The sequence below is a fragment of the Enterobacter cloacae complex sp. ECL414 genome (genome assembly GCF_021869685.1).
GTDB classification, from domain to species: domain Bacteria; phylum Pseudomonadota; class Gammaproteobacteria; order Enterobacterales; family Enterobacteriaceae; genus Enterobacter; species Enterobacter kobei.
In genome coordinates this window covers 3,668,283-3,724,086 of sequence record NZ_CP091481.1, presented here as the reverse complement: position 1 = coordinate 3,724,086, position 55,804 = coordinate 3,668,283, and the positions used below count along the sequence as shown (strand labels likewise).

Annotated in this window: 58 protein-coding genes and 5 tRNA genes (2 of these 63 only partly in view); 34 read left to right on the top strand and 29 right to left on the bottom strand. The window is 56.6% G+C overall.

Annotation, left to right across the window (positions count from 1 at the left end; genetic code table 11):
* On the top strand, positions 1–1,296 hold the 3' portion of the coding sequence (norR, locus tag L3068_RS17925) for a nitric oxide reductase transcriptional regulator NorR (RefSeq protein ID WP_117580978.1). 219 nt of this gene lie to the left of the window's left edge; 1,296 of the gene's 1,515 nt are visible here — the last part of the coding sequence; its start codon lies off the left edge, out of view; the stop codon is at positions 1,294–1,296.
* On the opposite strand, the gene gutQ is transcribed toward norR, so the two are convergent.
* The 7 genes from gutQ to srlA all read right to left on the bottom strand — a co-directional run bounded on the left by gutQ (position 1,293) and on the right by srlA (position 6,242).
* Positions 1,293–2,258, bottom strand: a complete 966-nt coding sequence (gene gutQ / locus L3068_RS17920; protein ID WP_014884991.1) for an arabinose-5-phosphate isomerase GutQ — start codon at positions 2,256–2,258, stop codon at positions 1,293–1,295. The two genes, norR and gutQ, sit on opposite strands and share 4 nt — an antisense overlap.
* Entirely contained in the window at positions 2,251–3,024 is a 774-nt protein-coding gene (gene srlR / locus L3068_RS17915; protein WP_014884990.1) for a glucitol operon DNA-binding transcriptional repressor SrlR, read from the bottom strand. Before srlR ends, gutQ begins: the two co-directional genes overlap by 8 nt.
* A gap of 63 nt (positions 3,025–3,087) precedes the next feature.
* Positions 3,088–3,447: a transcriptional regulator GutM gene (gene gutM / locus L3068_RS17910; protein WP_047343687.1), complete on the bottom strand. Its 360-nt coding sequence runs from the start codon at positions 3,445–3,447 to the stop codon at positions 3,088–3,090.
* 106 nt (positions 3,448–3,553) lie between these two features.
* Positions 3,554–4,333 carry a sorbitol-6-phosphate dehydrogenase gene (gene srlD / locus L3068_RS17905; protein WP_014884988.1) on the bottom strand — a complete coding sequence of 260 codons (780 nt, stop codon included), beginning with the start codon at positions 4,331–4,333 and terminating at the stop codon, positions 3,554–3,556.
* A 14-nt stretch (positions 4,334–4,347) separates the two neighbouring features.
* On the bottom strand, positions 4,348–4,710 hold the full coding sequence (gene srlB / locus L3068_RS17900; protein WP_047343686.1) for a PTS glucitol/sorbitol transporter subunit IIA: 363 nt from the start codon (positions 4,708–4,710) through the stop codon (positions 4,348–4,350).
* A gap of 12 nt (positions 4,711–4,722) precedes the next feature.
* Complete coding sequence (srlE, locus tag L3068_RS17895; RefSeq protein WP_047343685.1) at positions 4,723–5,682, bottom strand: PTS glucitol/sorbitol transporter subunit IIB; 960 nt, start codon at positions 5,680–5,682, stop codon at positions 4,723–4,725.
* Complete coding sequence (gene srlA / locus L3068_RS17890) at positions 5,679–6,242, bottom strand: PTS glucitol/sorbitol transporter subunit IIC (RefSeq protein WP_023331154.1); 564 nt, start codon at positions 6,240–6,242, stop codon at positions 5,679–5,681. Before srlA ends, srlE begins: the two co-directional genes overlap by 4 nt.
* Before the next feature lie 252 nt (positions 6,243–6,494).
* Here srlA and mltB point away from each other — a divergent pair, with 252 nt between their 5' ends.
* The 19 genes from mltB to L3068_RS17795 all read left to right on the top strand — a co-directional run bounded on the left by mltB (position 6,495) and on the right by L3068_RS17795 (position 21,027).
* Entirely contained in the window at positions 6,495–7,595 is a 1,101-nt protein-coding gene (mltB, locus tag L3068_RS17885) for a lytic murein transglycosylase B (RefSeq protein WP_181969309.1), read from the top strand.
* 265 nt (positions 7,596–7,860) lie between these two features.
* Positions 7,861–8,514 carry a metal ABC transporter ATP-binding protein gene (locus tag L3068_RS17880; protein WP_117580974.1) on the top strand — a complete coding sequence of 218 codons (654 nt, stop codon included), beginning with the start codon at positions 7,861–7,863 and terminating at the stop codon, positions 8,512–8,514.
* Positions 8,511–9,371, top strand: a complete 861-nt coding sequence (locus L3068_RS17875) for a metal ABC transporter permease (RefSeq protein ID WP_014884981.1) — start codon at positions 8,511–8,513, stop codon at positions 9,369–9,371. Before L3068_RS17880 ends, L3068_RS17875 begins: the two co-directional genes overlap by 4 nt.
* Before the next feature lie 14 nt (positions 9,372–9,385).
* Complete coding sequence (locus tag L3068_RS17870) at positions 9,386–10,264, top strand: metal ABC transporter substrate-binding protein (protein WP_117580972.1); 879 nt, start codon at positions 9,386–9,388, stop codon at positions 10,262–10,264.
* Between the two features lie 130 nt (positions 10,265–10,394).
* Positions 10,395–10,892, top strand: coding sequence for a nicotinamide-nucleotide amidase (gene pncC / locus L3068_RS17865; protein ID WP_023331148.1), 498 nt, complete (start codon positions 10,395–10,397; stop codon positions 10,890–10,892).
* Positions 10,893–10,981: 89 nt separating this feature from the next.
* Positions 10,982–12,040, top strand: coding sequence for a recombinase RecA (recA, locus tag L3068_RS17860; RefSeq protein WP_014884978.1), 1,059 nt, complete (start codon positions 10,982–10,984; stop codon positions 12,038–12,040).
* Positions 12,041–12,108: 68 nt separating this feature from the next.
* Entirely contained in the window at positions 12,109–12,609 is a 501-nt protein-coding gene (recX, locus tag L3068_RS17855) for a recombination regulator RecX (protein WP_014884977.1), read from the top strand.
* Positions 12,610–12,740: 131 nt separating this feature from the next.
* Positions 12,741–15,368 carry an alanine--tRNA ligase gene (gene alaS / locus L3068_RS17850; protein ID WP_023331147.1) on the top strand — a complete coding sequence of 876 codons (2,628 nt, stop codon included), beginning with the start codon at positions 12,741–12,743 and terminating at the stop codon, positions 15,366–15,368.
* A gap of 241 nt (positions 15,369–15,609) precedes the next feature.
* On the top strand, positions 15,610–15,795 hold the full coding sequence (gene csrA / locus L3068_RS17845; RefSeq protein ID WP_000906486.1) for a carbon storage regulator CsrA: 186 nt from the start codon (positions 15,610–15,612) through the stop codon (positions 15,793–15,795).
* A gap of 342 nt (positions 15,796–16,137) precedes the next feature.
* Positions 16,138–16,230 (top strand) — tRNA-Ser (locus tag L3068_RS17840).
* A gap of 4 nt (positions 16,231–16,234) precedes the next feature.
* A tRNA-Arg gene (locus L3068_RS17835) sits at positions 16,235–16,311 on the top strand.
* Between the two features lie 64 nt (positions 16,312–16,375).
* Positions 16,376–16,452: transfer RNA gene (locus L3068_RS17830), tRNA-Arg, on the top strand.
* 29 nt (positions 16,453–16,481) lie between these two features.
* Positions 16,482–16,558 (top strand) — tRNA-Arg (locus tag L3068_RS17825).
* A 29-nt stretch (positions 16,559–16,587) separates the two neighbouring features.
* Positions 16,588–16,664, top strand: a tRNA-Arg gene (locus L3068_RS17820).
* A 257-nt stretch (positions 16,665–16,921) separates the two neighbouring features.
* The gene (gene yqaB, locus L3068_RS17815) at positions 16,922–17,488 is read left to right on the top strand and encodes a fructose-1-phosphate/6-phosphogluconate phosphatase (protein WP_014884975.1); all 567 of its coding nucleotides are present in this window, start codon (positions 16,922–16,924) and stop codon (positions 17,486–17,488) included.
* Positions 17,485–17,913 carry a YqaA family protein gene (locus L3068_RS17810; protein WP_014884974.1) on the top strand — a complete coding sequence of 143 codons (429 nt, stop codon included), beginning with the start codon at positions 17,485–17,487 and terminating at the stop codon, positions 17,911–17,913. The genes yqaB and L3068_RS17810 overlap by 4 nt, the downstream gene beginning before the upstream one ends.
* 83 nt (positions 17,914–17,996) lie before the next feature.
* Positions 17,997–19,541 carry a glutamate--cysteine ligase gene (gene gshA, locus L3068_RS17805; protein WP_014884973.1) on the top strand — a complete coding sequence of 515 codons (1,545 nt, stop codon included), beginning with the start codon at positions 17,997–17,999 and terminating at the stop codon, positions 19,539–19,541.
* A gap of 152 nt (positions 19,542–19,693) precedes the next feature.
* Positions 19,694–20,209, top strand: a complete 516-nt coding sequence (gene luxS, locus L3068_RS17800; RefSeq protein WP_014884972.1) for an S-ribosylhomocysteine lyase — start codon at positions 19,694–19,696, stop codon at positions 20,207–20,209.
* A gap of 53 nt (positions 20,210–20,262) precedes the next feature.
* Complete coding sequence (locus L3068_RS17795) at positions 20,263–21,027, top strand: AraC family transcriptional regulator (protein ID WP_014884971.1); 765 nt, start codon at positions 20,263–20,265, stop codon at positions 21,025–21,027.
* Here the strand turns inward: L3068_RS17795 and leuA are convergent.
* The 13 genes from leuA to L3068_RS17730 all read right to left on the bottom strand — a co-directional run bounded on the left by leuA (position 21,014) and on the right by L3068_RS17730 (position 35,859).
* Entirely contained in the window at positions 21,014–22,669 is a 1,656-nt protein-coding gene (leuA, locus tag L3068_RS17790; protein ID WP_117580969.1) for a 2-isopropylmalate synthase, read from the bottom strand. The two genes, L3068_RS17795 and leuA, sit on opposite strands and share 14 nt — an antisense overlap.
* Before the next feature lie 166 nt (positions 22,670–22,835).
* Entirely contained in the window at positions 22,836–24,383 is a 1,548-nt protein-coding gene (emrB, locus tag L3068_RS17785) for a multidrug efflux MFS transporter permease subunit EmrB (protein ID WP_014884969.1), read from the bottom strand.
* A gap of 16 nt (positions 24,384–24,399) precedes the next feature.
* The gene (gene emrA, locus L3068_RS17780; RefSeq protein ID WP_014884968.1) at positions 24,400–25,572 is read right to left on the bottom strand and encodes a multidrug efflux MFS transporter periplasmic adaptor subunit EmrA; all 1,173 of its coding nucleotides are present in this window, start codon (positions 25,570–25,572) and stop codon (positions 24,400–24,402) included.
* A gap of 126 nt (positions 25,573–25,698) precedes the next feature.
* On the bottom strand, positions 25,699–26,229 hold the full coding sequence (mprA, locus tag L3068_RS17775; RefSeq protein ID WP_014884967.1) for a transcriptional repressor MprA: 531 nt from the start codon (positions 26,227–26,229) through the stop codon (positions 25,699–25,701).
* A gap of 314 nt (positions 26,230–26,543) precedes the next feature.
* Positions 26,544–27,728 (bottom strand): MFS transporter, encoded by a 1,185-nt coding sequence (locus L3068_RS17770; protein WP_014884966.1) that lies wholly within the window; start codon positions 27,726–27,728, stop codon positions 26,544–26,546.
* 221 nt (positions 27,729–27,949) lie between these two features.
* Entirely contained in the window at positions 27,950–28,945 is a 996-nt protein-coding gene (gene proX / locus L3068_RS17765; RefSeq protein WP_117580967.1) for a glycine betaine/L-proline ABC transporter substrate-binding protein ProX, read from the bottom strand.
* A 9-nt stretch (positions 28,946–28,954) separates the two neighbouring features.
* A complete protein-coding gene (proW, locus tag L3068_RS17760; protein ID WP_014884964.1) occupies positions 28,955–30,025 on the bottom strand; it encodes a glycine betaine/L-proline ABC transporter permease ProW in 1,071 nt (356 codons plus the stop codon).
* On the bottom strand, positions 30,009–31,220 hold the full coding sequence (proV, locus tag L3068_RS17755; protein ID WP_045134074.1) for a glycine betaine/L-proline ABC transporter ATP-binding protein ProV: 1,212 nt from the start codon (positions 31,218–31,220) through the stop codon (positions 30,009–30,011). Before proV ends, proW begins: the two co-directional genes overlap by 17 nt.
* 333 nt (positions 31,221–31,553) lie before the next feature.
* Entirely contained in the window at positions 31,554–32,513 is a 960-nt protein-coding gene (nrdF, locus tag L3068_RS17750) for a class 1b ribonucleoside-diphosphate reductase subunit beta (protein ID WP_014884962.1), read from the bottom strand.
* A gap of 9 nt (positions 32,514–32,522) precedes the next feature.
* The gene (nrdE, locus tag L3068_RS17745; RefSeq protein ID WP_117580965.1) at positions 32,523–34,667 is read right to left on the bottom strand and encodes a class 1b ribonucleoside-diphosphate reductase subunit alpha; all 2,145 of its coding nucleotides are present in this window, start codon (positions 34,665–34,667) and stop codon (positions 32,523–32,525) included.
* A complete protein-coding gene (gene nrdI / locus L3068_RS17740) occupies positions 34,640–35,050 on the bottom strand; it encodes a class Ib ribonucleoside-diphosphate reductase assembly flavoprotein NrdI (protein ID WP_058690784.1) in 411 nt (136 codons plus the stop codon). Before nrdI ends, nrdE begins: the two co-directional genes overlap by 28 nt.
* The gene (gene nrdH, locus L3068_RS17735) at positions 35,047–35,286 is read right to left on the bottom strand and encodes a glutaredoxin-like protein NrdH (protein WP_014884959.1); all 240 of its coding nucleotides are present in this window, start codon (positions 35,284–35,286) and stop codon (positions 35,047–35,049) included. The genes nrdI and nrdH overlap by 4 nt, the downstream gene beginning before the upstream one ends.
* 246 nt (positions 35,287–35,532) lie before the next feature.
* Positions 35,533–35,859, bottom strand: coding sequence for an ElaB/YgaM/YqjD family protein (locus L3068_RS17730; RefSeq protein WP_023308924.1), 327 nt, complete (start codon positions 35,857–35,859; stop codon positions 35,533–35,535).
* 160 nt (positions 35,860–36,019) lie between these two features.
* Between L3068_RS17730 and L3068_RS17725 the strand changes: the two genes are divergently transcribed.
* Positions 36,020–36,364: a DUF2002 family protein gene (locus tag L3068_RS17725; protein WP_006811693.1), complete on the top strand. Its 345-nt coding sequence runs from the start codon at positions 36,020–36,022 to the stop codon at positions 36,362–36,364.
* 32 nt (positions 36,365–36,396) lie between these two features.
* Here the strand turns inward: L3068_RS17725 and alaE are convergent, their stop codons facing one another.
* Positions 36,397–36,846 carry an L-alanine exporter AlaE gene (gene alaE / locus L3068_RS17720; protein WP_023331140.1) on the bottom strand — a complete coding sequence of 150 codons (450 nt, stop codon included), beginning with the start codon at positions 36,844–36,846 and terminating at the stop codon, positions 36,397–36,399.
* 496 nt (positions 36,847–37,342) lie between these two features.
* Between alaE and stpA the strand changes: the two genes are divergently transcribed.
* Entirely contained in the window at positions 37,343–37,747 is a 405-nt protein-coding gene (gene stpA, locus L3068_RS17715) for a DNA-binding protein StpA (protein ID WP_014884956.1), read from the top strand.
* Positions 37,748–37,785: 38 nt separating this feature from the next.
* Here stpA and L3068_RS17710 read toward each other — a convergent pair whose 3' ends face one another.
* The 3 genes from L3068_RS17710 to L3068_RS17700 form a co-directional block, all read right to left on the bottom strand.
* Positions 37,786–37,965, bottom strand: coding sequence for a GDFGVC terminal motif YodC-like protein (locus L3068_RS17710; RefSeq protein WP_014884955.1), 180 nt, complete (start codon positions 37,963–37,965; stop codon positions 37,786–37,788).
* A 79-nt stretch (positions 37,966–38,044) separates the two neighbouring features.
* Positions 38,045–38,566 carry a rhodanese family protein gene (locus L3068_RS17705; RefSeq protein WP_014884954.1) on the bottom strand — a complete coding sequence of 174 codons (522 nt, stop codon included), beginning with the start codon at positions 38,564–38,566 and terminating at the stop codon, positions 38,045–38,047.
* Between the two features lie 9 nt (positions 38,567–38,575).
* The gene (locus L3068_RS17700; RefSeq protein WP_014884953.1) at positions 38,576–38,875 is read right to left on the bottom strand and encodes an ArsR/SmtB family transcription factor; all 300 of its coding nucleotides are present in this window, start codon (positions 38,873–38,875) and stop codon (positions 38,576–38,578) included.
* Positions 38,876–39,053: 178 nt separating this feature from the next.
* Between L3068_RS17700 and L3068_RS17695 the strand changes: the two genes are divergently transcribed.
* Positions 39,054–39,212, top strand: coding sequence for a YqaE/Pmp3 family membrane protein (locus tag L3068_RS17695; RefSeq protein ID WP_014884952.1), 159 nt, complete (start codon positions 39,054–39,056; stop codon positions 39,210–39,212).
* On the opposite strand, the gene L3068_RS17690 is transcribed toward L3068_RS17695, so the two are convergent.
* Positions 39,209–40,138 (bottom strand): LysR substrate-binding domain-containing protein, encoded by a 930-nt coding sequence (locus tag L3068_RS17690; protein ID WP_014884951.1) that lies wholly within the window; start codon positions 40,136–40,138, stop codon positions 39,209–39,211. The genes L3068_RS17695 and L3068_RS17690 overlap by 4 nt on opposite strands.
* A gap of 320 nt (positions 40,139–40,458) precedes the next feature.
* On the opposite strand from L3068_RS17690, the gene L3068_RS17685 reads away from it, so the two are divergent.
* From L3068_RS17685 to L3068_RS17655, 7 genes are all read left to right on the top strand, one after another.
* Positions 40,459–41,064: an ankyrin repeat domain-containing protein gene (locus L3068_RS17685; protein WP_117580963.1), complete on the top strand. Its 606-nt coding sequence runs from the start codon at positions 40,459–40,461 to the stop codon at positions 41,062–41,064.
* Positions 41,065–41,171: 107 nt separating this feature from the next.
* Positions 41,172–42,713: an acyl-CoA synthetase FdrA gene (gene fdrA, locus L3068_RS17680; protein WP_045269192.1), complete on the top strand. Its 1,542-nt coding sequence runs from the start codon at positions 41,172–41,174 to the stop codon at positions 42,711–42,713.
* A complete protein-coding gene (locus L3068_RS17675) occupies positions 42,713–44,128 on the top strand; it encodes a YlbE family protein (protein WP_045134069.1) in 1,416 nt (471 codons plus the stop codon). The genes fdrA and L3068_RS17675 overlap by 1 nt, the downstream gene beginning before the upstream one ends.
* An 11-nt stretch (positions 44,129–44,139) precedes the next feature.
* Positions 44,140–45,693, top strand: a complete 1,554-nt coding sequence (locus L3068_RS17670; protein ID WP_014884947.1) for a hypothetical protein — start codon at positions 44,140–44,142, stop codon at positions 45,691–45,693.
* Positions 45,690–46,646: a carbamate kinase family protein gene (locus L3068_RS17665; protein ID WP_214602814.1), complete on the top strand. Its 957-nt coding sequence runs from the start codon at positions 45,690–45,692 to the stop codon at positions 46,644–46,646. Before L3068_RS17670 ends, L3068_RS17665 begins: the two co-directional genes overlap by 4 nt.
* A gap of 1 nt (position 46,647) precedes the next feature.
* Positions 46,648–48,027 carry an amidohydrolase family protein gene (locus L3068_RS17660; RefSeq protein WP_117580961.1) on the top strand — a complete coding sequence of 460 codons (1,380 nt, stop codon included), beginning with the start codon at positions 46,648–46,650 and terminating at the stop codon, positions 48,025–48,027.
* Positions 48,028–48,153: 126 nt separating this feature from the next.
* Positions 48,154–48,888, top strand: a complete 735-nt coding sequence (locus tag L3068_RS17655; protein WP_032635742.1) for a class I SAM-dependent methyltransferase — start codon at positions 48,154–48,156, stop codon at positions 48,886–48,888.
* On the opposite strand, the gene L3068_RS17650 is transcribed toward L3068_RS17655, so the two are convergent.
* A complete protein-coding gene (locus tag L3068_RS17650; protein WP_117580959.1) occupies positions 48,882–49,484 on the bottom strand; it encodes a short chain dehydrogenase in 603 nt (200 codons plus the stop codon). The genes L3068_RS17655 and L3068_RS17650 overlap by 7 nt on opposite strands.
* 96 nt (positions 49,485–49,580) lie before the next feature.
* Between L3068_RS17650 and L3068_RS17645 the strand changes: the two genes are divergently transcribed.
* The 4 genes from L3068_RS17645 to L3068_RS17630 all read left to right on the top strand — a co-directional run bounded on the left by L3068_RS17645 (position 49,581) and on the right by L3068_RS17630 (position 52,477).
* Positions 49,581–50,468, top strand: a complete 888-nt coding sequence (locus L3068_RS17645) for a LysR substrate-binding domain-containing protein (RefSeq protein ID WP_014884942.1) — start codon at positions 49,581–49,583, stop codon at positions 50,466–50,468.
* 20 nt (positions 50,469–50,488) lie between these two features.
* A complete protein-coding gene (locus tag L3068_RS17640) occupies positions 50,489–51,670 on the top strand; it encodes an aminotransferase-like domain-containing protein (protein WP_014884941.1) in 1,182 nt (393 codons plus the stop codon).
* 85 nt (positions 51,671–51,755) lie between these two features.
* Positions 51,756–52,274: a DUF6622 family protein gene (locus tag L3068_RS17635; RefSeq protein ID WP_087530254.1), complete on the top strand. Its 519-nt coding sequence runs from the start codon at positions 51,756–51,758 to the stop codon at positions 52,272–52,274.
* Entirely contained in the window at positions 52,271–52,477 is a 207-nt protein-coding gene (locus L3068_RS17630) for a helix-turn-helix domain-containing protein (protein ID WP_224955208.1), read from the top strand. Before L3068_RS17635 ends, L3068_RS17630 begins: the two co-directional genes overlap by 4 nt.
* On the opposite strand, the gene nudI is transcribed toward L3068_RS17630, so the two are convergent.
* The 3 genes from nudI to L3068_RS17615 form a co-directional block, all read right to left on the bottom strand.
* Positions 52,440–52,865, bottom strand: coding sequence for a nucleoside triphosphatase NudI (gene nudI, locus L3068_RS17625; protein WP_045269196.1), 426 nt, complete (start codon positions 52,863–52,865; stop codon positions 52,440–52,442). The two genes, L3068_RS17630 and nudI, sit on opposite strands and share 38 nt — an antisense overlap.
* A gap of 279 nt (positions 52,866–53,144) precedes the next feature.
* Positions 53,145–54,314 (bottom strand): HlyD family type I secretion periplasmic adaptor subunit, encoded by a 1,170-nt coding sequence (locus L3068_RS17620; protein WP_086527819.1) that lies wholly within the window; start codon positions 54,312–54,314, stop codon positions 53,145–53,147.
* Positions 54,315–54,324: 10 nt separating this feature from the next.
* A protein-coding gene (locus L3068_RS17615; protein ID WP_117580957.1) for a type I secretion system permease/ATPase crosses the window boundary here: on the bottom strand, positions 54,325–55,804 show its 3' portion. It continues 719 nt past the right edge of the window; 1,480 of the gene's 2,199 nt are visible here — the last part of the coding sequence; the start codon falls outside the window, past its right edge; it ends in the stop codon at positions 54,325–54,327.

Below are 55,804 nucleotides of genomic sequence, written 5' to 3'. Positions count from 1 at the left end.
CCGCGGCTGGAAACCATTGCCCGTGCGGGTGACGTGGTACGTTTCCCGGCGGACAGCGACTTGCCGGATCCCTACGACGGTCTGATCCCGGGGCAGGAGAGCCTGAAGGTGCACGCCTGTATCGGTCTGCCGCTGTTTGCCGGACAACACCTGATTGGCGCATTAACCCTCGACGGCATGTCGCCGGACCAGTTCGACACCTTCAGTGATGAAGAGTTAAGGCTGATTGCCGCGCTGGCTTCCGGGGCGCTCAATAACGCGTTGCTGATAGAACAGCTGGAAAGCCAGAATATTCTTCCCGGCAGCCCGTCGGCGTTTGAGCCGGTGGCGCACACGGAGATGATCGGTCTGTCGCCGGGCATAGCGCAGCTTAAAAAAGAGATTGAGATTGTCGCCGCGTCCGACCTGAACGTGCTGATCTTCGGTGAAACCGGCACCGGTAAAGAGCTGGTGGCGAAGTCAATTCATGAAGCCTCACCACGCGCGGCCAACCCGCTCGTATACCTTAACTGTGCCGCATTGCCGGAGAGCGTGGCGGAAAGCGAGCTGTTTGGTCACGTCAAAGGGGCATTTACCGGGGCCATCAGCAACCGCAGCGGTAAGTTTGAGATGGCCGATAACGGGACGCTGTTTCTCGATGAGATTGGAGAGCTTTCGCTTTCGCTCCAGGCCAAACTGCTGCGCGTATTGCAGTACGGTGACATCCAGCGCGTGGGGGATGACCGCAGCTTACGGGTGGACGTGCGCGTGCTGGCGGCGACCAACCGCGACCTGCGAGAAGCGGTGCTGGCCGGGCATTTCCGCGCGGATCTTTTCCACCGTCTGAGCGTGTTCCCGCTTACCGTGCCGCCGCTGCGCGAGCGCGGAGAAGATGTGGTTCTGCTGGCGGGCTATTTCTGCGAGCAATGCCGTCTCAGAATGGGGCTTTCCCGCGTGGTACTCAGCCCGGGGGCGAGGGCGCATCTGTTGAGCTACGGCTGGCCGGGCAACGTGCGCGAGCTGGAGCATGCGATTCACCGTGCGGTAGTGCTGGCGCGGGCGACGCGTGCGGGTGATGAGGTTGTGATCCACGCGCGTCATTTTGCGTTGCACGATGACGCCGTGCAGGCGGTGGCTCAGCGTGTGCCGGAGAATGCAAATGAAAACCTGCGCGAGGCGACGGAAGCGTTCCAGCGTCAGATGATTACCCGCGCGCTGGAGCAGAACAACCGCAGCTGGGCAGCGTGCGCGCGGGCGCTGGAGATGGACGTCGCCAACCTGCACCGGCTGGTGAAGCGTCTTGGGCTGAAGGGTTAAATAATCCCCGCCTGGTAGAAATCCTGCAGGTTGATGGCACCGCAGAGCTTGCCGGCGTCATCCACCACCGGTGCGGCGGTGATTTTGCGCTTCATCAGCACCTCTTTGGCCTCAATGGCGCGGCTGTCGGCATTCAGCGTCAGCCCGCCTTTGGTCATCGCGTCAGACACTTTCGTTTCCAGTTTGCCACCCCCAACCAGCCAGCGCCGCAGGTCGCCGTCAGTGAATACGCCCTGGACGCTACCGTTGTCGTCACACACCGCGACCAGCCCCAGCCCGGTGCGGCTCAGTTCCAGCATCGCGTCCATCACGCTGGTATCGAGCTTGACCTGGGGAATGGCATCGTCAGTGCGCATCAGATGATGAACCTTATTGAGCAGCCGCGCGCCGAGCGCGCCCGCCGGATGCGAACGGGCAAAATCTTCTTCGTTAAATCCGCGCGCCTGCATCACCGCCATCGCCAGCGCGTCACCCATCATGAGGGTGTTGACGGTGCTGGAGGTCGGGGCAAGGTGCATCGGGCAGGCTTCACGCTCAACGGAAATATCCAGCGTCGCTTTAGCGGCCAGCGCCAGCGGCGAGCGGGATTTGCCGGTCATCGCCAGCAGAGCGACCGATTTCTCCTGCAGGCGCGGAATAATAAGATCCAGCTCTTTGGCCGAACCGGAGTAGGAGATAAACAGCATCACATCGCGGCTTTCAATCATCCCCAGATCGCCATGCAGCGCCTCGGCGGGATGCACGAAGAAGGCCGGGGTGCCGGTGCTCGCCAGCGTCGCGGCAATTTTTTTGCCGATATGGCCGGATTTACCGATGCCCGCCACGATCACTTTGCCTTCGCAGTGGATAATCGTGTTGGCGGCGCGGACAAAATCCTCGCCCAGACGTTCTGGCAGGCGGCTGGCTTCCTGCAGCTCCAGCATCAGCGTCTGGCGGCCCGTTTCTAACAGAAAATCACTCATCTCTCTCTCCGGTTACGATCACGTCGATACCTTTCTCTTCCAGCGCCTTTTTGAACGCCGGATCAATCCCCGCGTCGGTAATCAGCTTATCAACGCTTTCAAGGCTACAGACAATGTTGGGACTTTTGCGGCCAAACTTCGACGAGTCTGCCATCAAAATCACTTCCCGTGCGGCGTTGCACATCGCTTTACTGACGCTGAATACCTCATTGAAGGTCGTGACGCCTGCGTTCAGATCGATGCCGTCGGTGCCCATAAACAGCTTATCGAAGCTGAAGTGGTCGAAAGCGTTCTCGGCCAGCTGACCGTGAAACGACGCCGATTTTTTGCGAAAGGTGCCGCCGGGCATCAGGATAGTCTGCTCGCTGTCAAATTCCGACAGGGCGTTGACGATATGCAGGCTGTTGGTCATCACCGTGATGTTGTTAAAGCGGCTGAGCAGGGGGATCATTTGCAGGACGGTGCTGCCTGCGTCGAGGATGATGGAATCACCATCGTGAATAAATTTAACGGCGGCCTCGGCAATAAGCGCTTTCTGGTGGGTATTGATCAGCGTTTTGTGATCGATAGGCGGGTCAGCTTCGTCCTTATTCAGCATCACCCCGCCGTAAGTTCGGATGACGGCGCCAGAGTTTTCGAGCAATACCAGGTCCTTGCGTATTGTCGTGCCGGTGGTGTCAAAGTAGTGGGCCAGATCCTCCACCGAGCATTTCCCCTGCTTTTGCAGATACTCGAGAATGGCCGCCTGCCGCTGACGTGGTTTCATAGGCGCTTCGTTCCTTAGGTTGCGAAATGATAATTTCGCAAGTCTATAGCTTTCACAACGAAATTATCCATGTTTCAGATTAAGCGCTAATGATAGTGCATTCTGACAGCCTGAATCATGGGGAAAGATCACATCAGGCCGTAATTCCTGCAGTGAAATGCCGTTGATTGCCTGGATTTTAGTCGGACGAGCAAACACCGTCATGCCACGCATGATCAGGGAATCGCATACGCGATCGTGTTCATCCAATACAACGGCGACCACCACGCACGGTTTAAAGCGTCCGCCGGAACGTCCGACGCCCACGCGACCTTTCTGACACAGGGCATCAAACGCGCGGTTGAACTGATGGATCTGCCAGCCGCCAAACGCCATCTGGCAGATCCAGGCGAGGGCGGCGACGGTGATGAGTGCGGTGACCATATTGACTCCTTTAATTGCCGGGTGGCGGCTGCGCCTTACCCGGCCTACGGTTTGAAGGTTTTTGTAGGCCCGGTAAGCGTTAGCGCCACCGGGCAAAACCGCTCGATCAGAACATCACCTGCCCGCCGGTGACGTTAATCGACTGCCCGGTGCAGTACGACGCTTTCGGGCTGGCGTAAAACAGCAGCATGTTCAGCACGTCCTGATAATCGCACCCGCGCTTCAGCGGCACTTTGTCGATGTAGTACTGCTCAACGTCCTCAGCCTTGATGCCGAGCTTGGTGGCGTACTGCGGCAGCAGGGACTGGAACATTGGCGATTTCAGCAGGTTGCCCAGCATCAACGAGTGAACGGTAATGCCGTATTCGGCCAGATCCAGCGCCAGAGACTGCGTCAGCCCCACGCCGCCAAACTTGGCCGCGCTGTAGCCGGAGTTGTGCTTGCTGCCCACTTTCCCGGATTTCGAGTTGATCTGAATAATGCGCCCCTGAATACCGTCGCGGATCATCAGGCGGGAAAACTCGCGGGCGCAGAGGAAATAACCCACCAGATTGACCTGCAGCGAGCGGTCAAAATCCCCCAGTTCGAAATCGCTGATAAACGCCGCTTTCGCAATTCCCGCGCTGTAGACCAGCAGGTCGGTACGTCCAAAAATCTCGTCCACGCCGCGGGCGAGCGCCATTACGCTTTGCTCGCTGGTGGCGTCGGCACCAAACCCGTACGCCATCCCTTCACCAAATTCGGTGTTGATGGTGTCCGCCACGCGGGCGGCTTTTTCACTCTGAATATCCACGACCGCCACGCGGTAGCCTTCTGCGGCAAGCCCACGGCAAAGGAACTCACCTAAGGTTTGTCCTCCACCAATGACAACGGCAACCTGACTCATGTGTTTCTCCTTAATTACGCAACAAATTTTAACGTGCAGCCTGGGGTGACAGCCTGCGGAACCGGGCCCGCTACGTGAACCGTACCGGGATACTCCGCCAGCGGCTGTCCGTCAAAACGCAGGGTGATATGGCCCAGTTCGCGCAGGTTTTGCTCGGCGACATCGCCGACGGCGGTTACCGCATAGCGCGTCTCGCCCAGCTCCAGCTGGCTTCCTGCTTTCAGCTCGCCGTTAAGCTCGCCGTGGCAGTGAATAAAGCAAAACTCTTCGATATCCGCCGGGGCACCTTCGCGGAAAGTAATCAGCATCTGGTCGCTGAGCGCATCCGCTGCGCTCTGGCCGATGCGGGTAATGGTGGTCTGATAAATCACGGTCATCGCAGGAACCTCTTATTGATAGATAAAGCCGGAGACAAACCAGGCAATCAGCACCGTCGGCGCGCCCGTCAGGAAGCGGCTGACCAATACGGACGGCACGCCTACGCGCACGGTGTCCTGGCGCGCTTCGGCCAGTGACAGTCCGACGGGGATGAAGTCGCACGCGGCCTGGGCGTTAATGGCAAACAGGGCGGGCAGGGCGAGGTGTGGCGGAATATTGCCGAGGCCAATCTGCACGCCAATCAGTACGCCGATGACCTGAGCGATCACCGCGCCCGGGCCGAGGAACGGCGACAGCAGCGGGAAGGAGCAGATCAGGGCCAGCGTCACCAGCCCGAGCGGGTGGCTGGCGAGCGGGGCGAGGCCGTGGGCAATCCAGTCGCCCAGGCCGGACGCCATGATGATGCCGATCAGCGCCGAGACGAACGCCATAAACGGCAGAATGGTTTTCAGTACCGTGTCGATGGTGTCGCGCCCGGACTGGAACAGCACCGCCACGGCGGAGCCCATCCCCATCCCGACCTTCGCCAGCAGGCCGTCGCTCTGCTCGGTGATTTTCTTGCTGGTATCGTAATCTCGCGGGGCCACTTTTTGCGGCGCGGGACTGCCATTCACCAGAGTGATGTTGTCCTCTTTCACGCCCGACACATAGATGTCTTCAAGGATGTACTGTGCCAGCGGGCCGGATTTGCCGGTGGAGTGGATATTCACCGTCGGAATACGCCGCTTCGGATAGATGCCGCAGCGCAGCGTGCCGCCGCAGTCGATCACCGCCACGCCGATTTCCGCTTCCGGCGGCTCACCCTCTTTAAAGCCATCGACGGCTTCCCAGCCGGTCAGCTCACGCAGCTTATCGATGATCGCCGGGCGCGTGCCTGCGGTGATGTAAACGATCTTTTTGCCTTCGGTGGCGTCGAACTCCAGCGGGCCGCCCCAGCCACCCGTGCCTTTCTCAATGCGGATCCGGTTCATGCTGTGGCTCCTGAAAGATGGACTTTTTGTTCAAGCTGGATACCCATTTTTTTCTCGAAAATGGCGGTGGTGAGGTCTGTGACCCAGCCGCGGAAGAAGTTGGTCACCAGGCCAACCAGCAGGTAACTGACCGCCAGCGGGCCGAGCGGCAGACCAAGGGTGGTAAGGCCGCTGGCGATACCGAGGTAAACAAACAGCTCTCCGGGGTTGATGTGCGGGAACAGGCCGTTCATCGAATGGCAGCTGTAGGAGGCGGCGGCGTAATAACTCGGCTTGTACTTTTCTGGCATAAAGCGGCCGAGGCTTAAGGTCATCGGGTTGCAGAACACGAAGGTGCCGATGAACGGCAAAATCAGGTAGCGGGACAGCGGGTTCCCGGCGCAGCGCTGAGCGAAGCGTTCAATGCGATGCTGGCCGATAAAGTTAATCAGCGCGTTCATGATCACCAGCAGGCTGATCAGCAGGGGCAGGATCCCGGTCACCATGCCGGTGAACACTTCTCCGCCTTTCTGAAACAGCCCGATGAACCACTCGGCGCCGTGGGTGATGGTTTCTATCATTGTTCTCTCCTGTGGGGCTTTTTTGTTTTGTATTGCTGGGGCTAATAATAATCACTTTGAAAGGTTTTAAAGTGTTAGTTAGATCTCACAATGAAAGAAAAATGGATTATTTTGAAAGTTAATTGATGTGGTGAATGATTTCCGGTGGAAAAAAGCACGGATTTGCGTTGGGGAGGTGCGTACCGCTTCCTTGAGGTGTTACGGATGCTTTACCATACTGGGTTCTTATCGAACCCGTTAAATGGATGTCTCATGTTCAAGCGTCGTTATGCAGCGCTGTTGCCAGCGCTTATTCTGCTGTCTGCCTGCAGTAGCAAACCTAAGACCGAAGCTGTTCAGCAAACGGCTGGCGCCCCTTCCGGAGGGTTCCTGCTGGAGCCGCAGCACAATATGATGCAGATGGGTGGCGACTTCGCGAATAACCCGGCGGCCGAGCAGTTCATTGATAAAATGGTGAGCAAACACGGCTTTGACCGCCAGCAGCTGCACGAAATTTTGTCCCAGGCAAAGCGTCTGGACTACGTGCTGCGCCTGATGGACAGACAGGCACCGACGGCACAGGTCCCTACCGGGCCAAACGGCGCATGGTTGCGCTATCGCAAACAGTTTATTACCCCGGACAACGTGCAAAACGGCGTGGTGTTCTGGAATCAGTATGAAGATGCCCTTAATCGCGCGTGGCAGGTATACGGCGTGCCGCCGGAGATCATCGTCGGGATTATCGGCGTGGAAACCCGCTGGGGCCGCGTAATGGGCAAAACCCGCATCCTCGATGCGCTGGCGACGCTCTCCTTTAACTACCCGCGCCGCGCGGAGTATTTCTCTTCCGAGCTGGAAACCTTCCTGCTGATGGCGCGCAACGAGCAGGACGACCCGCTCGATCTGAAAGGTTCGTTTGCCGGTGCGATGGGCTACGGCCAGTTTATGCCATCCTCCTATAAACAATATGCCGTCGACTTCAATGGCGATGGTCATATCAACCTGTGGGATCCGGTGGATGCCATCGGCAGCGTGGCAAACTACTTCAAAGCGCACGGCTGGACGCCTGGTGGACAGGTAGCCGTGCAGGCGAACGGCGAGGCATTTGGTCTGGAAAACGGCTTTAAAACCAAATACAGCGTCGCGCAGCTGACGGCGGCAGGCTTAACGCCAACGCAGCCGCTGGGCAATGTTGACCAGGTAAGCCTGCTGCGTCTGGACGTGGGAACCGGTTATCAGTACTGGTACGGCATGCCGAACTTCTACACCATCACCCGCTATAACCACAGCACTCATTATGCCATGGCCGTGTGGCAGCTGGGGCTGGCGGTCTCGCAGGCCCGCGTGCCGGCGGCGCCACCGTTTAGTCAGTAAGTCGCTCTGACGGGTAGGCCTGATGCCCTCACCCTGACCCTCTCCCACGGGAGAGGGTCGTTTTACAGAAACATTTCGCCACACTCCCTTTTCAAACCCGCCATTTACATCTCAATCACCTTTCATTATTGTTATGTTATAACATTTAACGTGGTATCGAGATGTCAACGTCCCTTTTCTCTCTGTCTGCTCCGGTTCGGCTTTTACTGGCGCTGGTGCTTATTGTTCTTATCGGGCTGGCCGTGCGCTGGGCGGTGGCACTGCCATGATCCTGATGAACGAACTGGTCGCGGGCTATGACCGCCAGCCTGTAACGCGGCCCCTCTCAGGCACGATCGAGCGCGGCAGTATGACGGCTATCGTCGGCGCCAATGGCTGCGGAAAATCCACGCTGCTGAAGACGCTCGCCGGGTTTATTCCTCCCGTGGGCGGCAGCTTTCGCTGGCAGGGTAAGCGCCCGGTGATTGGCTGGCTGGCACAGCGCCACGCACTCGAGGCGCAATTTCCGCTCACCGTTCAGGACGTGGTGAGTATGGGCTGCTGGCCGGGCATATCGCTCTTATCCGGGTTTCGTCGGGAAACGCGGTTACGCATTGCCAGCGCGCTGGAGCGGGTCGGGCTGGCGTCGATGGCGCTTTCCACCATTGATGAACTCTCCGGTGGGCAGTTTCAGCGCATGTTATTTGCCCGCGTTTTAGTGCAGCAGGCACCGCTTGTGTTGCTCGATGAGCCTTTCACCGGCGTCGACGAAGCGACCTGCAACGTGCTGATGGATCTGATGCTGGAGATGTATATGCAGGGCCAGACTCTGCTTGCGGTATTGCATGACAGCGAGCGTGTGGCACGCCACTTCCCGCAGACATTAATACTGGATGCTGACATTCCTCACTGGAAAACCGAGCGGGTGAGGGTGGCATGATTTGGCATCTCTTTTTCCAGCCGTTTATTGAGTACGGCTTTATGCGTCGTGCGCTGGTGGTCTGCCTGGCCCTTTCTGTCAGTACCACCGCACTCGGCGTATTCCTCCAGCTGCGCCGGATGAGCCTGATGGGTGATGCCCTTTCTCACGCCATTTTACCCGGTGTCGCCGTAGGGTATTTGCTCAGCGGTATGTCGCTGCTGGCGATGAGTATCGGTGGTTTTATTGCCGGTATTACCGTGGCGCTGGTGGCCGGCCTGGTGAGCCGACGCACGCCGCTTAAAGAGGATGCCAGCTTTGCCGGATTTTACCTTGGCTCACTGGCACTGGGCGTCACGCTGGTGTCGCTGCGCGGGTCGAATGTCGATCTGCTGCATCTGCTGTTTGGTTCCATTCTTGCGGTGGACAACGATGCGGCGCTGTTTGTCACGGGCGTTTGCATGTTCACCCTGATAACGCTGGCGATTTTCTATCGTGGGCTGGTGACCGAAGCCTTTGATACCGCCTGGTTGCAGGTCAATGCCCGCGGGTTGCCCGGCCTGCTCCACGGACTGTTTCTGGCGCTGCTGGTGCTTAACCTGGTGGCCGGTTTTCAGGTGCTCGGCACGCTGATGGCCGTCGGGCTGATGATGCTCCCGGCGGTGGCGGCACGCTGCTGGGTGCGCACATTGCCAGGTTTGCTTTTGATGGCCGGCATCAGCGGAATTTTCTGCGCGTGGCTGGGCTTAAGTTTGTCCTGGGCAATCAGTCTGCCCGCCGGACCGTCCATTGTGCTGACCGCCAGCGCGTTGTTCTTTATTTCTGTTTTATTTGGCACGCGAAGCAGGCTGGCTGGCAGTCTGCGCGCGCTTTTTTAAGGCAAGGGGAAACGATGAAACTTACAGGAGTAGTGATGGCGCTTGCGCTGGGTATGCTGTCGAACGGCGTGATGGCGAAAACGCTGAATGTGGTGACCAGCTTTTCGATACTGGGAGATATTACGCAGGAAGTGGGCGGCGACCATGTGAACGTGACGACGCTGGTCGGGCCGGACGGCGATCCGCATACCTTCGAACCGTCACCTAAAGACAGCGCGGCGCTGAGCAAGGCTGACGTGGTGGTGGTCAACGGTCTGGGGCTGGAAGGGTGGCTCGACCGTCTGGTGAAAGCCTCCGGTTTCAAAGGGCAGCTGGTTGTGGCCTCAACCGGGGTAAAAACGCACACGCTCGAGGAAGATGGAAAGACCGTGACCGACCCGCATGCCTGGAATAGCGCGGCGAACGGTGCGCTGTATGCACAAAATATTCTGAACGGGCTGGTGAAAGCAGATCCAGAGGATAAAGCGGCACTGGAGGCTTCAGGCCAGCCGTATATCGCGCAACTGACGCAACTGGACGGCTGGGCCAAAACCCGCTTTAGCCAGATCCCACAGGAAAAACGTAACGTGCTGACCAGCCATGACGCATTCGGCTATTTTAGCCGCGCGTATGGCGTCACCTTCATGGCACCGCAAGGGCTCTCTTCAGAGAGCGAGGCCAGCGCAGCGCAGGTCGCTGAGATTATCAATCAGATCAAAGCCGATGGCGTGAAAACCTGGTTTATGGAAAACCAGCTCGATCCGCGTCTGGTGAAGCAAATTGCGACGGCGACAGGCGCGCAGCCGGGAGGCGAACTTTACCCGGAAGCCCTGTCGGCAAAAGGTGGGGTTGCTGATACCTACGTTAAGGCATTTCGCCACAACGTGAACACCCTCGCTGACAGTATGAAATAACCTCCCCCATAGCCGGTGCGCCCGCATCGGCTTTTTTCTGAAGCCCCCTCGTAAAACCCGAAGCGCATCCCCATATTTGACGAGAAAGTGCTATCTTGTGCTGCACGTTTTTCTGAAGCCTGGAGCGAGAATGACTGACCATGAATTGATGCAGCTTAGCGAGATAGTCGGACTGGCGCTTAAGCAACGCGGGGCGACCCTTACCACCGCGGAATCCTGCACCGGCGGCTGGGTGGCGAAAGCGATTACCGATATTGCCGGCAGTTCCGCCTGGTTTGAACGCGGCTTTGTGACCTACAGTAACGAAGCTAAAGCACAGATGATTGGCGTGCGTGAATCTACGCTGGAACAGCACGGCGCGGTCAGCGAGCCGGTGGTGATCGAGATGGCCATTGGCGCGCTAAAAGAGGCGCGGGCAGATTACGCGATTTCAATCAGCGGCATCGCGGGCCCGGACGGCGGCAGTGACGTGAAGCCCGTAGGCACCGTCTGGTTTGGTTTTGCGACCTCAAAAGGTGAAGGGATCACTCGCCGGGAGTGCTTTAGCGGCGACCGTGAAAGCGTGCGTCGTCAGGCAACGGAATATGCGTTAAAAACGCTCTGGCAACAATTTCTACAAAACACTTGATACTGTATGACTATACAGTATAATTGCACCAACAGAACAGAAATCCACGGTGAAGCACAGTCGCTTCTCCCGGCATGACAGGAGTAATAATGGCTATCGACGAAAACAAACAGAAAGCGTTGGCGGCAGCACTGGGCCAGATCGAAAAGCAATTCGGTAAAGGCTCCATCATGCGCCTGGGTGAAGACCGTACCATGGATGTTGAAACGATCTCCACCGGTTCGCTTTCTCTGGACATCGCGCTGGGCGCGGGCGGTCTGCCAATGGGCCGTATCGTAGAGATCTACGGGCCAGAGTCCTCCGGTAAAACCACCCTGACGCTGCAGGTGATTGCTGCGGCACAGCGCGAAGGTAAAACCTGTGCGTTTATCGATGCCGAGCACGCGCTGGATCCTGTTTATGCGCGTAAACTGGGCGTGGACATCGACAACCTGCTGTGTTCTCAGCCGGACACCGGTGAGCAGGCGCTGGAAATTTGTGACGCGCTGGCGCGCTCTGGTGCTGTTGACGTTATCGTGGTCGACTCCGTTGCTGCACTGACGCCAAAAGCGGAAATCGAAGGTGAAATCGGCGACTCTCACATGGGCCTCGCGGCACGTATGATGAGCCAGGCGATGCGTAAGCTGGCAGGTAACCTGAAGCAGTCCAACACGCTGCTGATCTTCATCAACCAGATCCGTATGAAAATTGGTGTGATGTTCGGTAACCCGGAAACCACAACCGGTGGTAACGCACTGAAATTCTACGCCTCTGTCCGTCTGGATATCCGCCGTATCGGCGCGGTGAAAGAGGGTGAAAACGTCGTTGGTAGCGAAACGCGCGTGAAGGTTGTGAAGAACAAAATCGCCGCACCGTTCAAGCAGGCTGAATTCCAGATCCTCTACGGCGAAGGGATTAACTTCTTCGGTGAGCTGGTTGACCTGGGCGTGAAAGAGAAGCTGATTGAAAAAGCGGGCGCCTGGTATAGCTATAACGGTGACAAAATTGGTCAGGGTAAAGCGAATGCGATTTCCTGGCTGAAAGAGAACCCGGCTGCGGCGAAAGAGATTGAGAAGAAGGTGCGTGAGCTTCTGCTGAGCAACCAGGACTCTAAACCTGATTTCGTGGTGGATGCTGCGGATGCTGAAGAAACCAACGAAGACTTTTAAGTCTCTCGTGTAAAGATGAAGGGCTGCTGATGCGGCCCTTTTTGCATTTCTGAATCTGCAGGTTTTATATGAGTGAACCGACCACACGCCGACCCGCCTACTCGCGCTTGCTGGACCGTGCCGTACGTATACTTGCCGTGCGTGACCACAGCGAACAGGAGCTAAGACGAAAACTGTCAGCGCCTGTCATGAGCAAAAACGGGCCGGAAGAGATTGATGCCACTGCCGAAGATTATGACCGCGTGGTTGCCTGGTGCTATGAACATCATTACCTCGATGACGAACGCTTTGCCGCCCGCTTTCTCGCCAGCCGCGGACGTAAAGGCTACGGTCCTGCACGCATCCGTCAGGAACTGAATCAGAAAGGGGTAGCCCGGGAATCGATTGAAAAAGCGATGCGTGAATGCGACACAGACTGGTGTGAACTGGCGAAAGAGCAGGCGATTCGAAAGTACGGCGAACCGCTGCCGCGTGATTTTTCAGATAAAGTCAAAATCCAGCGCTTTTTGCTCTACCGCGGCTTTCTGATGGAAGATATTCAGGATATCTGGCGCAATTTTGTGGATTGAACGCATGCGGGATTTTACTTCCCACCAAAGAAAACTTATCTTATTCCCACTTTTTCCAGTAGCTGGTCTGTCCAACGGTTTATCGATACAGGCTGGCTGCGACATTTCGTTAGCTTGATTTCAGGATAATTATGAGCAAGAGCACCGCTGAGATCCGTCAGGCGTTTCTCGATTTTTTCCATAGTAAGGGACACCAGGTTGTTGCCAGCAGCTCCCTGGTACCGAACAACGACCCGACTTTACTGTTTACCAACGCCGGGATGAACCAGTTCAAGGATGTGTTCCTTGGTCTCGACAAGCGTAATTATTCCCGCGCCACAACCTCACAGCGTTGCGTGCGTGCGGGCGGTAAACACAACGACCTGGAAAACGTCGGTTACACCGCGCGTCACCACACGTTCTTCGAAATGCTGGGTAACTTCAGCTTCGGCGACTATTTCAAACACGATGCCATTCAATATGCGTGGGAACTGCTGACCGGTGAAAACTGGTTCAACCTGCCGAAAGAGCGTCTGTGGGTTACCGTCTATGAAACCGATGACGAAGCCTACGAAATCTGGGAAAAAGAGGTCGGTATCCCGCGCGAGCGCATTATTCGCATCGGTGATAACAAAGGCGCGCCATACGCGTCTGACAACTTCTGGCAGATGGGTGATACCGGTCCTTGCGGTCCGTGCACCGAGATCTTCTACGATCACGGCGACCACATCTGGGGTGGACCTCCTGGCAGCCCGGAAGAAGACGGCGATCGCTATATTGAGATCTGGAACATCGTCTTCATGCAGTTCAACCGTCAGGCAGACGGTACCATGGAGCCGCTGCCGAAACCGTCCGTTGATACCGGTATGGGCCTGGAGCGTATTGCCGCCGTGCTGCAACACGTTAACTCCAACTACGAAATTGACCTGTTCAGCACCCTGATCAAAGCCGTTGCGGAAGTGACCGGTGCGACCGATCTGAACAACAAATCGCTGCGCGTGATTGCAGACCACATTCGTTCCTGTGCGTTCCTGATTGCCGACGGCGTAATCCCGTCGAATGAAAACCGTGGCTACGTGCTTCGTCGTATCATTCGTCGTGCGATCCGTCATGGCAACATGCTGGGCGCGAAGGACACCTTCTTCTACAAACTCGTTGGGCCACTTATTGGCGTGATGGGTGCAGCCGGTGACGAGCTGAAACGCCAGCAGGCGCAGGTCGAGCAGGTTCTGAAAACCGAAGAAGAGCAGTTTGCCCGTACGCTGGAGCGCGGTCTGGCGCTGCTGGATGAAGAACTGGCAAAACTGAAGGGCGACACGCTGGATGGCGAAACCGCTTTCCGCCTGTACGACACCTACGGCTTCCCGGTTGACCTGACGGCGGACGTTTGCCGTGAGCGTAACATCAAAGTTGACGAAGCGGGCTTCGAAGCCGCGATGGAAGAACAGCGTCGTCGTGCGCGTGAATCCAGCGGTTTCGGCGCAGACTACAACGCGATGATCCGCGTTGATAGCGCGTCTGAATTCAAAGGCTACGACGCACTGGAACTGACCGGTAAAGTGACCGCCCTGTTTGTTGACGGAAAAGCCGTAGACAGCATCAGTGCAGGTCAGGATGCGGTTGTCATTCTGGACAAAACGCCGTTCTACGCAGAGTCCGGCGGCCAGGTTGGCGATAAGGGCGAACTGAAAGGCAATGGTTTCAGCTTCAGCGTAAGCGACACCCAGAAATTCGGTCAGGCGATTGGTCACCAGGGCAAACTGGTTTCCGGTTCGCTGAAAGTGGGCGAGGGCGTGCAGGCGAATGTTGATGAAGCACGCCGTGCGCGTATTCGTCTGAACCACTCTGCAACCCACCTGATGCACGCTGCCCTGCGCGACGTGCTGGGCACCCATGTTGCACAGAAAGGTTCTCTGGTTAATGACAAAGTACTGCGTTTCGACTTCTCGCACTTTGAAGCGATGAAACCGTCGGAAATCCGTGCGGTGGAGGATCTGGTGAACGCTCAGATCCGTCGTAACCTGCCGATCGAGACCCATATCATGGACCTCGAGGACGCGAAGAAAAAAGGTGCGATGGCGCTGTTTGGTGAGAAATATGACGAACGTGTTCGCGTACTGAGCATGGGCGACTTCTCGACCGAACTGTGCGGTGGTACTCACGCATCGCGCACCGGTGACATCGGCCTGTTCCGCATCGTTTCCGAGTCGGGTACGGCGGCTGGCGTGCGTCGTATTGAAGCGGTAACCGGTGAAGGCGCAATTGCCAGCCTGCATGCGCAGAGCGATCAGCTGCACGACATCGCGCAGCTGCTGAAAGGCGATAGCCAGAATCTGGGCGAGAAAGTGCGTGTTGCGCTGGAGCGAACCCGTCAGCTGGAAAAAGAGCTCCAGCAGCTGAAAGAACAGGCTGCGGCGCAGGAGAGTGCAAACCTCTCCAGCAAAGCGGTAGACATTAAGGGCGTCAAACTGCTGGTCAGCGATCTGGCGGGAGTTGAGCCTAAGATGCTGCGTACTATGGTCGACGATCTCAAGAACCAGCTTGGTTCTACCGTTATCGTGCTGGCGACAGTGGCAGAAGGTAAGGTTTCTCTGATTGCGGGCGTCTCTAAGGATGTGACCGACCGCGTAAAAGCAGGGGAACTGATTGGTATGGTCGCCCAGCAGGTGGGTGGCAAGGGAGGCGGTCGTCCGGACATGGCGCAAGCCGGTGGTACGGATGCGGCGGCACTTCCGCAAGCTTTGGCCAGCGTAGAAAGCTGGGTGAGCGCGAAACTGTAATAACTACAAAGCACAATCAGACGCCATAGCGGCAACGTTATGGCGTCTTGTTCACTGTGCTATCGATAACGATAAAGTCAGGTTGAGTTTGTGTATATCGGCTAAACTTACGTTTAACAGAATGTGATGCCGTGACTGCTTACACTTTACGTGTTTGTCATCGCTTACTTTTTGGCGTTATATGATGGATAATGCCGGGATACAAGAGACCCGACTCTTTTAATCTTTCAAGGAGCAAAGAATGCTGATTCTGACTCGTCGAGTTGGTGAGACCCTCATGATTGGGGATGAGGTCACCGTGACAGTTTTAGGGGTAAAGGGTAACCAGGTACGTATTGGTGTTAACGCTCCTAAAGAAGTATCTGTCCACCGTGAAGAGATCTACCAGCGTATCCAGGCTGAAAAATCCCAGCAGTCCAGTTACTGATATTGTCGCGTCTCGCTGTCGGGCGAGACGCAACCCTCCTGTCATTTTTCCTGCTCAACGTTACCGTTTCATTTCAACCGCTCTCTTTTTAACCACTCTACTATTCTTAACGCGCCCCAACCCCAGCCTTTCTACAAACGTTTTTTGAGAAGTTCGATGCAAAATCCGCTTATAAAACACCCTCTTTGCGGGTTTTACATGCGAATTGCGTGTGATTTGTGCAAACGATAAAAGCTTTTGGAAAATTGTTTGACTTATAAGTCCCAGAAAGTAATATATGCGCCACGCAGCGACGAGAAGCTCTTAACGAGTTACTCGAAGCACTCGAAAGAGGCGTTGTGTGGTGAGGTGGCCGAGAGGCTGAAGGCGCTCCCCTGCTAAGGGAGTATGCGGTCAAAAGCTGCATCCGGGGTTCGAATCCCCGCCTCACCGCCATTTTGCATCCGTAGCTCAGCTGGATAGAGTACTCGGCTACGAACCGAGCGGTCGGAGGTTCGAATCCTCCCGGATGCACCATCTATTACTTCATATTGCTTTCGAAGTGATATGAATATCGAGCAGTACAGTAGTAAATCCCGATGCATCCGTAGCTCAGCTGGATAGAGTACTCGGCTACGAACCGAGCGGTCGGAGGTTCGAATCCTCCCGGATGCACCATTTACTATTTCTGAAAGCAGTTCCCTGATGCATCCGTAGCTCAGCTGGATAGAGTACTCGGCTACGAACCGAGCGGTCGGAGGTTCGAATCCTCCCGGATGCACCATTTACTGTTTCTAAAAGCATTTCCCTGATGCATCCGTAGCTCAGCTGGATAGAGTACTCGGCTACGAACCGAGCGGTCGGAGGTTCGAATCCTCCCGGATGCACCATATTCTCCGAGATAACAGCCATACTGTTGTTTCAAGGTCTGCGAGTTAAACGCAAGCACCAGGGAGGATAACGTGCTTCAGCAACGGCCCGTAGGGCGAGGCGTAGCCGAGTAATCCTCCCGGATGCACCATCTCTTCTTATCGTCCCCTTCGATGTTTAGTTCTTAATCACTCTCATTGTTATCACTTCGCAATCAGCGACAAAAACCACCATTTACGATAAAGTAATGCTTTGTTAATCGTTTAGCGAGAGCACGATGTACGCACAGTATGACGGTTTGATCTTCGATATGGATGGCACCCTGCTTGATACCGAACCCACGCATCGTCAAGCCTGGACCGAGGTCCTGGGCCGCTACGGTATGCGTTTCGACCTGCAGGCGATGATAGCCCTCAACGGATCCCCAACCTGGCGTATTGCGCAGGCCGTGATTGAACTGAATCAGGCCGATCTCGACCCCTACCTGCTCGCGCGCGAAAAAACCGATGCGGTTAAAGCCATACTGTTAGACACCGTACAACCTTTACCCCTTATCGACGTGGTTAAAGCGTGGCACGGACGTCGCCCTATGTCTGTCGGCACGGGCAGCGAGAGCGCGATTGCAGAAGCCTTGCTCAACCATCTTGGCCTGCGCCACTATTTTTCAGCTGTCGTCGCTGCCGATCATGTTAAGCGTCACAAGCCAGCACCGGACACCTTCCTGCTCTGCGCAGAATTAATGGGCGTACCGGCGGCAAAATGCGTCGTGTTTGAGGATGCCGATTTTGGTATCCAGGCCGCACGTGATGCCGGAATGGATGCGGTGGATGTGCGCTTACTGTGAGTGACGCATTGTCACTTGCCTCATTATTCGCCAGCAGTTTTTTAAGCGCCACGCTGTTACCGGGAAATTCGGAAGTGGTGCTGGTGGCGATGTTGTTGTCCGGCGTCAGTCAGCCCTGGCTACTTGTATTAATAGCAACAATGGGTAATAGCCTTGGAGGGCTGACTAACGTTATTCTTGGGCGTTTCTTTCCGCTGCGCAAAACGTCGCGCTGGCAGGAAAAGGCAGTTGGCTGGCTAAAACGCTATGGCGCTGCCACGCTGTTATTAAGCTGGATGCCTGTAATAGGCGATTTACTGTGTCTGCTGGCGGGATGGATGCGCATCTCCTGGGGACCGGTGCTCTTTTTTTTGTGCCTTGGCAAGGCGTTGCGCTATGTTCTCGTGGCGTGGGCAACACTACAGGGTATGACGTGGTGGCACTAATTGGTGGAATGAATACGCGACCTTCAATCGTCAACCATTACAATTATGCTGAGTAACATTACTTTGACAGGCGGGAGGTCAATTTGATCCCGGACGTATCTCAGGCGCTGGCCTGGCTGGAAAACCACCCTCAGGCTCTGAAGGGTATTCAGCGTGGTCTTGAGCGTGAAACGCTGCGCGTTAACGCGGACGGTAGCTTAGCGACGACGGGTCACCCGAAGGCGTTAGGCTCGGCGCTGACACATAAATGGATCACAACCGATTTCGCTGAAGCGCTGCTGGAGTTCATCACGCCGGTGGACGGCGATATTGATCACATGCTGACAATCCTGCGCGATATTCATCGCTATACGGCGCGCAATCTTGGTGACGAGCGTATGTGGCCGCTCAGCATGCCGTGCTATATCGAACAGGGCCAGGAGATTGAGCTGGCGCAGTACGGCACGTCAAATATCGGTCGGCTGAAAACGCTCTATCGCGAAGGTCTGAAAAATCGCTACGGCGCATTGATGCAGACCATCTCTGGCGTGCACTACAATTTCTCGCTGCCGATGGCGTTCTGGCAGGCGAAAGGGGGAGAAACGGACAAAGAAGCGATCTCAGCCGGGTATTTCCGTCTGATCCGCAACTATTACCGTTTCGGCTGGGTGATCCCGTATCTCTTTGGCGCGTCACCTGCCATTTGCTCTTCGTTCCTGCAGGGGAAACCCACCACGCTGCCGTTCGAAAAGACCGAGTGCGGCATGTACTATCTCCCGTACGCGACGTCTCTGCGCATGAGCGATTTGGGCTATACCAATAAATCGCAAAGCAATCTCGGTATTACGTTTAACGAATTGCACGAATATGTGGCAGGATTGAAGCGGGCGATCAAAACCCCGTCGGAAGAGTACGCGAAAATCGGCCTCGAAAAAGACGGCAAACGCCTGCAAATCAACAGCAACGTGTTGCAAATTGAAAACGAACTGTATGCGCCGATTCGTCCTAAGCGCGTGACGCGCAGCGGTGAAACCCCGTCGGATGCGCTACAGCGCGGCGGCATTGAATACATTGAAGTACGTTCGCTGGATATCAACCCGTTCTCACCGATTGGCGTTGATGAGCAGCAGGTTCGCTTCCTGGATCTGTTTATGGTCTGGTGTGCGCTGGCGGATGCGCCGGAAATGAGTGCAGACGAACTGCTTTGCACCCGTACAAACTGGAATCGCGTGATTCTGGAAGGGCGTAAGCCGGGTCTGACGCTGGGTATTGGCTGCGAAACGGCACAGTTCCCGCTGACCAAAGTGGGTAAAGATCTGTTCCGTGACCTGAAGCGTGTTGCCCGGACTCTGGACAGCATTGACGGCGGCGACGCCTACCAACAGATCTGCGACCAGTTGGTAGAGTGCTTCGATAACCCGGAACTGACATTCTCAGCACGCATTCTGCGTTCTATGATTGATCAGGGCATTGGTGGTACCGGGCGTGCACTCTCCGCGGAATACCGTGAGATGCTGATGCAGGAGCCATTAGAGATCCTGCGCGAAGCGGATTTTGAAGCAGAACGCGATGCGTCCGTGGTGCGTCAGAAAGAGGTTGAAGCGGCGGATACGGAGTCGTTTGAAGCGTTTCTGGCGAAACAGGCTTGAACCAAAAGAAAAAGGCCACATCGCTGTGGCCAAAATATACATCTCTGAATTCAGGGATGATGATAACAAATGCGCGTCTTTCATATACTCAGACGCGCATTGTGTAGAAGAGTTCAGTTTATTTTAAAAAAAATCACTATCGGAGGTGACGTATGCCGTTATTAGATAGCTTTACTGTCGACCATACCCGTATGGAAGCACCTGCAGTCCGCGTGGCGAAGACCATGCACACCCCGCACGGCGACACGATCACCGTCTTCGATCTGCGCTTCTGCGTGCCGAACAAAGAAGTGATGCCAGAGAAAGGCATTCACACGCTGGAGCACCTGTTCGCCGGATTTATGCGCGACCACCTGAACGGTAACGGCGTTGAGATTATCGATATCTCTCCGATGGGCTGCCGTACCGGTTTCTACATGAGTCTGATCGGTCAGCCGGAAGAGAAACGCGTTGCAGACGCGTGGAAAGCAGCCATGGAAGACGTGCTGAAGGTGAAAGAGCAGAACCAGATCCCAGAGCTGAACGTTTACCAGTGCGGGACTTACCAGATGCACTCTCTGGAAGAAGCGCAGGACATCGCTCGTCACATCATCGAGCGTGATGTTCGCGTGAACAGCAACGAAGAGCTGGCCCTGCCGAAAGAAAAACTGCAGGAACTGCACATCTAGTGCACCTTTTCCCTCTCCCTCCGGGAGAGGGTAGGGTGAGGGTTGTTTAGCCCATGACCACAACCTCAACGTTCTCCTTTACCCATCGTCCCCTTGTTCCGTTTGCCCATGATTACGTTCATGGCGACAGTGAGCCATGGCACCAGCACGACTGCGCGCAGCTGCTGCACAGCCTGACGGGCGTCGTGCGGGTCGAAACGGCATCTGGCTGTTGGGTGGTACCACCCGGGCGCGGCGTCTGGCTTCCTGCGGGGACACAACACGCCCTGCGCATCACCGGTAGCGTAGCGGCGCGGACGCTGTTTATTGATCCACTGGCGCGAGCCGATCTCCCGGCCACGTGCCAGATCGTGCAGATCTCGCCCCTGTTGCGCGAGCTGATCCTCTCCGCCCTCTCACTGCCTGAATCGTACTCACCGGGAAGCCGTGACGAGCGCGTGTATGAACTCATTCTGGATGAACTTCGCATCATGCCGGTGCTGCCGTTTCATCTGCCGGAGCCGGAAAGTGAACCGTTACGCCAGCTGTGCCGACAGATCCGTCAGTCGCCAGGAGAGAGCTGGAACAGTCAACAGAGCGCGAGCGCGCTTGGCATGAGCGAGCGCACGCTGAACCGTCATTTTCAGCAGCAGACGGGATTACGCTACAGCGAGTGGGTGAGAAGGGCGCGGCTGCTGGAAGCCTTAGTGCGGCTGGCGCAGGGCCAGCCGGTATTAGGTGTGGCGCTGGATCTGGGTTACGGCAGCCACAGCGCCTTTACGGCCATGTTCCGCCGGGTGATGGGTATCTCACCCAGCGATTATTTTAAGAACGACTGACCGCATTAAAGAGCGCCTGAAGCGATGCGCGTGCAACGTCGCTATCAATGCCTACGCCCCAGCGGCTGGTACCGTCCTGGAACAGACAGCGAATGTATGCCACCGAGCGGCTGTCGCTGCGTTCACCCAGCGTGTGTTCGTGATAATCCTTAATTACAAACGGCGCGTTGATCCAGCGGCTCAGGCCATGAGCGGCAGCGGACAGCAAGCCATTCCCGTGTCCCTCAAGCTGACGCGTCCCCCCCTGCGTTGTGACGCTTGCCGTTAAACGCAACTGGCCATCCTGCTGACTGTCGCTGCGGTACGATTGCAGCGCAAACAGCGGTGTTTCCACCAGACCGTAGCGGGTGCGGAACAGCTGCCACAGTGCATTTTGCGTCATCTCTTTTCCGTGGCGGTCGGTTTCCTGCTGCACGTGCTGGCTGAAATCCTGCTGCAGGGCGCGGGGCAGTTTCAGCCCATGATTTTGCTCGATAAGCCACGCGCTACCGCTTTTCCCTGACTGGCTGTTAACGCGGATCACCGCTTCATAGGTGCAGCCGATATCCTGAGGGTCAACAGGCAGGTAGGGCATCTCCCAGCGCTCGCCAGGCTTGCGGGCATCAAAGCCTTTTTTGATCGCGTCCTGGTGCGAACCGGAGAAGGCGGTGTAGGCCAGCCGTCCTGCCCACGGATGGCGCGGGTGTACCGGCAGCTGGTTGCAGGTTTCCACCACTTCCACCACCCGGTTCATATCGCTAAAGTCCAGGCCGGGGCTAACGCCCTGGCTGTAGAGGTTCATCGCCAGCGTCACCAGGCAGACGTTGCCCGTCCGCTCGCCGTTACCAAACAGACAGCCCTCGACGCGGTCAGCCCCGGCCATGACGGCCAGCTCCGCGCTGGCGACGCCTGTGCCGCGGTCGTTATGCGGATGCACGCTGATGCAGACGTCGGCGCGGCGGCTGAAGTGACGGCAGAAATATTCAATCTGATCGGCATAGACGTTTGGCGTACTGACTTCAACGGTGGCCGGTAAGTTGATGATCATCGGACGCGCATCGCACGGCTGCCAGATCTCTGCCACGGCCTCACAAATTTCCAGCGCAAACTCCGGCTCGGTAAAGCAGAAGGTTTCCGGTGAATATTCATACTGCCAGTGGGTATCCGGGTTCTCTTCACACAGCTGACGAATAAGGCGGGTGGAGCGCGTAGCCAGCTCGACGATTTGCGCCTTCTCCATGCCAAACACCAGACGACGGAACAGCGGGGCGGTGGCGTTATAAAGATGTACCGTGGCCTGCTTTGCGCCGCGCAGGGACTCAAAGGTGCGGACGATCAGATCTTCCCGCGCCTGCGTGAGCACCTGAATGGTGACATCATCCGGGATGCGGTTCTCTTCAATCAGCTGGCGAACAAAGTTGAAGTCCGTCTGTGAGGCGGAAGGAAAGGCGACCTCAATCTCCTTAAAGCCGCAGCTCAGCAGAAGATCCCAAAACTGGAGCTTGCGGGCGCTGTCCATCGGCTCGGCCAGCGCCTGGTTGCCGTCGCGTAAGTCGGTTGAGAGCCAGCGCGGCGCGCGGGTGATGCGCTGCTCCGGCCAGCGGCGATCGGGCAGAGAGAGAGTAGGGTAAGGCGAGTATTTGTCTGCGGGTGTGTTCAGCATGGTGCGCTCCTGTTGTCTTTTCACTATCGTGACGAGATTTCAGGCGCGCTGCTTTATCGGAAATGACAATTGCTATCGCGTTTTGGACAACCGGGCCTGCGGATGGCGGCCCGGTTATCGTAGGCCGGGTAAGGCGTAGCCGCCACCCGGCAACCGCCGCAGAGGACTAGTGCGCGCCACCGCCCCCGCCACCGGCACCAAACGGTGGTCTGGCAAACCACACCAGCCCCAGCAGGACGATGAAGATCCCTGCCGAAATCCAGAAAATCTCGTTGGCCGAGATAATCAGTCCCTGGCTGGTGATCTGCTGGGCAATCCAGCCGGATGCCTGCTGCTCCGTCATCCCCATGCCCTGCAGCTGGCTGTACATCTGCTGGGCATTCGGGTTGTACGGATTCACCGCTTCGGTCAGTTGGGCATGGTGCATCGATTCACGGTTCGTCCACAGGGTGGTGGTGATTGACGTCCCGATGGAGCCCGCCAGCGTTCGGGTGAAGTTCGACAGGCTCGACGCCGCCGCCAGACGCTCAGGGGGTAATCCGGAGAGCGTGATGGTGGTTAGCGGCATAAAGAAGCACGCGACCGCGAAGCCCTGAATAAACTGCGGCCACGCCGAGGCGCCAAAGTCCATTCCTGGCTCGAAGGTATACGCACGCCAGTAGAAGCACACCGCGTACATGATGAAGCTGAACGTCACCAGACGACGCATGTCGAGCTTATGGGCGAAGCGGCCAATGATCGGCGACAGCAGAACCGGGATCACCCCAACAGGTGCAGACGCCAGCCCCGCCCAGGTTGCGGTATAGCCATACACCTCCTGCAACAGCTGTGGCAGCAGAACAATCGCGCCGAAGTAGAGCATATAGGCGAGGCTGATACACAGACAGCCGATGGTGAAGTTTCGCGACTTAAACAGCGAGAGATCGACTATCGGGTTGTCGTCCGTCAGCTCCCAGACAATCAGGAAGCTGAGCGACACCACCGCGACAATGGTCAGGATGACGATCTCCTGCGAGTTGAACCAGTCGAGCTCTTTACCCCGGTCGAGCATGATCTGCAGGCTACCGATACCCAGGATCAGCAGCGCCAGCCCGATGCTGTCGATACGCCGCTGTTCGGTGCGCGTCTCTCGTCCCCGCAGCGATTGCAGCGTCATTAATACCACGACGGCGCCAATCGGTACGTTGATGAAGAAGATCCAGCCCCAGTGATAGTTATCGCTGATGTATCCGCCGAGAATGGGTCCGCAGATAGGCGCGACGATCACGGTCATTGACCAGAGCGCCAGCGCGACGGAGCGTTTCGCAGGGGGATAATTGCTCAGCAGCAAACTCTGGGAAAGCGGGATCAGCGGCCCGGCGACAATCCCCTGAATGACGCGGAAGAAAATCAACATCGTCAGGCTGTTTGACATGCCGCATGCCCAGGAGGCCAGCACAAACGCCACCGTAGACCACAGGAACAGCTTCACCTCACCGACGCGCTTTGCCAGCCAGCCGGTGATCGGAATGGAGATGGCGTTTGCCACCCCGAATGAGGTAATGACCCAGGTCCCCTGGCTCAGCGACGAGCCAAGGTTACCGGCGATGGTCGGGATCGCCACGTTTGCGATGGTGGAGTCCAGCACCTGCATGAATGTCGCCAGCGACAGCGCGATGGTCATAATGACCAGCTGCGCGCCTTCCAGCGGTTTTTGCGGCTTTTGCTGTTGCATAACGCTCACCTTCGGATTAACCGGCGTTTGCCTTCACGATGTCATCGATCAGCTTGTTGACCGGATCGAGGCTAATTTCACGGGCGTTACTTTCATAAGCCGGGCTGCTACGCACCTGGCTTGCCAGGATCTGACCGTCGCGGTTCGCGGTGTCAACCGTCACAAGCGTTGAGAGGCCGATACGCAGCGGGTGATCCGCCAGCTGTTTTGCATCCAGTTCAATACGCACAGGCAGACGCTGAACCACTTTGATCCAGTTACCGGTGGCGTTCTGCGCAGGCAGCAGGGAGAAGGCGCTGCCGGTACCCATGTCCAGGCCAACCACTTTCCCGGTGTACTTCACGTCATCGCCGTAGATGTCGCTGACAACCGTCGCGGTCTGGCCGATACGCATATGGGCAAGTTGCGTCTCTTTAAAGTTAGCGTCTACCCACAGATTGTCTGCCGGAACGACCGCCATCAGCGGCGTGGTCGGGCTGATCTGCGCCCCTGGCTGAACGGAACGGCGGGAGACATAGCCGGTCATCGGGCTGACGATTTTGGTACGCTGCAGGGCTAGCCATGCGTTACGCACTTCAGTCGCCGCCTGCTGCACGGCGGGCTGGTTTTCAAGGCTGGTGCCCAGCACCATTGCCTGGTTGGCATTGTACTGTTGAATCGCCACATCCAGCTGCGCCTGAGCGCTGGCAACGGCATCGCGGGCGTGTTGCAGCTCTTCACGGCCAATCAGGTTGGCGGTGCCGAGCGGTACGCGGCGGTTGAGGTCGCTCTGCGCCTGTGCGAGTGCCGTTTTCTGCACGTCGATATTGGCCTGCAGCTGTTTGCTGTTGATCATCAACTGGCGGGTCTGACGAACGCTGGAGGCCAGCGCGGTCTGGGCTTTCTCAAATGCCTGCTGCGCGTCAGTCGGATCGAGGGTGACCAACACATCGCCTTTTTGCACAAAGTCGGTATTGTCAGCCCAGACTTTCGTCACGCTGCCCGACACCTGCGCCATAATCTGTACCTGGTTCCCTGCCACGTAGGCGTCGTCTGTCTCTTCAGCATGACGCAATACTAAAAACCAATAGATCCCATATGCCACGGCAATAATAATAAAGAGCAAGGTCAACAGAAGAAGGGCACTTTTACGTTTGCCTTTCTTGTTGGCCGGTTGCTGCGGGTTAGTGCTCTCCGCATTTGCGCTCATTGTTGTTCTCCACGATCTTCTTATTTTCACATCGGCTGAGCCGACCTGTTGTCAGAAAGGCCAGCAGTGTGACGTGCTGGCCTGTCGGTTTTCTTATGAATCTGGATTGTTGAGCGTGTCGTCGCGTTAGCGCAGCGCCTCAAGAATGGCGCCATCTTCATCCATCTGATCCAGACGGGTGAGCAGCTTGCGCGTGATGTGCTCAAGCTGGTCGCGCTCGGCGGTGCTGAGGGCAGACCAGAGTTTGTGCAGGCAATTGTGCTGAGGTGGCAGTACCTCACGCAGGAATTCGTGACCTTTGTCGGTCAGTTGCAGATGCAGGCAACGACGATCGTTGTCGCTTTCACGGCGTTCAATCCAGCCGCGCTTTTCCAGCTCATCGGCAATACGGGTTGCGTTGGTACGGGAAGAGCCCAGCGCGCAGCTCAGCTCAGAAGGCTGAATACTGTGGTTTTCCTGAGACTCCAGCGTAATCAACGCCATAAACAACGTCTCGTTAATCCCTTGAGCTTTCAGCATCTTATTACGGTTTTCCAGAAGCTTACCCTGCATGTGCATGCACAGGCGAGTCAGCAGGATTTCCTGATACGGGAAGTCCTCATGGCGACTGGCGCGGAATTTAAGCATTTGTTCAATGGGCGTAAACGAACTATCCATTTGGGCATAACCTCATTAATTACAGCCGATATAGTAACGACAGTGACAAATAATGTAAATGAATTATTTGTGCGGTTATATCCGCCAAATGAATGTCACCGTCAGAAAGCGCCGGGTAAGTCCGTGACCCGGTGAGCACAGAAAGAGTAGGGTGTGAACCCGTAGAAGAGAGGATGTGAGGACGGGGGTCTGAACTATTCATGCCAATTGTAGATATGTCACCCACATTAAAATTTCTGGGATAAATGATTACGTTTACATTAACAGACTGCAGGGCCCCTTTATACCCTAAGAGGCCCAAAGCAATGTAAAACTTAGTGAATCGCCTCCTGGCGATGGTAGCCGCGCCACCATACAAGGAGGTTGAGCGCGGCAACGATGGCCCCAATCCCACACACGCCCGACCAGCCGGCATGCTGCCACGCCGACGCTGAAATTAATGAACCGGCAGCACCACCAATGAAGTAGCTGGTCATGTATCCGGCGGTGAGGCGGTTACGCGCTTCGGGTTTCACGCGATAAATCACGGTCTGATTAGTAATGTGGACACCCTGTACGGTGAGGTCGAGTACCAGAATACCGACGATCAGCGCCAGCACCGAGACGTGTCCATACCAGATCGCCGCCCAGGAGAGCAGGAGCAAAACCAGCCCGGCGGTGGTGGTCAAATGTGATTTGCCTTTGTCGGCCAGCCCACCCGCCGGACGCGCGCCCAGCGCGCCCGCAGCACCGGCCAGGCCGAACAGACCAATGACGCCTTCAGAATAGTTAAACGGCGGTGCCGCGAGCAGAAACGCCATTGAGGTCCAGAGAATACTGAAGTTGGCGAAGGTCAAACATCCCAGCAGGGCGCGGGTGCGCAGGAGTTTATCCTGAGTGAACAGGCTGAACACGGAGGCCAGAAGCTGCGGATAGTTAAGATGGTTCTCTTGCTTCACCTTCGGCAGGCCGCGCCACAGCGCCAGCGCCATCACCACCATTAACACGCTCGCCACCCAGTAAACGGTGCGCCAGCCGCCGAGGCTTGCCAGTAGTCCTGCCACGGTACGCGCCAGCAAAATCCCCAGCAGCAGGCCGCTCATGATGGTGCCCACTACCTTGCCACGTTTGTCCGGTGAGGCCAGCGTCGCGGCGAGGGGAACCAGGATTTGCGCGACGACGGAGAACAGCCCGGTCAGCGCGGTACCGACGATCATCATCGTCAGCGACTGGCTGCTGGCGGTGATCAGCATGCCACCTGCCGCCAGCAGCGTCATCGAAACAATCAGCATCCGGCGTTCAAACATATCGCCAAGCGGCACCAGGAACAGCAACCCGGCGGCGTAGCCGAGCTGTGCCGCCGTCACGATGAAGCCAGCGGAACTGGCAGAAAGGTTGAACGCGCGGGCGATGGTGTCGAGAAGGGGTTGCGCGTAATAGTTGCTGGCGACGGCCAGACCCGTTGCCACGGACATTAAAAGGATAAGTGCGGGGCTAAGCCCTGGAGTTGTTTTTGTCATGAGTTTCAGGAATCGTTCGTTAAGTGATTATTTTTCCGGAAACCATAATAGCGAATGATTGTTAAGGTGGGGGGATTGTTGGGTGATGGATTGTGCGGTTTAGGGGGATCGTACGGTCTGGTGCCCCCTCACCCCGGCCCTCTCCCCAAAGGGGAGAGGGTGTATCACGTCCCCTCTCCCCTTTGGGGAGAGGGTTAGGGTGAGGGGTAAGGCTTTGTGCTCTACTTCTGCGCCGCAAGCGCCTCTTTCACCCAGCCGTCAAACTGCTGCTGGTGGGCTTTGATCCAGCCGTCGACGTGACCTTTGACATCCGCTTCAGACGATTTGCCCGCATGCATCATGGCGTTCTGAGCATTGATATCCGCCAGTGGCAGTTTCATTACCGAGAACAATTTTGCTGCCGCCGGGTTTTTCTCGGCCCACGCTTTGTTCGCCACAATATGCATGGTATTCACCGGGAAGCCGTAGTTCATGCCGTTCGGCAGTTTGGTGTCGATATCCTTCTGCTCGCCCGGCAGGGAGGAGAATGGCACCTGCAGCCACACCACGTCTTTACCCGGCTTCAGCACGTCGCTCACCCAGTACGGCGTCCAGGTGTAGTAGATCACCGGTTTACCCTCTTTGAAGCGGGCAATGGTGTCGGCCATCATCGCCGAATAGTTGCCGTGGCTGACATCAACCGTCTTCGCCAGGTCATAGGCTTTGTTCTGGTGATTAATCACCGCTTCACAGCCCCAGCCCGGTGAGCAACCCATCATGTCGGCTTTACCGTCACCGTTGGTGTCGAACAGTTTGGCGATCTTCGGATCTTTCAGCTGTTCAATATTGGTGATGTGGTACTTATCGGCGGTTTTCTTGTCGATCAGATAACCCTGCGCTGCACCGGTTACGAAGGTGCCTTCACGATAGAATTTCTTGTTGCCACCGGCGGCGGCATACATATCGTCGTGCAGCGGCTGCCAGTTCACCGCGGTAAAGGTGGCATCACCGGAGGCAATCGAGGTGTAGCCCACGTTGTAATCCACTTCGCTCGGCGTGTTGACCGTGTAGCCCAGTTTTTCCAGGGCTCGGCTGACGATGAGCGTCTGGAAGCTCTCTTCCGAAATGGTGCTCTGCACCGGCTGCACGGTGATGCCTTTACCCGGCAGGTCAGCTGCAAACGTGCTGGTGGAGACAAGGGTGGCAAACGCTGTGGCAAAAAGTACGTTATGTCGCATCGTTGTTCCTTATTTTGATTTCGTGAAAGGGCGGGTGAATAACCCGACAGGGCCGGTGGTATACCAGCGACGGTTGCCGCGACTGCGTGAATCACGACCGACAGCCTGTGTCAGGCGGTCAAGAATAATGGCGAGGATCACAATGCCCACGCCGCCGACGGTTGCCAGCCCCATATCGAGACGGCCAATACCGCGCAGCACCATCTGGCCCAGACCGCCCACGGCGATCATTGAGGCAATGACCACCATCGACAGCGCCAGCATCAGCGTCTGGTTAACGCCTGCCATGATGGTCGGCATCGCCAGCGGGAGTTGAACCTTAAACAGCATCTGACGCGGGCTGGCACCAAACGAGCGTGACGCTTCGATCAGATCGGCCGGCACCTGGTTAATGCCCAGGATGGTCAGACGAATAATCGGCGGCAGGGCGAAGATAATGGTTACCACCACGCCCGGCACGTTACCGATACCGAACAGCATTACGATAGGCACCAGATAGACGAATGCCGGTGTGGTCTGCATCGCATCCAGCAGCGGACGAATGATCTTCGCCGCCCGCGGGCTACGTGCCAGCCAGATCCCCATCGGCAAGCCGATGACAATACAGAAGAGCAGGGCGGTCAGCACCAGTGCCAGGGTGATCATCGCCTGCGACCAGGCGCCAATGGCGCCAATGGCAATCAGCGAAATCAGCGTGGCGATCCCCATTCCTGCGCTACCGAACTGCCAGGCGATCAGCGAGAACAAAACGATCGCGACCGGCGCTGGCATACCGAGCATCAGCTGCTGGAAGCCGTTGAGGATGTAATCCACCGGGACGCGGATCCCCTGAAAGAGCGGACGAAAATGCGTTACTACCCAGTCGATCCCCTCCGTGACCCAGCTATCGAGTGGGATCAGCGTTTTATGGAACGGATCCATAATGTTGAAGTGTTCTGGCGCAGGCGCAGGTGCGCTGTTGAGCCAGTCCGCCGCGCCACCGCCATCGGCAGGTGCTGGCGTGGAGCCCCACGCATCGGCAGATTGCGCAGCGCTGTCCGCTGCTTCAGTGGTGCCCCACGGGTTAGATTGATCGGTCATTGTTTGCTCCCTCGCGATCTAAAGCCTGCAGCAACATGCGTTTTGAGATGATGCCGACGTACTGTTGTTCTTCCCCGACGACCGGAACGGCACACGGCGCCTGGCCGACGTGGGAGAGCAACTCGCTGAGCGGCGTTTCGGCGTCCACGGCAAGGGGAGCGTCAATTAACGCCGCATCGATTCCCTGATTTTCGCTAAGGGCGGTTTTCAGGGAGTCGATGGAGACAATGCCGACAAATTTATTGCCGCGTTCAACCAGATAACCGTATTCACGGTCTTCGTCCTGCAGAAGCTTAAGCGCGGAGCGTGGACCGAAACCTGGCGTTTTACGGATAATGCCGTTTGGCGTTCGACGGGCAATATCTTTCGCGCTAAACACATGGCTAATATCCACGCCGCGGAAGAAGGTACGCACGTAATCATTTGCCGGATTATTCAGTATTTCATCCGGCGTGCCGACCTGCACCACCTCACCATTTTGCATAATGGCAATGCGGTCGCCAATACGCATGGCTTCATCTAAATCATGGGAAATAAAGACAATGGTTCGCTGATGTTTTGCCTGTAATTTTACCAGCTCATCCTGCATCTCGGTGCGAATTAACGGGTCGAGCGCGGAGAAGGCTTCATCCATTAATAATATGTCTGGATTAATGGCTAATGCGCGGGCTAAGCCCACACGCTGACGCATCCCGCCGGAAAGTTCATCCGGCCAGGCGTGAGCATAATTTTCGAGCCCAACCTGACGCAGCGCATCAAGCGCTTTTTCCTGACGTTCTTGCGCAGCAACGCCCGCTAATTCCATACCGAAAGCGGCATTATCCAGCACCGTCATATGCGGCATTAGCGCGAATGACTGGAACACCATTGCAATCTTCTTTCTGCGCACCTCGCGGAGCTCTGCGTCTGATATTCTGGCGATATCCACGCCGTCAATCAGCACCTGTCCGCGGGTGGGTTCAATCAGGCGATTGAGAAGGCGAACCATAGTGGATTTACCCGAACCGGATAACCCCATGATGACAAAAATCTCGCCTTCTTCAATGGCCAGACTGGCGTCTTTAACGCCAAGCGATAGCCCGGTTTTTTCCAGAATTTGCTCTTTCGTAAGGCCTTTTTCAATATATTTGAATGCGCGCTGTGGATGCTCGCCAAATACTTTATAAAGATTTTTCACTTCTAATTTAATTGCCATGCAATAGAGAGTGTCCTGTTATTTGTTTATGCCAATATGATTACCATGGTAAATTGTTAACGGGCATAACCCTAACATACTGAGAATCTGAGACAACCCTGCGTTTGCTTATGGTGGGGATTTTCAGGTAAGCGAAACGGCTGAATTTCCCATGAGTAAAGGGCTGAGCGTCATTTGAGTTTTTCTTAAATTTTTGCTGCTGCATCGGGGAATTTCGCCTGAATCGGTGTGATTCAGGCGAATATGACGGAGGAATTACAGTGTAGTTCCCAGGGAAATATTCTGGTAGAAATAAAGGGATTTATATTTAATTAATGAACGTTAATTCACTCATTAAAAATCCCAGTCTTCGTCTTTCGTCTCCACCGCTTTGCCCATCACATACGATGAACCGGACCCGGAGAAGAAATCGTGGTTTTCGTCGGCATTAGGCGACAGCGCCGCCAGAATTGCCGGATTCACTTCCGCCATCTCCGGCGGAAACAGCGCCTCGTAACCAAGGTTCATCAGCGCCTTGTTGGCGTTGTAGCAGAGGAACGCTTTGACGTCTTCTTCCCAGCCCGTTCCGGCGTACAGCTCTTCGGTATAGCTCAGCTCGTTATCGTACAGATCCATCAGCAAATCGAGCGCAAACCCTTTTAGTTCATCGCGTTTTTCCGTACTGATTTTCTCCAGACCTTTCTGGTATTTATAGCCGATGTAATACCCGTGCACCGCTTCATCCCGAATGATGAGCCGAATCAGGTCGGCGGTGTTGGTGAGCTTGCCCCGGCTCGACCAGTACATTGGCAGCCAGAAGCCAGAGTAGAAGAGGAAGGATTCCAGAAACACGCTGGCGACCTTCTTTTTCAGCGGCTCGTCGGCCCGATAATACTCAAGCACCAGCGCAGCCTTGCGCTGCAATGACGCGCTCTCTTCACTCCAGGCGTAAGCCGCATCCACGTCTTTGGTCTGGCACAGCGTGGAAAAAATCGAGCTGTAAGAGCGGGCGTGCACCGCCTCCATAAAGCTGATGTTCGACATCACCGCCTCTTCATGCGGCGTCAGCGCGTCAGCCATCAACGCCGGGGCACCAACGGTGTTCTGGATGGTGTCCAGGAGCGTCAGGCCGGTAAAGACTCGGATCGTCAATTGTTGCTCGGCATGGCTCAGGGTTTGCCAGGCCGGAATATCATTGGAGAGCGGGACTTTTTCCGGCAGCCAGAAGTTGCTGGTCAGGCGGTTCCATACCTCCAGATCTTTATCGTCCTGGATTTTGTTCCAGTTAACGGCATTCACGCGTGACAGTTTCATCCTTTCTCCTTACAGCGCGCAGGACACGCAGCCTTCGATTTCGGTGCCTTCCAGCGCAAGCTGGCGCAGGCGAATGTAGTAAAGCGTTTTGATGCCTTTCTTCCAGGCGTAGATCTGCGCTTTGTTGATATCCCGCGTGGTGGCGGTATCCGGGAAGAAGAGCGTCAGCGACAGCCCCTGATCCACGTGTTTTGTCGCTTCGGCGTAGGTATCGATGATTTTTTCCGGGCCGATTTCATACGCATCCTGATACAGCGCCAGGTTGTCGTTGGTCATAAACGGGGCAGGGTAGTAAACGCGTCCGGTCTTGCCTTCCTTGCGAATTTCAATTTTCGACACAATCGGATGAATGCTCGACGTGGCATGGTTGATATACGAGATAGACCCGGTCGGCGGCACGGCCTGGAGGTGCTGGTTATAGATACCGTGGCGCATCACGTCATCACGCAGCTGCTGCCACATCTCGCGCGTCGGCAGGGTTATCCCCGCGCGGGCAAAGAGATCGCGCACTTTTGCGGTTTTCGGCTGCCACTCACCTTCAAGATACTGGCTAAAATATTCCCCGCTGGCGTAGCGCGACTGTTCAAATCCCGCGAACCGCTGGTTGCGCTCGCGCGCCAGCATCATTGAGGTGTGCAGCGCATGCCAGGTAATGGTATAGAAATAGAGGTTAGTAAAATCCAGCCCTTCCGGACTGCCGTAGGCGATGCCTTCGCGTGCCAGGTAGCCGTGAAGGTTCATCTGCCCCAGGCCGATAGCGTGCGATGCGGCGTTACCCGCTTCGATGGAGGGCACGCTGCGGATGTGGCTCATGTCCGATACCGCCGTCAGTCCGCGAATGGCCGTCTCCACCGTGCGGCCGAGGTCAGGGGAATCCATGGTGTGGGCGATATTCAGCGACCCGAGGTTACAGGAGATATCCTTGCCGATAGCCGCGTAGTCCAGGTTCTCGTCGTAGGATGACGCGCTGTTGACCTGCAAAATCTCCGAGCACAGGTTGCTCATGTTGATGCGTCCGGCAATCGGGTTCGCGCGGTTTACCGTATCCTCGTACATGATGTACGGATAGCCAGACTCAAACTGGATTTCTGCCAGCGTCTGGAAGAAATCGCGGGCGTTGATGGTTTTTTTGCGGATGCGCTCGTCGGCTACCAGCTCCTCGTAGCGCTCGCTGATGGCTACGTCGCCAAAGGGTTTGCCGTAAATACGCTCAACGTCATACGGCGAAAAGAGCGCCATCTCGGCATTCTCTTTGGCCAGTTTAAAGGTGATATCCGGGATCACCACCCCCAGCGACAGGGTTTTGATACGGATTTTCTCGTCGGCATTTTCGCGTTTGGTATCCAGAAAACGCAGAATATCGGGATGATGCGCGTGCAGGTAAACCGCCCCGGCGCCCTGGCGTGCGCCAAGCTGGTTGGCGTAGGAGAATGCATCTTCCAGCATCTTCATCACCGGGATCACGCCGGAAGACTGGTTTTCAATGCGCTTGATCGGCGCGCCCGCTTCACGCAGGTTCGAGAGCAGAAACGCCACGCCGCCGCCGCGTTTGGAAAGCTGAAGCGCCGAGTTTACCGCACGGCCAATCGACTCCATATTGTCTTCGATGCGCAGCAGGAAGCAGGAGACCAGCTCGCCGCGCTGGGCCTTACCGCAGTTGAGAAACGTTGGCGTAGCGGGCTGGAAGCGCCCGGCGAGGATCTCCTCCATCAGCCGTTCAGCCAACGCTTCATCGCCCTGGGCAAGGGTCAGCGCCACCATCACGACGCGATCTTCAAAATGCTCCAGGTAGCGTTTACCGTCGAAGGTTTTCAGGGTGTAGCTGGTGTAATACTTCCACGCGCCGAGGAAGGTCTGGAAACGAAAACCGCTCGCATGCGCGCGCTCGAAAAGCTTCACCACGAAGGCGCGGTCGTAGCGGGTCAACACGCGCTCCTCGTAATAGCCCTCTTTAACCAGAAAGTCGAGGCGTTCCTGCTGGCTGCCAAAAACGACGCTGTTTGGACGGACGTGGGCGGCGAAAAAGGCCTCCACCGCCTCATGATCTTTGCCAAACTGAATGTGCCCCTCCCGATCATAGAGGTTAAGCATTGCGTTTAATGCGTGGTAATCAGGTGTTGCCTGGATTATCCGTTCTGCGGTTGTCGTTGCCAAAATTCGTTCACTCCTTTTCGCACATTTTCTACGTCCTGCTGTGTCCCCATCAGTTCGAAGCGATAGAGATACGGCACGCCGCATTTTTGAGAGATGACATCCCCGGCGCGGCCAAAGGCATCGCCGAAATTACGATTGCCTGCCGCGATCACGCCACGGATAAGCCTGCGGTTATGCGGATCGTTAAGAAAGCGGATCACCTGGCGAGGCACGGCGCCTGCCGTACCGCCACCGCCATAGCTGGGCACCACCAGAATGTAAGGTTCGTCTACCTGAATACGTTCCCGCTCATTAAGCGGAATACGCACCGCAGGCAGCCCGACGCGCGCGATAAAGCGAAGCGTGTTTTCCGAGCTGCTGGAGAAGTAGACCAGCCCACTCATGCGCTGGCGGCCTGGGCGCTCAGGCGGTTAATCATGTCCGGGCGAAAGCCGGACCACCGGGTTTCGCCGGCAATGACCACCGGGAGCTGACGGAATCCCTGCGCCCGAAGGGTCTCAGCGGCCTCAGGCTGCTGGTCGATATTCACCATCTCAAAAACCATTCCACGGCTTTCCATCGCCCGCTTGGTGGCGTGGCACTGAACACAATTGTTACGAGTGTAAATAATAATACTCATGATTCGTATTTCCATTTAAAATGAGAGAGCGGCGCGAATCATCGCGTCAGGTTGTGTGTGTCTTGCTAAAGGAAATACTAGATGTAGTTATCTTAACTTTCAACCATACAAGATATGGGAAATTCAGATTGATATTGCCCTGATGATGAGCTCAGCGGGGCAGGGCGGGCTGCACGGGTTTTTCAAAGGATAAGGCAAAGAAAAGCCCCGGCGCCTGAGGCCACCGGGGCTGATGAGAAGCCGCACTTATTTTCGCAGGCTGAGCAGGGCGCCGACAAAGATGCCGACCGCTGCGACCGTTCCCAGCGTACACAGTGGCTTTTCACGTACGAAGGTCGTTGCACAGCTTGCCATGTCGCAGGCAGCCTGCGTGGCGCGTGAACGTCCGTTCATTCTGGCGCGGGTTTCACGGAGCAGAGACTGAGCCTTACGTTTTGCGGCATCCGCTTCGTCCTTCGCGTCAGATCCCCAGGACTTCAGCACCTCTTCCAGCGTGTCCGCTAATTGGCTGACATCATTACGAATATCCTGCGCGTCGTCGTTAATATCGTTTCGGTTCGGTCTGTTAAACATACGATCCTCCGTAAATTTGCGTTCCCGATCAGTTTAGTTCAGAAATTTAATATCTGAAGCGCGTCACGCGTTATCCGGCAGTTTATGGACTATTCTGAAAGCCCTGCTAATGCTGAATACTGTAAGGTTGCCGGGCAGGAAAAGATAACGAGGAAAAGATATGTATTTACGACCTGACGAGGTGGCACGCGTTCTTGAAAAAGAGGGATTCACCATGGATGAGGTGACGTCAAAAGCGTATGGATATCGCCGCGGTGAGAATTATGTGTATGTTAATCGTGAAGCCAGAATGGGACGTACTGCTCTCATTATTCACCCGACGCTGAAAGACAGAAGTCTGTCATTTGCTGAGCCTGCCTCGGATATTAAAACCTGCGATCATTATCAGCAATTCCCGCTCTATTTAGGCGGAGAAACGCATGAGCATTATGGTATTCCGCATGGCTTCAGTTCGCGCATGGCGCTGGAGCGGTTTCTGAAGGGACTGTTTGGCGACGTACAGTAAACTGGCGACTGGCATTCGCCAGTCGCTTCACATCACGCTTTCGCCTGGCTGTACTGACTGACTTTGAACAGACGGCGGCAGTAGTCGAGGAAATAGCCGTATACGGCGCCCATCAACATCGAAATAACAATATTCGAACTGACCGCCGCGACGATCTGGTGCCAGTCTGCGCCCACGGTTAACAGAATAGCCACATATACCGGAGACTGGAACGTCACATAAGCCAGCACGTCCGCCAGGTTTTTTACCCAGCCTGCGGGGCTGATACGACGGGCGAAACGCATTACCGCATCGCGGTATAACCCGTATGGCCATGCGATAATAATGTTGACCGGGATGGCCACCAGACGCGAAGAAAGTGACTGCTCAAAGGTCATTCCTGAGAGGAATATTTCAATCAGCATGTTCACGACGGAACAGTAAACAACCATCGCAAAAGTATCCGCCACAGCGTGGCGCAGGCGAGATTGCGGCGAGAACATGTCTGAACTCCTTGAGAAGAACACAGTGGAAACGATTTCCCTTCGGCGATTAGTGCTTTAGGTTGCTTTGTTTGACGTATATAGCGTATCTCTCTGTGTTTGAACTAACAACTAGTGATTAATTTTTATTTAATCGCCTTTTGTCCACAAAATTCTCTAAAATTGAGTGTTTTTTTGTTCTGCTCGTTATAATCTGTCTTGTTATGGTTCTTTTTCATAAAAAACAAAGACTTGATTTTCGAGGCGGCCAGGGTGAGTCATCCTTGTCTGGATGGCGGCGCAGTATGCTGTAATTTGAATTAAAGTTGACCGTTTATATTGATGTGGTGATTAGATTCGCACCAGGCTCGCCGGCATCCTGCGTTATTATTAACGTTAATATTTAAATATATTTACACTGATGCCCCTGCGGACCCTTGGGTAGATATTCTGGCCAAAATGAATTATTCTGTGGGTGATTTATCTATTTACCCCAAAGAAAAGGTTTTCAAATAATATGTCTTTGACGTTACAGAATCTTAATAATATCCGAACCCTGCGCGCGATGGCGCGTGAATTATCCCTGGACGTTCTTGAGGAAATGCTGGAAAAGGTCAGGGTCGTTACTGAAGAGAAACGCAGTGAGCTGGCGGAATTAGAGCAGCAGCGTGCTGAGCAGCAGGAGAAAATTAATGCCCTGCTGGAGCTGATGAAAGCCGATGGTATTTCACCGACCGATCTGCTGGGTTCCGAGCTGGCGCAGACGGGTAAACCGACTAAAAAGCGTAAACCGCGTGAAGCGAAATATCGCTTTATTGATCAGAACGGTGAAGAGAAAACGTGGACCGGCCAGGGCCGCACGCCGAAGCCTATTGCCAGCGCGCTGGCAGAGGGTAAATCGCTGGATGATTTTCTGATCTAATGCGTGAGCCGGGCGGTAATCGCCGCCCGGTTGTCTGTTCAGCAGACGCCAAAATCACCTTCTTCACTATACGGCGCCAGATCGGCCGCTTTCAGGGTATATTTTTCGCCTTGTTCATTACTGGCCTGAACCGCCACAACGCTTTCACCATTCACTTCGAGCACTTTCAGCTTCGGGCCGCCTTTACGCGGTTGCACATAATCACCGACAGAAAACATATTACCTCCTCATCGTTTAAGCGATCTTCACCTTAGCCCACGTATGACGCCGGGTACAGTGACTTTCACAGATTACTGCTTATGAGGTACGCCGGTTCCATGGCATCACCTTGAGCAGTCTCGCCATACCGCAAAATCCCGTTACACCAGCGAACAGCAGCCCGGCGCCCACAAAACCGCTGAGCAGGAAAAAGCCGCTGGAGACGCTATAGCCCAGCACCACGCCGCAGAGAATCAACAGCCCGGCCGCGATTTGCACCTGACGCATCAGCGGGAGAGGCTGGGATTTATCTTCAACGGTCAGCAGCCCGGCCTGCTTCCAGCCCTGAATGCCCCCCTCGACCACAAATGCCTGAGCGGGTGACGCCGCCTGGGCCAGGCGGTCAGCATTCCCGGACGTCCTGGCACCGGACTGACAGTGAAAAAGCACTATTTCACCCGCCCGTGCGTTAAGTCCGCCGGGTAAGGTGGCTAGCGGTACTGACTCTGCCCCGGAAATATGCTCGCGGGCATATTCGTCGGTATCACGAATATCTATGAGTCTGGCGCCCTCGGCCACGCGGGCTTTGGCCTGTTGCGGTGTAATCAGCGGAAGTGACATGGCGACTCCTTACGGACAATAAAGGGTTTTCAGTGTGCTGATGAGCTGAAGCACCGCATCGTTTTTAATGAAATAAAGAATGCGCTGCGCCTCACGGGTGCTGTCGATAAGCCCTTCCTCACGCATACGCGCCAGATGCTGCGACGTGGCGGAAGGACTCAGCCCGGTGGCACGCGCCAGGTCGCCCGCACGGGTGCCGGGAGCTCCGCATAATGTGCAGAGGATCAGCAGCCGACGTGGATTACTCATCGCTTTCAACAGGGCGGCGGCCTGCTCAGCGCTGGCCTGGAGTTGTTCGAGTTCAGTCATTTTAGTTTAGTGTTTCCTTAATTAAGTAAATACTAAACTATCCCGGTGCGTTACACCACTGCCAAAAGCGTAAAAGAGGGTAAATGGGACGGGTCTGGATGGCAGAAGCCGATAAACTGGCTACGCTTAGAGTCATACTCTTATTTATTTTCAACTGGTTAGCTTGTACGGAGTGCTTATGGGTTTTTGGCGTATTGTCTTTACGATTATTCTTCCTCCGCTGGGCGTGCTGCTCGGTAAGGGGTTTGGCTGGGCGTTTATCCTGAATATTCTTTTGACCTTGCTGGGTTACATTCCCGGTCTTATCCACGCGTTTTGGGTTCAAACCAAAAGCTAAGCCCGCCAGAGTAAATCGCTATAGATGTTCGTCAGCACGCCCGCTGGACCAAACTGTTGTTTGATCCAGCGAGTGACCTGGCCGGTCGCCGCATGTTGTGTGGCAAGCAGCATGCGGGAATCCTGACGCGGATTGTTGATGCGTCGGGTGACCAGTAGCCCGTCTTCTACCGCCTCGCGGGCCATGTATTCCGGCAAAAAGCCAATCCCTTCTCCCAGAATCTGACACTGGCACTTGGTGTTGAAATCCGGCACCAGAATCGCCTCCTGCCCGTGCAGCAGCCAGCCGACCTTCTTATTAATGGTGTGCGCGGTATCTTCCACCATGATGTTGGGATATAGCCGCAGCTGGCTCTCCGCAATCGGCTCGGGGACAAAGGCCAGCGGATGTTCCGGTGCGATAGCAAATACCCAGCGGATGGCGCCAATCTCGGTGTAATCAATGCCGCCGCCGTCGAGCAGGGTGTCCGGCGCACCAATCGCGATATTAGCCTGGTTGTTGATGATGGAATCCCAGACGCCGTTATACACCTCGGTGGTCACCGTGATCTGGCAGGTGGGAAACTGCTTTTTCAGCACCTGCAGCAGGCGTGCAGTATGGCGTGGAGTATACAAAAGCTGATTGATACAGATACGCACCCGCGCCTCAATGCCCTGCGAAATGGTATCAATTCCGCGCTTGATGGCGTGAAAGTCGTTCAGCAGGTCGGTTGCCTTGCGGTAAAAGTAAAAGCCAGATTCGGTCAGCTCAATGCTGCGCGTGTTACGCACAAACAACACCACGTCCAGCCCGGTCTCCATGCGTTTAATGGTGTAACTGATGGCCGAGGTGGTCACGCCCAGCTCGGCGGCGGCTTTGCTGAAACTGCCAAAACGTGCCGCAGTGGTGAAGGCCAGCAGGTTCTCTTCGGTAAAGATGGAATTCATATTACGGCTCCTGGTTGCCATCAGTTTTGAACATATTTTAACAGCGCTGTTACATCACATTTGAAGCCGGTCACAGTTCTGACTATTTGCTCAGGGCCGCGCGGTACAAGGCTTTTTCAGCCATAAGGATAATGCAGCCTGAGGCGCTAAAAAGCGGTAAAACATAAGAAAAAGGTTGCACAGACGCACGTTTTAGCTGAACCGTTGAATTTAACTCAACAATGAATTGCCTGTCGATGAATGAATTTTAAGCGGATTCTTTTATCACCAGGCTGTTGCTATTCTCAGGTCATCAGAAATGAAACATAGGGAGTCTGAATATGTCTGCAACTGCACTGGTGACGGAATTTCTGCTGGCGGCAGAAGAGGGGAACGTTGACGCGCTAAAAGCCTGTCTGGAGAAAGGCGTGGATATTAACGCCACCAACCGCCAGAAAAGAACCGCCATTATTATTGCCAGCCTGAAAAAGCATTATGCCTGTGTGGAATTTTTAATTGCAGCCGGTGCGGATATTGATAAACAGGACCAGACCTGTTTTAACCCCTTCCTGATTAGCTGCCTGACCAATGATTTAACGTTACTGCGCATCGTTCTTACGGCAAATCCGGACCTGGATCGCCTGACGCGCTTCGGTGGCGTGGGGATTACCCCGGCCAGTGAGAAAGGCCACGTTGAAATTGTGCGCGAGCTGTTGGCAAAAACCGATATTAACGTCAACCACACCAACTTTGTCGGCTGGACGCCGCTGCTGGAGGCCATCGTGTTGAATGACGGCGGCGAGAAACAGCAGGAAATTGTGAAGCTGTTACTGGATAACGGCGCGAACCCGCACATGACCGATAAATACGGTAAAACCCCGCTCGAGCTGGCGCGGGAAAAAGGCTACCACGCGATCGCCGACCTGCTGCTGGCGGCCGGCGCGTAAAGACGACGGTCAGCCTGTTCCGGCTGGCCGCTTAATAAAAAAGCATTTTTACCGACGTGCATTTTGCACGACGGCGGCCCCCTTTTATCCGAAATCAGGTGCAAATAATGCCAACGAAAATCGTGATTAAAAAGAACACTTATTTTGACTCCGTCTCATTAATGTCCGTTTCCACTAAAGCCAATAAATTGCCGGGGGTTGAACAGGCCTTTGTGGCGATGGCGACGGAGATGAATAAAGGCGTATTAAAAAACCTTGGACTGCTGACGCCGGAATTAGAAAACGCGAAAAACGGCGATCTGATGATCGTTATTAAAGGCGATGCGGCGAATGATGAAACGCTGGCGGCCATCGAAGCGTTATTCACGCGCAAAGAGCGTGCCGGCTCCCACGAAGCGCGCTACGCCACGATTGCCAGTGCCAAAACCCATCGCCCGGACAGTAATCTTGCGGTGATCTCCGTCAACGGCACCTTCGCCGCCCGCGAAGCACGTCAGGCGCTGGAAAACGATCTTAACGTCATGCTCTTTTCCGATAACGTGTCGCTCGATGACGAGCTGGCGCTGAAGCAGCTGGCCCACCAGAAAGGGCTGCTGATGATGGGGCCGGACTGCGGCACCGCCATTATCAACGGCGCGGGGCTGTGCTTCGCTAACGCGGTACGTCGCGGGACGATTGGGATTGTCGGCGCATCCGGGACCGGCAGCCAGGAACTCAGCGTGCGCATTCATGAATTCGGCGGCGGTGTGTCGCAGCTGATTGGCACCGGCGGGCGCGATCTCAGCGAGAAAATCGGCGGCCTGATGATGCTCGACGCCATCGACATGCTGGAGGCCGATGAAGGCACCCAGGTGATTGCCCTCATCTCCAAGCCACCCGCACCCGCGGTGGCTGAAAAAGTCCTCGCCCGCGCCCGCGCCTGCCGCAAGCCCGTCGTCGTGTGTTTCCTCGGCCGCAACGTACCGCCCGCTGATGAAGACGGCCTGCAGTTTGCCCGAGCCACCAAAGAGGCAGCCCTGAAAGCGGTACTCCTTACCGGCATCGACAAAGCGTCTCTGGATTTGCACCCGCTCAACTGGCCGCTGATTGAAGAGGTGCGCGCCCGCCTGACCCCGCAGCAAAAATACATTCGTGGGCTCTTCTGCGGTGGGACCCTGTGCGACGAAGCGATGTTTGCGGCGCTGGAGAAGTACGACGACGTCTACAGCAACATCCAGCCGGATCCGGCGAAGCGTCTGAGCGACATCAACGTCAGCCAGGCCCATACCTTCCTCGACTTTGGCGATGATGATTTCACCAACGGCAAACCGCACCCGATGATCGACCCGACCAACCGCATCAGCCGCCTGCTGCAGGAGGCGCGCGATCCGCAGGTGGGGGTCATCGTGATGGATTTTGTGCTCGGGTTTGGCGCGCATGAGGATCCGGTTGGCGTGATGCTCGACGCGATCAAAGAGGCGCAGGCGATCGCGAAGGCCGACAGCCGTCCGCTGGCGATCTTAGGCTATGTGCTTGGTACCGACCAGGATCCGCAGAAGCTTGCTCAGCAGTGCCAGCTCCTGACCGATGCGGGCGTCATCTGGGCCAGCAGCAGCACCAATACCGGATTACTGGCTCGCGAATTTGTCTGCAAAGGGGAGAACGCATAATGACCACCTTATTTAACCAGCCGCTGAACGTGATTAACGTCGGTATCGCGATGTTCAGCGACGACCTCAAAAAACAGCACGTTCCCGTGACCCAGCTCGACTGGACGCCGCCAGGGCAGGGTAACATGCAGATCGTTGAGGCGCTCGATCAACTGGCCGAAAAATCGCTGGCGGAGAAAATTGCCGCCGCTAACCACATCGCGCTTGAGCGCATTATTCAGTCCCACCCGGTGCTGGTGGGCTATGACCAGGCGATTAACGTCGTGCCGGGCATGACCCGCACCACCATCCTTCACGCCGGTCCGCCTGTCTCGTGGGAAAACATGTGCGGGGCGATGAAAGGGGCGGTCACCGGCGCGCTGGTGTTCGAGGGGCTGGCGGCGGATCTGGAGGAGGCTGCAAGGCTCGCCGCTTCAGGGGAAATCACCTTCTCGCCGTGCCACGAGCACGACTGCGTGGGCTCGATGGCGGGCGTCACCTCCGCGTCGATGTTTATGCACATCGTTGAGAACAAAACCTACGGCAACCGCGCGTTCACCAACCTCAGCGAGCAGATGGCGAAGATCCTGCGCATGGGCGCCAACGACCAGAGCGTGATTGACCGCCTGAACTGGATGCGCGACGTGCTCGGCCCGATGCTGCGCGACGCGATGAAGATCGTCGGTGAAATCGATCTTCGTCTGATGCTGGCCCAGGCGCTGCACATGGGCGACGAGTGCCACAACCGCAACAACGCGGGCACCACGCTGCTGATCCAGGCCCTGACGCCGGGTCTGATCCAGGCGGGTTATCCTGTTGAGCAGCAGCGTGAGGTGTTCGAGTTTGTCGCCAGCAGCGACTACTTCTCCGGCCCAACGTGGATGGCAATGTGCAAAGCCGCGCTGGACGCCGCCCACGGCATTGAGTACAGCACCGTTGTCACCACCATGGCGCGCAACGGCTACGAGTTCGGTCTGCGTGTCTCCGGCCTGCCGGGGCAATGGTTCACCGGCCCGGCGCAGCAGGTCATTGGCCCGATGTTTGCGGGCTATAAGCCGGAAGACTGCGGGCTGGATATCGGCGACAGCGCAATTACGGAAACCTACGGCATCGGCGGTTTTGCCATGGCGACGGCGCCGGCGATTGTGGCGCTGGTGGGCGGCACGGTGGAAGAAGCCATCGACTTCTCCCGGCAGATGCGCGAAATCACCCTCGGCGAAAACCCGAACGTCACCATTCCGCTGCTCTCTTTTATGGGCATCCCGACTGCCATCGACATCACCAAAGTGGCAGGCAGCGGCATTTTGCCGGTCATTAATACCGCCATTGCCCACAAGGACGCCGGTATCGGCATGATTGGGGCGGGCATCGTTCACCCGCCGTTCAGCTGTTTTGAAAAGGCGCTGTTGACCTTCCGCGATCGCTACGTTTTATAAGGCATGCATCCATGAAAAACATGAAACTGGAGTGGAAAAGAGGTGACTGGGCGGCTTATTTCGGGTTGATGACCAACAACCTGACCAATTTGCTGACCATGATGGGGCTGCTCATTTTTGTCGTCGGCATCCCGAAGGAGATTGTTTATGGACGCATCGCACCAGCCTTCGGGCTGGCGGTGCTGGTGGCGAGCATCTGTTATGCCTGGTTTGGCCTGCAGATGGCCCGTGCCACCGGGCGCACGGACGTGACGGCGCTGCCGTCCGGCCCGAGCGCGCCGTCGATTTTTACCGTGACCTTCCTGGTCCTCATGCCCGTCTACCAGCAGACCGGGGATGCGGATTTCGCGATTCAGATCGGTCTGGTGTGGTGCTTTGTGGAAGCAATGATCCTCGCGGGCGGTTCGTTCCTCGGGGAGACCATCCGCAAGATGATCCCGCGCACCGTGCTGCTGTCGTGTCTCTCCGGTTTAGGCCTGCTGCTGCTGGCGATGAACCCGATGCTGCAGGCGTTTGAAGCGCCGACCGTGTCATTCATCGTACTGCTGCTGATTTTTATCAACTGGTTCGGCAAAAAGCCGATTTTCGCCAAAATCCCGACCGGTCTGCTGTTGCTGATTGCCGGTACGGCATTAGCGTGGATCTCGGGGCTGCAAAGCCCGGAAGCCATTAAGGCGTCTATGTCATCCTTCGGCTTTAACCCGCCGGAAGTGCACGTCGACAGCTTTATGCAGGGGCTGCCGCACGCGCTGCCGTATCTGGCATCCGCCGTGCCGCTGGGGCTGGCGAACTATATCTTTGACCTGGAGAACATCGAAAGCGCCCACGCGGCGGGGGATGAGTACCCGACCCGTAAGGTGATGCTGGCGAACGGTCTGGCGTCGATGCTGGGCTGCCTGATGGGTAACCCGTTCCCGGTCACGGTCTACGTCGGCCACCCGGGCTGGAAAGCGATGGGGGCCAGCATTGGCTACACGCTGGCTTCCGGGGTGACCATGTTCATCGTGCCGCTGTTCGGGCTGGGGGCGTTTATGCTCGCCATCATTCCGATGACTGCCATCGTGCCCATTCTGGTGTTTATCGGCGTCGTTACCGCTAACCAGGTGGTGCGGGAAACGCCGAAAGTGGAGGTGCCCGTCATCTTCATCTGCCTGTTCCCGTGGATCGCCAACTGGGCGCTCACCATGATGAACAGCGTGATGAATGCGGCAGGGACCAGCGCAGCGAAAATCGGCACCGACGTGCTGCACAGCAAAGGGATTTACTACGAAGGGTTGATGCATCTCGGCAACGGCGCGCCGCTTGCCAGCATGCTGTGGGGCTGTATCGCTATCTTCGCTATCATCAACAAGCCGCTGCGCGGGGCCGTTGCGGCCGCGGGTGGGGCGCTGCTGGCACTGTTTGGGGTGATCCACGCCCCGGTGGTGGGCTTTGCCGAAGGCAGTTCGCTGATGTTCGTTACGGCCTACCTGATGATGGGCGGCATGTTTGTGGTGAAGCATGTGCTGGATAGCCGCGAAGCGGCGAGCGCTGCGACTGGTACCGTTGCGAAGGAAAACGTATGAAAGAGCTTATGGTCGTCGCCATCGGCGGCAACAGCATTATCAAAGACAACGCCAGCCAGTCGGTTGAGCATCAGGCGCAGGCGGTCAAAGCGGTGGCAGAGTCCGTGCTCGAGATGCTGGCCTCCGACTATGACATCGTGCTCACCCACGGCAACGGTCCCCAGGTGGGGCTGGATCTGCGCCGGGCCGAAATCGCTCACGAACGGGAAGGGCTCCCGCTGACGCCGCTGGCAAACTGCGTCGCGGATACCCAGGGCGGTATCGGCTACCTGATGCAGCAGGCGCTTAACAACCGTCTGGCGGGGCGCGGGGAGCAAAAAGCGGTCACGGTCGTCACCCAGGTCGAAGTGGATAAAGACGATCCCGGCTTTACGCACCCGACGAAACCGATTGGCGCTTTCTTCAGCGAGGCGCAGCGCAATGATCTGCAGCAGGCGCACCCGGACTGGCATTTTGTCGAGGATTCAGGCCGCGGCTATCGCCGCGTCGTGGCCTCGCCGCAGCCGCTGCGCATCGTAGAGGCAGATGCCATCAAGGCGCTGACGCAAAAAGGTTTTGTGGTGATCGGCGCGGGCGGTGGAGGAATTCCCGTCGTGCGCTCGGAGCAGGGCGACTACCGCAGCGTCGACGCGGTAATAGATAAAGATCTCTCCACCGCGCTGCTGGCTCGGGAGATCCGCGCCGACGTGCTGGTTATCACCACCGGTGTGGAGAAGGTGTGCATTCACTTCGGCAAGCCGAACCAGCAGGCGCTGGATACCGTCAACGTGGCGCAGATGACGCGCTACATGGAGGAAGGCCATTTCCCGGCAGGGAGCATGTTGCCCAAAATCGTGGCCTCGCTGGAATTTTTACACCACGGCGGTAGGCGAGTGATTATCACCTCCCCGGACTGTCTGCCCGCGGCACTGCGCGGGGAAACCGGTACCCATATTGTGAATGAAGGAAAATAAGATGAATGATAATAAAAGCCGCCGCGAATTTATCAGCCAGAGCGGCAAAATGGTCACCGCCTGCGCGCTGTTTGGTGCCACCGGCTCCGTCGCGTATGCTGCGGATACCGCTGCGCCCGCCTGCGAGACCGGTAAACCGATGAACATCACCGCGAAGCATTACTATCTGGACAACGTGCTGCTCGAAGCCGGGTTTACTTTCGACGGCAGCGTGGCGACGAGCACTCGCACCGAGCTGAAAACGCTGGAGATTAAAGACGGCAAGATCGTCGCCCTGCGCGATAACATTAGCCACGCCGACGCGTCTCTGCCTCACTATGACGCGGGTAAAAAACTGATGCTCCCGGCGATGCGCGACATGCACATCCATCTGGATAAAACCTTCTACGGCGGTCCGTGGCGCTCCCTGAACCGCCCGGCGGGGACCACGATTCAGGACATGATCCGCCTTGAGCAGAAGCTGCTGCCGGAACTGCAGCCCTACACCCAGGAACGCGCGGAGGCACTTATCGACCTGATCCAGTCGAAAGGTTCCACCATCGCCCGCAGCCACTGCAACATTGAGCCGGTTTCCGGCCTGAAAAACCTGGAAAATCTGCAGGCGGTGTTATCGCGCCGCCAGCCTGGCTTTGACTGTGAAATTGTCGCGTTTCCACAGCACGGACTGCTACTTTCCCATTCTGAAAAACTGATGCGCGACGCGATGCAGGCCGGTGCGCACTACGTGGGCGGGCTGGACCCGACGAACGTCGACGGCGCGATGGAGAAATCTCTCGATCTGATGTTCCAGATAGCGCTGGATTACGACAAAGGGGTGGATATTCACCTGCATGAAACCAGCCCGGCGGGCGTGGCGGCGGTGAATTACATGGTGGAAACGGTGGAGAAAACGCCGGAGCTGAAGGGCAAGCTGACTATCAGCCACGCCTTCGCGCTGGCGACGCTTAACGAGCAGGAGGTGGATGCGATTGCGACCCGTATGGCGGCGCAGCAGGTGACCATCGCCTCTACCGTGCCGATTGGTGCCCTCCATATGCCGCTGAAACAGCTGCGTGATAAGGGCGTGTTTGTCATGACCGGCACCGACAGCGTGATCGACCACTGGTCGCCGTACGGCCTGGGAGATATGCTGGAAAAAGCCAATCTTTACGCGCAGCTGTACATTCGCCCGAACGAGCAGACGCTTTCCCGGGCGCTCGGTATCGCGACCGGTGACGTTCTGCCGCTGAACGACAAAGGCGAACGGGTGTGGCCGAAAGCGCAGGACGATGCCAGCTTTGTGCTGGTGGATGCCTCGTGCTCCGCCGAAGCCGTGGCGCGGATTTCACCGCGTACCGCGACGTTCCATAAGGGAAATCTGGTCTGGGGTACTGTGGGCTAGAGGCGAGCCGGGTGACGGCTTCGCCTTACCCGGCCTACTGAAACCCTCAAATCATAGGCCGGGTAAGCGCAGCGCCACCCGGCAATGTTTTATACTGGGAGTCACATTCTTAAAGAGGGATCTGCCATGGCACAAAATATCTACGACAACCCGGCGTTTTTCGAAGGCTACGCCCAGCTTCCGCGCTCGGTGCAGGGGCTGGACGGTGCGCCGGAGTGGCCGGCGCTAAAAAGCATGCTGCCCGATTTAACCGGCAAATCGGTTATCGATCTCGGCTGCGGCTACGGCTGGTTTTGTCGCGCTGCGCGCGACCTGGGTGCATCTGACATCACGGGTGTTGATATCTCAGAAAAGATGCTCGCCCGGGCTGCGGAGCTTACCGCTGACCCACAGATTCATTATCAGCGTAGCGATCTGGAGTCGCTGGCGCTCAAAGATAACAGCCTGGACCTGGTCTACAGCTCGCTGGCACTGCACTACCTGCCGGAACTGGATACGTTATTCGCCAACGTTCAGCGCGCGCTTAAACCCGGTGGCAGCCTGGTCTTCTCGATGGAGCACCCCATTTACACCTGCGCCACCCGCCAGGGCTGGCTGACCGACGACAACGGCGAGCGGTTCTGGGGCGTGAATCATTATCAGGACGAGAGCCAGCGCGTCAGCAACTGGCTGGCGGACGGGGTCATCAAGTATCACCGTACGCTGGGCACCACGCTCAACGCGCTGATCAAGGCCGGATTAACGATAAGCGAAGTCAACGAATGGGGGCCAACGCAGGGGCAAATTGCGGCCTGGCCCGCGCTGGCCGAAGAGGCAGAGCGCCCGATGCTGGTGCTGATCGCCGCCCGTAAGGCTCAGTAACCAACCTTATACACCCGACCGCTCTGTACCCCTTCCACGCTGCGGCGATAGGCCTGCGCCACGGTTGCAGCGGGGACGCTCTCAAAGCCGGGGAAGAAACCGTCGTACGCTTCAGCGGATTCCGTCAGGACCGTCGGGCTAATCAGGTTAATGCGGATCCCGCGCGGCAGCTCACAGGCTGCGGCGCGAACAAACCCTTCCAGTGCGGCATTCACGGTGGTGGCGTTTACTCCCTGGGCAATCGGCTCGTGCGCCACAATGCCGCTAATCAGGGTGATAGAGCCCCCTTCGTTCAGATAGTGCTGGCCGATTAGCGCAAGGCGCACCTGCCCCAGAAGTTTATCCTGCAGGCCCTGATTAAAGTCGCTGTCTTTCATGGTCGCAAGCGGGCCAAAGTAGAGGCCACCGCTGGCGGAGACAATGGCATCCACCCGGCCAATTTTCTCGAACAGCGCCTGCACGCTCTCCTGCGAGGTGATATCCACCTGATAGTCGCCCTGGGTACGACCCACGCGGATCACCTCATGACGGCGGCTTAGCGCTTCTGTTACTGCCTGACCGACCGTACCACTGGCACCAATAATCACGATTTTCATAGCAGACTCCTTATGTGTGAGCCTTCATTCTTTAATAAATAAAAAGTCAGATAAACTGGGCTAAAGTTAGAAGATTGCTAATCAGAGGTTCGGAATATGGATAAGCTTCGCGGCATGGAGACGTTTATCGCGGTGGTAGAAAGCGGCAGCTTTACCGGCGCGGCCTCCCGCCTTGAGATGTCGGCGGTCATGGTGGGAAAGTATATTGCGTTGCTGGAGTCCCAGCTTGGCACCCGCCTGCTTGAGCGTAACACGCGTCGTCAGAGCCTGACGGATGCGGGCCGCGTCTATTTTGAAGAAGCCAGACGGGTGCTGGAGCAGGTCTCAATCGCCGAAAACGCGGTTGAACGCCTGCGTGCCACACCGGCCGGAACCCTGCGCGTCACGGCGCCTACGTCGTTTGGCGGCTGCGTGATCGCCCCGCTCACCGCCACCTTTTTACAACGTTACCCGCAGGTGCGCATCGAACTGGATCTGACTAACCGAATGGTCGATCTGGTGGAGGAGGGGGTCGATTTGGCCATTCGCATTGGTGATATTCGCAATGACGATCTGGTGGCGAAATATTTGTGCCCCTACAACATGGTGATCTGCGCCGCACCGGACTATTTAGCGCGACACGGTACGCCGCAAACGCCTGCCGATCTGGTGGATCATCTGTGTCTTTCGCACACGGTATGGACCGCGCGTAACGAGTGGCGGCTACCGGGCGTGGAAGGGGAAGTACGCTGGAAGCGTGATGCCATCTTAAGATGTAACGACGGCTATGGCCTGCGTATGGCGGCACGCGCAGGGGCGGGGCTGTTGCTACAACCGGAAGTGCTGGTGGCGGAAGAGCTGGCAAGCGGCAGGCTGATTCGGGTACTGGAGCCGTTCACCCCCGCGCCGAGGCCGGTGCATTTATTGTGGCGCCAGGATTTACGTCCTCTTCCGAAGCTAACGGAATTTATCGCTCATATTCTGCTAAGATTGGGCACAATATAAAAAAAGAAGGTAATCAAAGAATGTCTGCAAACAAACTCGCCAGCAGCGCGCAGGGCCTGCAATCATCTGCCATCCGTGAATTATTAAAACATAGCAAAATGGCTGGCGTGATTTCGCTGGGCGGAGGGATTCCGAACCCCGATTTGTTCGATCACGAAGGGCTTAAAATAGCCGCGGATGCCGTCTTATCGCAACATTTTGGCGAGGCGTTTCAGTATGGTCTGACCGAAGGTTTTCCGGGACTGCGGGAAGAGATCCAACGCATCTGTGAAGGACGTGGCATTGCCTGTAAAGCCGATGACGTGGTGGTGACGTCCGGTTCGCAGCAGTCTCTCGACGTGCTGGCGCGTGCATTAATTAACCCAGGCGATACCGTCGTCGTCGAGCGTCCAACCTATCTTGCCGCGCTGCAGGTTTTCGGCCTGGCGCAGGCGAATTTTGAATCCGTCGGCACCGACGGCGACGGCATGAAGGTCGACGAACTTGAGGCGCTGGTGGCAAAGAAAACCATCAAAGCGGTTTATATCGTCCCGACCTTTGGTAACCCGGGCGGCGTGACGCTCTCTGAAGCGCGTCGTAAACAGCTGGTGGAATTATCGAAACGCTATGATTTCGTCATTATTGAAGACGACCCGTACAGCGAAATTAACTACACCGATGAGGTCTTCCGCCCGTTAATTGCCCATGCCAAAGATATCGGTAACGAAGAGAACGTGGTCTACACCTCAACCTTCTCTAAAATACTCGCGCCGGGCACCCGCGTAGGCTGGGTGCTGGTGCCGGAGTGGCTGAAGCGTGCGGTGGTGAACCTTAAGCAAACCACCGATCTGCACACCAGCACGCTGTCGCAGTTAATGACGTATGAGTACCTGAAAACCGGTCGCCTGGCCGGGCAGATTAAGATGATCCGCGAAGCTTATCGCCAGAAATACCAGACCTTCGCCACCGAACTGGAAGCGGAGCTGGGTGATGTGATGTCGTTCCACAAGCCTAAAGGCGGCATGTTCCTGTGGGCGAAAATGAACAACGGTATGAATACCACCCGCTGGCTGGAAAAGACGTTAAGCAACGGCGTGGTATTTGTCCCGGGCGAGTTTTTCTACTGCAATGAGCCGGACCAGACCACGCTGCGCATGTCGTTTGTGACACCAACAGATGAGCAGCTGAAAGAGGCGGTGCAGCGCCTGAAGAAATCGCTTTAAAAGACCTGCGCATAATGGCATTCCTGCCGTTATGCGCAATACGCGTTCAGGGCGGCACGGGCCGCGATCGTTCATGGTGAGTTCCATGTTTGAATTTCTGATCGGTGTTGTTACGCACACGCCCGCCTGGGTGTGGGTGTTGTTTATCTTCCTCATCTCCCGTGGTATCAAAGCCCGCAGGCCCGCCACCGTTACGCTGGAGAGGCTTGCCATTATCCCGGCGATCTTTCTGGTGTGGGATATTTACGATCTGGTGCTCTATCGCACGTTGACCCCTGCGACTGTCGCATTGTGGACGGCGGGGATCTTCGCCGGTGCCGCGCTGGGGTATCTCCTGATTAAGCGGGCGGTTATCACCCGGGCAGATGCGCCGCGTACGCTTTACCGCCAGGCAGACTACACCGCGCTGCCGTTTATGATGCTGGCGTTTGGCGTGAAGTATGTGCTGGGGGTGATGAGCGCAGTTTCGCCTCAGACGATGCAACAACCCGCCATGAGCGCGCTGGCGATCGTCTCCGGGGGCGTGTTTGCCGGCGTATTTATTGGGAAATTTGCGCGGTATGTTGGGGTGTATAATCGTACCGCACCTCGTCGGGCGGAATGAACTTCGTTAACTGGCGGCAGCTGGCTCGCGTCATGCGGGCAATGGAGTGGCTGGCGGCGGGGAAGCCGGTAGGGTGGATTGCGCTGTCCTGCGGCTACAGCAGCGTCAGCGCATTCATTGAGGTTTTCAGAACATGGACCGGTAAAACGCCGGGGCAGTGGGCGATTAAAGAAGACCCTTTTGCGCGAAGGTCATGCGGGTAGCTTCGTTGAGATCCAGATCTTTTAACGATTCCGGATTAACCCAGGCGATCTCCTGAAACTCCTCATTAAACGTGACGTCCCGGTTGGCGCTCATGCAGTCGAAGATCAGATAGATCATATAAATCTCCTCGGTGGTGCCATCGGCGTAGGTTTTTACCCTGATGTCATCGCGAAAAGCCCATGGCGTGACCGAGACGATCTCCAGCGCTTCGCCCAGCTCTTCGCGGATCTCACGGCGCAACGCCTGTTCCATGGTTTCGCCCGGTTCCATTCCACCGCCGGAGAGGGCCCATTGACCGGGAAACACGCCGCGATCGTCGGCCATTTTACACAGCAGATAGGCACCGTCGTTCTGGATGATGGGGCAGACAATGGTTCGTTGGCGCATGATTTCTTCCTGAAAAATGAATTTGGGCTACTTTAGCAGATAAGGCGGGGGAGGTTATGTTAGGGGGGGATTCTCATCCCTCGGTTTTCCACATTTTGTTGCAGATTCAGCCAGAATTCAGCGCTGATATCGAATGCTTTCGCCCGTTTTAACGCCCTATCGGCGGTGAATTTTTTCTGTGTTGCGGTCTGACGCCCTCACCCCAACCCTCTCCCACAGGGAGAGGGAGAAAACCGCATTCCCCTTAGCTTTAGTGTGTAGGACTGGTAAGGCGATTGACTACCGCTCCCGCAGCGCCTCTTTCGCCCGGTTAAACGGCTTAATCAGATAATCCAGCACCGTTTTCTCGCCGGTCTTGATGTCCACTGTCGCAATCATGCCCGGTACAATCGAGAAGTGCCTGCCCGCTTTATTGACCAGGTAATCCTGGCTGGTGCGGATAAACACCCTGTAATAGAACACTTCCGGCTTGGCTTCGTCCTGGATGGTGTCCGGTGAAATGGTCTCTACCACCCCATGCAGACCGCCGTAGATGGCGTAATCGTAGGCGGTGATTTTGACAAGCGCCTCCTGGTTCGGGTGGATAAAGGCGATATCGCGCGGCGAGAGGCGGGTTTCAATCAGCAGGTGATCGTCCACCGGCACAATCTCCATCAGCTCGCCGTTAGGCGGGATCACGCCGCCGATGGTGGTGACTTTGATGTTTTTCACGATCCCGCGTACCGGGGATTTTACCGTCAGGCGGGTGACGGAATCCTGGCGGCCTTTAAGGACCGCGGAAACCATATCCACTTCCGCGTTAGCCTTGGATAACGCTTCGCGCGCCTGAACGTAATACTGCGAGCGCACGTCGGTGAGCTTCAGCTCCAGGTCACTTTTCTGTCGCTGCAGGCGCAGCACCTCCACATGGCTGGCGGCCCCGGTTTTAACCAGCCTTTGGGTGATCGCCAGCTCTTTATTGGCGAGATCTAACGCGGCGCGCAGCTCCCGTTGGGTATCATCCAGCTGCGCACGGCGGGAGTTGTAGAGTCGCGTTTCGGCGGCAATCAGATCCGGCCATTTTGCCAGCGAAGGCGGGAAGGTTAGCGGGAGATCGTTCACCTCGGCATTCAGACGTGCGCTGGAAGCCAGTGACGCGCGGTAGCGCGCTGCACTTTCACCGACGTTCGATTCGGAACGCGTCGGATCAAGCCGCGCCAGCACCTGTCCGGCCTGCACCTGATCGCCCTCATGAACGTTCAGCTCGGTGAGGATCCCGCCGTCGAGCGACTGTAATACCTGTTCGCGCGAGCTGGGGATCACTTTCCCCGAGCCGGTTGAGACCTCATCCAGCACGCCAAACCATGCCCAGACGCCCAGGGCCACAAACATCAGCAACGAGAAGATGACGATTCGACGCGCGCCGGTGTAGCCACTTTCGGATTCAAGCGCGTTATCCAGATCGTCCATTGCGGCAACGTCACGCTGACTGATTTTCATTTTTCCACTCCCGTCCGGTTGCTGCCTGCTGCTGCTGTTGCTGAATGCGGCTGTTGTTAAGCGCCTGCGCTTTTGGCGCGTCCATCACCAGCATCCCTTCTTTCAGTACGACCACGCGCTCCACCAGATCCAGCACCGGCACGCGGTGGGTGGCGACAATCAAAGTACGGTTGCCGAGCCAGTCGCCCAGACGCTGGATAAACTCCCGTTCAGTGTGCTCATCCAGCGACGCGGTAGGTTCATCCATCAGCACGATATTCGGATCGCGCAGCAGCATCCTCGCCAGCAGAATGGACTGCCGCTGCCCGCCGGAAAGCCCCACGCCGTTTTCCATGATCGGGTAGTCCAGCCCTTTGGGCTGTTTCTGCACAAAGCCCGCTGCGCCGGTCAACTCCAGCGCCTCGAAAATTTCTTCGTCGGTGGCGCGTGGCATGCCAAGGGTGATGTTCTCGCGCAGGGTGCCGTAAAACAGCCGCGCGTTCTGGGTCATAAAGCCGACGTTGCGCCGCACGTCCGCCACGTCGAGATGTGGCAGGCTGAGGTTATCAAGCCGCAATTCGCCCGCCGCCAGATCCATTCCGCCCGCCATGGCCTGTAGCAGTGTCGACTTGCCCGCGCCGTTACGTCCGAGGATCGCCACTTTCTCGCCCGGCTTGATTTCCAGACGGTTAATGCGTAGCGCCATGCGCGGATCGTCCGGTTGATAGCGAAATTGCGCCTGTTCGAAAAGATAGTGTCCGCGCAGGACGTCCTGGCGGATCGGCGTCTCTTCGCGCTGGTTCTCGGTCGGCAGCTGCATAATGCTGTCCAGCCCCTCTTTGGCGGCCTTCACCTGCTGCCAGCGGGCCAGCACGCCGCACAGCGTCGCCATCGGCGCGATCATCCGGGAGGCCAGCATCGACGCGGCAACCACCGAACCGGTGGTCAGGGTGCCGTCGATCACCATTGGCGCGCCGACCACAATCACCGCGGCGTAGACCAGGCTCTGGATGGTCATCCCCCAGCTGATCAGGTTCTGCGTCAGTTCGCGGGTGCGCAGGCCGGATTCGGCGGTGATCTGGATATAGCTATTCCACTGCTGCAAAAAGCGGTTTTCCGCCTGCATTAGCTTGATGTCCTCCAGCCCCTGCACGCTCTCCACCAGCACCGCGTTGCGCAGGGTTGATTCATGCGCCGACTGCTTCGCCAGCTCCGCCAGCTTCTTCTGAAGCAGCAGGCCGGGCAGGACCATGATCACCGCCGCGACCGGGGCGATCCACGCCAGCTGCGGCGCGATGATCGCCAGTACCACCACAAACAGGAAGAAAAAGGGCAGGTCGACAATGGTCGAGATGGTGGAAGAGGTCACCATCTCGCGGATCTGCTCCAGCTCGCGCAGCTGGGAGATAAAGCTGCCGGTGGAGCGCGGAATGGCGCTGTGGCGCAGCCGCAGGGCGTGGCCGAACACGCGGTCTGAGACC

Bases quoted from the DNA above. Each gene is read 5' to 3' on its own strand.
- L3068_RS17710 (WP_014884955.1), bottom strand. From the start codon at position 37,965: ATGTTTTCTGTCGGTGATTATGTGCAACCGCGTAAAGGCGGCCCGAAG.
- csrA (WP_000906486.1), top strand. From the start codon at position 15,610: ATGCTGATTCTGACTCGTCGAGTTGGTGAGACCCTCATGATTGGGGAT.
- L3068_RS17730 (WP_023308924.1), bottom strand. From the start codon at position 35,859: ATGTTTAACAGACCGAACCGAAACGATATTAACGACGACGCGCAGGAT.
- gutM (WP_047343687.1), bottom strand. From the start codon at position 3,447: ATGGTCACCGCACTCATCACCGTCGCCGCCCTCGCCTGGATCTGCCAG.
- srlE (WP_047343685.1), bottom strand. From the start codon at position 5,682: ATGAACCGGATCCGCATTGAGAAAGGCACGGGTGGCTGGGGCGGCCCG.
- L3068_RS17725 (WP_006811693.1), top strand. From the start codon at position 36,020: ATGTATTTACGACCTGACGAGGTGGCACGCGTTCTTGAAAAAGAGGGA.
- emrB (WP_014884969.1), bottom strand. From the start codon at position 24,383: ATGCAACAGCAAAAGCCGCAAAAACCGCTGGAAGGCGCGCAGCTGGTC.
- fdrA (WP_045269192.1), top strand. From the start codon at position 41,172: ATGCCAACGAAAATCGTGATTAAAAAGAACACTTATTTTGACTCCGTC.
- nudI (WP_045269196.1), bottom strand. From the start codon at position 52,865: ATGCGCCAACGAACCATTGTCTGCCCCATCATCCAGAACGACGGTGCC.
- L3068_RS17640 (WP_014884941.1), top strand. From the start codon at position 50,489: ATGTCTGCAAACAAACTCGCCAGCAGCGCGCAGGGCCTGCAATCATCT.
- L3068_RS17770 (WP_014884966.1), bottom strand. From the start codon at position 27,728: ATGACAAAAACAACTCCAGGGCTTAGCCCCGCACTTATCCTTTTAATG.
- stpA (WP_014884956.1), top strand. From the start codon at position 37,343: ATGTCTTTGACGTTACAGAATCTTAATAATATCCGAACCCTGCGCGCG.
- L3068_RS17660 (WP_117580961.1), top strand. From the start codon at position 46,648: ATGAATGATAATAAAAGCCGCCGCGAATTTATCAGCCAGAGCGGCAAA.
- recA (WP_014884978.1), top strand. From the start codon at position 10,982: ATGGCTATCGACGAAAACAAACAGAAAGCGTTGGCGGCAGCACTGGGC.
- L3068_RS17665 (WP_214602814.1), top strand. From the start codon at position 45,690: ATGAAAGAGCTTATGGTCGTCGCCATCGGCGGCAACAGCATTATCAAA.
- gutQ (WP_014884991.1), bottom strand. From the start codon at position 2,258: ATGAGTGATTTTCTGTTAGAAACGGGCCGCCAGACGCTGATGCTGGAG.
- proV (WP_045134074.1), bottom strand. From the start codon at position 31,220: ATGGCAATTAAATTAGAAGTGAAAAATCTTTATAAAGTATTTGGCGAG.
- L3068_RS17655 (WP_032635742.1), top strand. From the start codon at position 48,154: ATGGCACAAAATATCTACGACAACCCGGCGTTTTTCGAAGGCTACGCC.
- mprA (WP_014884967.1), bottom strand. From the start codon at position 26,229: ATGGATAGTTCGTTTACGCCCATTGAACAAATGCTTAAATTCCGCGCC.
- L3068_RS17650 (WP_117580959.1), bottom strand. From the start codon at position 49,484: ATGAAAATCGTGATTATTGGTGCCAGTGGTACGGTCGGTCAGGCAGTA.
- L3068_RS17645 (WP_014884942.1), top strand. From the start codon at position 49,581: ATGGATAAGCTTCGCGGCATGGAGACGTTTATCGCGGTGGTAGAAAGC.
- L3068_RS17880 (WP_117580974.1), top strand. From the start codon at position 7,861: ATGATCCTGATGAACGAACTGGTCGCGGGCTATGACCGCCAGCCTGTA.
- proX (WP_117580967.1), bottom strand. From the start codon at position 28,945: ATGCGACATAACGTACTTTTTGCCACAGCGTTTGCCACCCTTGTCTCC.
- nrdF (WP_014884962.1), bottom strand. From the start codon at position 32,513: ATGAAACTGTCACGCGTGAATGCCGTTAACTGGAACAAAATCCAGGAC.
- srlR (WP_014884990.1), bottom strand. From the start codon at position 3,024: ATGAAACCACGTCAGCGGCAGGCGGCCATTCTCGAGTATCTGCAAAAG.
- srlB (WP_047343686.1), bottom strand. From the start codon at position 4,710: ATGACCGTGATTTATCAGACCACCATTACCCGCATCGGCCAGAGCGCA.
- recX (WP_014884977.1), top strand. From the start codon at position 12,109: ATGAGTGAACCGACCACACGCCGACCCGCCTACTCGCGCTTGCTGGAC.
- nrdH (WP_014884959.1), bottom strand. From the start codon at position 35,286: ATGAGTATTATTATTTACACTCGTAACAATTGTGTTCAGTGCCACGCC.
- leuA (WP_117580969.1), bottom strand. From the start codon at position 22,669: ATGCTGAACACACCCGCAGACAAATACTCGCCTTACCCTACTCTCTCT.
- nrdI (WP_058690784.1), bottom strand. From the start codon at position 35,050: ATGAGTGGGCTGGTCTACTTCTCCAGCAGCTCGGAAAACACGCTTCGC.
- L3068_RS17870 (WP_117580972.1), top strand. From the start codon at position 9,386: ATGAAACTTACAGGAGTAGTGATGGCGCTTGCGCTGGGTATGCTGTCG.
- alaE (WP_023331140.1), bottom strand. From the start codon at position 36,846: ATGTTCTCGCCGCAATCTCGCCTGCGCCACGCTGTGGCGGATACTTTT.
- pncC (WP_023331148.1), top strand. From the start codon at position 10,395: ATGACTGACCATGAATTGATGCAGCTTAGCGAGATAGTCGGACTGGCG.
- proW (WP_014884964.1), bottom strand. From the start codon at position 30,025: ATGACCGATCAATCTAACCCGTGGGGCACCACTGAAGCAGCGGACAGC.
- alaS (WP_023331147.1), top strand. From the start codon at position 12,741: ATGAGCAAGAGCACCGCTGAGATCCGTCAGGCGTTTCTCGATTTTTTC.
- L3068_RS17705 (WP_014884954.1), bottom strand. From the start codon at position 38,566: ATGTCACTTCCGCTGATTACACCGCAACAGGCCAAAGCCCGCGTGGCC.
- srlA (WP_023331154.1), bottom strand. From the start codon at position 6,242: ATGATAGAAACCATCACCCACGGCGCCGAGTGGTTCATCGGGCTGTTT.
- L3068_RS17685 (WP_117580963.1), top strand. From the start codon at position 40,459: ATGTCTGCAACTGCACTGGTGACGGAATTTCTGCTGGCGGCAGAAGAG.
- srlD (WP_014884988.1), bottom strand. From the start codon at position 4,333: ATGAGTCAGGTTGCCGTTGTCATTGGTGGAGGACAAACCTTAGGTGAG.
- L3068_RS17675 (WP_045134069.1), top strand. From the start codon at position 42,713: ATGACCACCTTATTTAACCAGCCGCTGAACGTGATTAACGTCGGTATC.
- yqaB (WP_014884975.1), top strand. From the start codon at position 16,922: ATGTACGCACAGTATGACGGTTTGATCTTCGATATGGATGGCACCCTG.
- mltB (WP_181969309.1), top strand. From the start codon at position 6,495: ATGTTCAAGCGTCGTTATGCAGCGCTGTTGCCAGCGCTTATTCTGCTG.
- emrA (WP_014884968.1), bottom strand. From the start codon at position 25,572: ATGAGCGCAAATGCGGAGAGCACTAACCCGCAGCAACCGGCCAACAAG.
- L3068_RS17875 (WP_014884981.1), top strand. From the start codon at position 8,511: ATGATTTGGCATCTCTTTTTCCAGCCGTTTATTGAGTACGGCTTTATG.
- L3068_RS17630 (WP_224955208.1), top strand. From the start codon at position 52,271: ATGAACTTCGTTAACTGGCGGCAGCTGGCTCGCGTCATGCGGGCAATG.
- L3068_RS17795 (WP_014884971.1), top strand. From the start codon at position 20,263: ATGACCACAACCTCAACGTTCTCCTTTACCCATCGTCCCCTTGTTCCG.
- L3068_RS17700 (WP_014884953.1), bottom strand. From the start codon at position 38,875: ATGACTGAACTCGAACAACTCCAGGCCAGCGCTGAGCAGGCCGCCGCC.
- L3068_RS17635 (WP_087530254.1), top strand. From the start codon at position 51,756: ATGTTTGAATTTCTGATCGGTGTTGTTACGCACACGCCCGCCTGGGTG.
- L3068_RS17690 (WP_014884951.1), bottom strand. From the start codon at position 40,138: ATGAATTCCATCTTTACCGAAGAGAACCTGCTGGCCTTCACCACTGCG.
- L3068_RS17620 (WP_086527819.1), bottom strand. From the start codon at position 54,314: ATGGACGATCTGGATAACGCGCTTGAATCCGAAAGTGGCTACACCGGC.
- L3068_RS17695 (WP_014884952.1), top strand. From the start codon at position 39,054: ATGGGTTTTTGGCGTATTGTCTTTACGATTATTCTTCCTCCGCTGGGC.
- L3068_RS17670 (WP_014884947.1), top strand. From the start codon at position 44,140: ATGAAAAACATGAAACTGGAGTGGAAAAGAGGTGACTGGGCGGCTTAT.
- luxS (WP_014884972.1), top strand. From the start codon at position 19,694: ATGCCGTTATTAGATAGCTTTACTGTCGACCATACCCGTATGGAAGCA.